This window comes from Ruegeria sp. L11, from assembly GCF_056531755.1.
The window spans coordinates 1-47,363 of record NZ_JBQFMI010000020.1 but is presented as its reverse complement, the minus strand read 5'-3'; the positions used below and the strand labels follow the sequence as shown (position 1 = coordinate 47,363).

Below are 47,363 nucleotides of genomic sequence, written 5' to 3'. Positions count from 1 at the left end.
CATCAGAACGCGGCGTAGATTGAAACTGCGGCGAGCCTGATCCTCCTAAGCCAATCAAACGCTCGTGTTCCAAATCATTCGATGACGGACATCTTCGCCCGGTTTCAACTTCAGAAACCGAGCACCAGCATTTGCTATGAGTTCAAGATGTGTTCCCTCTTTATTGAGCATCGCCAAAGCCGACATATCCACATCGCACAAACGCAATACGCTGTTGAGGATTGTATCGAACACAGGTTTTTCATCGTCGCGGGAACGGCTAATCACTTCGAGAACTTCTCGTGTCGCAGACTCGCGTTCAAGCCGGGTCTGAATTTCGTGAAATTGACGCACGTTCTCAATTGCGATCACGGCTTGCTCAGCAAACGTCTGAGCGAGCGACACCTCTGACGGATTGAAAGGACTGATCTCTCGCCGAAACAGAGTTAAACATCCTATTCCGGCGCCGTCCTTGATTAATGGAGCAAAAAGTACACTTCGGATGTTTGAAGTATCGACCATGGAACGGACAATAGGACTGCCATTTTTGTAAAGTTCGCTTGTTCCCATATCGTCGAATGCAACAAGACGACCATCAATGATTGATCGCGCCGCGTAGGACAAGTCTCTGTCCATGCGCATCTGCCCACTCTCAAACAAATCGACTGCTGCTTGGAACATACCATTGTGAGCGGCCAGCGTCTGCGCGTTGTCATCTGCAGTACCCAAAACCAGCCCCGCAAACGGCGCATTGCAGAGCTTGCAAGCGTGGTCGAGGATCGCATCAAAGACAGGTTTTTCGTCTTCACGGCTCTGGCTGATGACTTCAAGAATGCTCCGTGTAGCCGCCTCTCTTTGTTGTCCGCGCGCGAGATCACTCAGCAGACTTTCTCGATCTAATCCCCCTCGCGAGCCCCGCGCGCCCATCTCAACCACCTCTTTACGCTTGTCGAATTTAACCATGTAGGACTTCGCATGCCAAACAAATGCACCAACGCTGCCAATCAACGACGGGTCCAAATGCGAATGAGCATTTGTCCAGGATCTGCCAGTTCGACCCTACCAACTAAAATGAGAGTCTCCATTCAACATCGCGCGCCAGGATGAGCGCTTCCAGCGTGGGCTTGATCCACACCGAAATTATGCAAATGGCGGGCGACGATCTGTGCCGTGCGCGTTTCGGTAAAGCCAATTTCCGGATGAGCATGCAGGTCCTGTAAAATCGCGGTCAAATCTTCGGCAGTGTCTGCAATGGTGAGAAGAACATTCAAGCCAAAATCTCTTTTATATGCGCTTCTGTTGCCGAATGAGCCTGGGCAAGGATGGCGGATTACCATTTTTGGCTGGGAGGCCAGTTCTTAGGTGGTTCTTTGCCAATCGAGTTTAAGTATTGAGTGCTCCCCATCCAGACCCTTTAGCGGAATTGTCATCGGGTCGCGAAAAAGAAACTCATTCGACCCGCCAACCATAATCCGCGTGGCGTCTGACACACAGATATCACTTGGCGCAGCAAGCGACGCGATGCGAGCGGCTTTGTTTACCACTGTTCCGAAGTGATCGGCGTCAGAGGTAATCACTTCGCCGGTATGCAAACCAATTCGAACTTGCAGTTTCGGTTCGGCAGTTTCAGCTGCGTTGGCGCGCTGAATATTCTGAGCCGCTAACAGGGCGGCCCTCGCAGACCCGAAAGTAGACATTACACCATCACCAAGCGATTTCACCAATTGCCCACCGCTATCGACGATATGGGTCTCGACCAGCTTTAGGTGCCTGCGCACAGAATCGGTCCAGAGTGTGTCCCCTATCGTTTCAGCGATCGTCGTGCTGTCGGCGATATCTGTGAACATGACAGTCGCAATACCGCTTTGACCAAGTTCGTATGGGGTGGACAGGGCGGCATCGAGAAGTTCCTCAAAACCTTTTGCCTCGTACCCGAAGCCTTCAACGTTGTTGACGGGAATTGAGTTGTGAACATGCACGATTTTCCAGGAACCCTTGTCAAGTTTCAAAATGACGGTGGAGCGCAATTGCGCGGATTGTCCCGTTTCAATTGCGTCGATGGTTGCCTTCCATTCCACCCAGCCAAGAGATCCGCATTCAAAACCACGCAGTTCATCCGGGCGCCACTGAAACCGTGGAACCTCCTGAATATACTGCGCCATGCCACGACGTAGCGCATCATCCCGCCACGCCTCATCCTCGTCAGAGCCAAAATAGGACAACGCTGGATCGTCAGAGAAAAGATGTGCGACCGTTTCGCCGTCGCCGCGACCGTACGCTTTGATCCAACGTTCCACTATGGCGGCAAGTTCTGGCGAAGGGCATATCCGGTCTGTCATCAAGTGAATGATAGCAACTACAGCGTCTTGCGCATAGCACTCTAAAAATAGAGAACCGGTGAAAACCAAATGCAGCAGCAGCGCGGAAAGCCGCGGCTAGCGCAACAGATAACCCATGGTATCAAAGCACTCAGAATTTTCGACGTCACGCAAAGATCACTTTCGAGATAACTGCATCTGGCGGCTTTTTCCGTGTTTTGTCTATTCATGCTGCGGTCTGCACGAAGTTCCCAATTCTCAACCCTTAGGCCGAATGAGATGTCCTCCATCTTCCCATGCAGACAAGCCCGCGCGAGCAACTTGTTCTCCGTTGGTCTCCTGAACGAAGTGACCTGCGTCTGGCAACATCAGAGGTGGGCGGACTACGCCCAATATTTCGTGCATGCGTTTCATCAGCCTCGGCGGGATCAGAACATCTGCTTCTCCTATCGCCATGAAGCTGTCGCCCGACCAGTCAGTTTTCCACCATGCCGCTGCACGTCGCGACACATCAACGCCCTCCATGTCGGGTTCGGTCATTACCAGCGACGGGAACTTCCGCACGCCGCCCCGATAACGCGCGTCCGGGAAAGGGGCGGCGTAAGCGGCCGCAACTTCATCACTCATGCCGGGCACGTATTTTTGAAACAATGCGGCCACGTCATAGTCCGGTTGAGTTCGGTGGAATTCCCTCCAGGCATCGAATCCTTCGCTGCTACCGCCACCCAAGCCAAGAACTGTGTTCATAACCAATAGCCGATTGAAGCGATCAGGCATGTCTGGTGGAATGGTAAGACCAAGAAGCCCACCCCAATCCTGTACAACGAGTGTAATTCCTTTGAGATCGAGCGTTTCAATCAACTCGATCAAGCTCTGTCGGTGAAATGTGAAAGTGTAGCAATTGTCTTGGATAGGTTTGTCAGACCGGCCGAAACCGAACAGGTCAGGAACGACAACTCGGGCGCCAGTCTCGAGAAAGACCGGGATCATATGCCGATACAAAAAACTCCATGAAGGCTGCCCATGAAGGCACAAGAACACCCGCTCTGCATCTTGCGGACCTTCGTCTATTCTTGCCATCCGCAGGCCTTCATACCCGGCCAACTGATCTTCGTACTGAGGATGCCAGGCGAAATCAGGCAGGTTTAGAAAACGATCGTCTGGCGTACGTACTGCGTCAATAGGTGACAATCCTGTTCCCTGCATTTCTGTTTCTGTTGGCTAAAATTGCATCTTTCAGCGTAATCTCACAAGCTGACATGGCAATTCACGAATGAATGGCAACTTCGTCCACGACCTGCTCGTTGCCTTCGAAATCTTCGCCGCGCGCAGCACAGATGGCCGGTTTGACCACTGCCATGCATCGAAGAAGTTTATGCACATGCCGAATCTTTCTCGCTGCGTGCGTGCGCAGCGAGAAAATCGAATTCACAGAATGGGCTCGTTCCAGACCTCGAATGCGGCGCAGCATCCTGTGATATGTTGCCTCGGTCAACGTCGGGTTGTCGTTGTGGGAGGGCATGGCGGATCGGAGGATCAGTCATGGAAACACCAAACTTACCTGCCATTCGTGCGCTTCGTCCCGCCTGGAACAAAGGACGTATTGTTGGTCAAAAGCGCCCCCTGAAGCCAAAACACGTCTGGGCGATCCGGGTTAGGCTCGAACTCGCTGAGAACCATCGCGATCTGGCACTGTTCAATATGGCGATCGACAGCAAGCTCCGCGGTTGCGACCTGGTGAAGATGAAAGTCGTTGATGTTATGGCGACAGGTCAGATCAAGGAACGGGCGTCGGTCTTACAGAGCAAAACACAGAAACCTGTGCGATTTGAGATATCCGAAGGGACTCGCGCCTCGGTCGAGAAGTGGATGGAAGACGAGGTGATGATCGGCTCCGAGTACCTTTGGCCGGGCCGCTTCCATGAGCGGCTGCACATCTCGACCCGTCAGTATGCTCGAATCGTCCGCGACTGGGTCACGTCGATTGGTCTGGAGGCAAGCGCCTATGGCACGCATTCGATGCGTAGAACCAAGGTCACTCAGATCTACAAGAAGACCGGAAACCTTCGCGCGGTTCAGCTCCTTCTGGGCCACACGAAGATGGACAGTACGGTCCGATACCTCGGTGTCGAACTCGAGGATGCCTTGGCCATCGCTGAAGCCATTGAAATCTAGTGCAGTTGGGTCGCCTACGCGGGCGGCCCAAACTGGTCATTCATCGCCTCTGGCCACGCTGCGGTGCAGCTTCAACGAACCGGCCATTCGCTTAATCTGCGAGATCGACGAGTTGTCCGACGTCTGCCTTGCGGGCAAAGTGAGCAGCGAAGTGACGCACATGATCCGCAAAGGTCAGCTTACGCCCGGAATCTGTCCGTTTCGCCAAGTTGCGGCATTGGCGGCACAAGCAGAGGGTTCGGTACCAACTCTTCGTTCAGTAAGAAACTTTGCAATAGATCCTAGGACACTGGGTAACGAAGATCGAAGAACACTGCGTGTAGTATCACGTCCCTTGGGAAATGAGCGCCTTTGAATGAAATTGTTACTGTCTGCCTCGATCAAAGTCCGAAACGCCATTAACACCAAGACTTCCTGGCCAAAAGTTCGCGACAAAGCCCTCATCATTTCCGCATTGACAAACCATTGTGAAACAGATGCACTTTGCTCGGGTCCGCATTCAATTTGACAGCTTTCCCACGTCGGTTTCGTTCAACGCCAGGAAACTTGGCGACGATATTCTCAGCCCCCGGCCTGCTGGCAAAATACAGCAAGGTCACTTCACCCAGGGCTTCGACAAAATCGACAGTGCCGTCCAGAAACCCAGCGGCGGCGTCGGCAACGAAATCCTCAGGTCGTACGCCGATATTGACCTGCAAACCCATTTGTTCGGGCGTGGTCGAAATGGATGAAACGGCTTTTCCGCCCGCATCAAGTGTGACCTCTGTCAAATCCCCGGTTTTGGAAATATTGCCAGACAGCAGATTCATAGAGGGCGATCCGATGAACTGCGCCACAAACTCGTTATCCGGCGTTTCGTACAGTTCCAGTGGCGTACCAACCTGCGCGATGCCTTTGTTGGCAAGAACGACGATCCGGCTGGCCAGCGTCATCGCCTCAACCTGATCGTGGGTCACGTAGATCATTGTGCTTTCGGGCATCGCCTCTTTCAGGCGCGCAATCTCGATCCGGGTTGCAACGCGCAGCGCAGCATCGAGGTTCGAAAGCGGTTCGTCGAACAAATAGACCTTGGGGTCTCGCACGATGGCGCGCCCGATAGCGACGCGCTGGCGTTGCCCTCCGGACAGAGCCTTGGGCAGACGATCCAAGAGCGGATCCAGTTGAAGGGTCTGGGCCGCGCGTTCAACGGCGGCATCGATCTCGGCAGCAGGCATCTTGGCGATCTTCAGTGCAAATGCCATGTTCTCGCGCACGGTCAAATGTGGGTAGAGCGCATAGGACTGAAACACCATGGCAATGCCCCTTTGGGCGGGCGGCACATCATTCATGACCTGCCCTTCGATCTCCAAGGTGCCGCCGGTGATCTTTTCCAGCCCGGCAATCATTCGCAACAAGGTTGATTTTCCGCAACCCGATGGACCGACAAAGACGATCAACTCGCCCTTTGCGATATCCAGATCGATATGTTTCAGAACATCGACCGGACCATAGGATTTCGCGACATCCGTAAGTTTGAGTTCTGACATGGTTTACCCCTTAACCTTGGCCATCAGACAAAACTGTGCGGGGTGCAGCGTAACGCTTCCTGCACCGTCGCTACCGCCGAGTTCCCGCCCGATGACCCGCCAATCACCCAAGGGCAAGTCGACCCGCTGAGCTTCCGTTCCAAGGTTGAAAGCACAAAACACCGCTTCAGACGCATCCTCACGCTGGAAAGTCAGCACAGGTCCAACCTGTTTCATGTTGGACTGTGCACCCGTAGTTAGTGCTGGGTGGACGCGGCGCAAGGCGATTGCGCGGCGATAATGGTGCAGCATCGATTGGTCGTTCGCCTCGAGCCGGTCAACGGCTCTTTCCGTTTGGGCCATACTAACAGGCAACCACGGCTCACCGGTGCTAAAGCCTGAATGTTCGTCCTGCGTCGCCCAAACCATTGGCGTGCGACATCCGTCGCGACCCTTGAACTCGGGCCAGAACTCGATGCCATAGGGGTCTTGCAGTTTCTCGAACGGAACATCTGCCTCGAGCAAGCCCAGTTCCTCTCCCTGATACAAACAGGCAGAGCCGCGCAGACACATCATCAGAACCGCGTGCTGGCGAATGGCCGCATCGTTTAGGTCCCAGCGCGAGGCATGACGTTCAACATCATGGTTCGAGAACGCCCAGCATGGCCATGCGTCGCCTGCCTTTTCCTCGAGCTGATCAAAGACCTGCTTTGCATAAGGCGCGGTCAACGCACGCTTTTCCAGAAACTCGAAGGCATAGCACATATGCATTCGTTGATCGCCCGAGGTGTACTGACCAATGATTTCCAGCCCGCGCTGTGCATCACCGACTTCACCCAAACAGGCACGGCCTTCATATTCGTCGGTCAGCGCGCGCAACCTTTCGAGGAAGGCGATATTCTCGGGCTGACTTTTGGAATAAAGGTGATCCTGGTGGTTATAGGGGTTCACCGCAGGCGCAATTGATGCATTACGTTCTTCGACCGGAAGGGCCGGATTGTCCCGCAAATGTTTGTCGTGGAAATAAAAGTTGATCGTGTCCAGGCGAAAACCATCCACGCCCATGTCCAGCCAGAACCGAGCCACATCCAGCAGTGCGTTTTGCACTTCGTTACAGTGAAAGTTCAGGTCTGGCTGCGAACTCAGAAAGTTATGCAGAAAATATTGCAGGCGACGAGGCTCCCACTGCCACGCTGAACCGCCAAAGATAGACAACCAGTTATTGGGCGGTGTGCCGTCCGGTTTAGGGTCGGCCCAAACATACCAGTCGGATTTCGGGTTGTCCCAATCGGCGCGGCTCTCACCGAACCAAGGGTGCTGATCAGATGTGTGTGACAGCACCAAATCGATCATCACTTTCAGACCCTTGTCATGGGCCTGATCGAGTAACTCGCGGAAATCTTCCAACGAGCCGAACATAGGATCCACATCGCGATAATCGCTGACGTCGTAGCCGAAATCCTTCATCGGAGATTTGAAGAAGGGCGAGATCCAGATCGCATCGACCCCCAGATCCGCAATGTAATCCAGACGTTGGGTGATCCCTTTCAAGTCACCGATCCCATCACCATTGCTGTCCTGAAAGCTGCGCGGATAGATCTGATAGATCACGCCACCGCGCCACCACTCTGACTTTGCTTTGGTTGATTTGGAAAGTTCTACAGTGTTCTGCACGTTCATCAGACGCCTCTATTTGACGGATCCGGCCAGCAGGCCACGGACCAGGTATTTTTGCATTGCGAAGAAAACAATCAGTGGAACAATGATCGAAACAAACGCAGCGGTGGCGAGGATTTCCCAGTTGCCCCCTCTTGTACCCAGCAGTTCGACAATTCGATTGGTCATGACGGTGGTTTGACCTGATGCATCAATCAGGAAGACTTTGGCCACAAGAAGGTCGTTCCAGGTCCACAGGAACTGCAGGATTGCGAAAGACGCCAGCGCCGGGAAGCTGAGTGGAAGGATCAGATTCGTAAAGATCTGGAACTCAGACGCCCCGTCGACCCGCGCGTTCTCGATCAAATCACGTGGCAGACCGGCCATGTAGCTGCGAAGAAGGTAAATCGCCAGCGGCATTCCAAAGCCAGTGTGGGCCATCCAGACACCCAGATACCCTTTGCCGATCCCAATATTAAGATGGAATTTCAGCAAAGGGATCAGTGCGAGCTGAAGCGGAACAACCAAAAGCCCGACAATAGCCGCGATCAGCAACGCGCGGCCCGGGAACTCCATCCACGCTAACGCATAAGCGGCGAACGCCGCAACAAGGATAGGGATGATCGTGGCAGGAATGGTCACTGTGAGAGTATTAAAGAACGCCCGACCCATACTGTCGGTGCTGTCCTCGGCCAAGAGAACCTTGTGGTAATTGTCCAACGTGAACTCGGGTGGAAGTTCTGCACTAACGAAAACACGCGGGCCGCGGCTGCCAGTAAACTCCTCTTCACTTTCCGCTTTGTAGTTCCCGTTTGCATCGACCGTGATAGTCCCGCCACGACGCAATTCCGCTGTCTGACCGGGTTCAAACGCATCCACCGCGCGGGAGCTGATACCCCACCTTGAGATCCTAGCCTTCTGCCCTTTGTCGAACAGGTTCCCTTCAATCACATACATCCCGTTTTCCAGAATTTGCGTATCGGGCACGGCCGTGCGTAGCGTCAGGTTTTGTTCGGACGGATACAGGGATTTCCACCAGCCACTGGTCGCGATCTGGTCAGCCGTGCGAAAGGATGAGACCAACAATCCCAGTGTCGGTATTACCCAAAGCACCACGAGAAAGAGGACCGAGGCCTGGACGATCCATCTAAGGGCGGGTTTGGTTCCTGCAATATCGCTCATCCCCTACTCCATTTCCCGGCGTGCGTTGCGGATGTTCCAGACCAAGATCGGCGTCACCAGCAACATGATCACCATGGCCGATGCCGAACCCACGCCCCAATCATTGGCGCGGAACATCTTGTCGTACATGTAGTTGGCCAGAACCTGTGTCTCCCACTGGCCATTGGTCATCGCGAAAACGATGTCGAAGACCTTCAGGACGAGAATGGTGATGGTTGTCCAAACAACCAGAATTGTGTTCCAGATTTGAGGCACCTTGATTTTGAAGAATATCTGGAAGGGATTGGCCCCATCCAAAACCGCCGCCTCGACGGTTTCTTCGGGGATGCCGCGTAAAGCGGCAGACAGTATCACCATGGCAAAGCCTGTCTGAATCCAGATCAGGATCCCCATGAGGAAGAAATTGTTCCAGAACGGAATGGTTAGCCAGGTTTGCGGCTCGGCCCCGCCAAAGAACAGATAAAGCGCATTCAGAATCCCGATCTGGTCTTGCTCGGCCGGACGCGCATCGTAGATCAGTTTCCAGATGACCGAAGCCCCGACGAAAGAGATTGCCATCGGCATGAAAATCAGGGCTTTTGCGATGTTACCCCAGCGGATCCGATCAGTTAGCTGAGCTGCCAACAGACCAAATGCAGTCGACATTGCAGGGACCACGATCAGCCAGAACATATTGTTGCGCATGGCTTCCCAGAATTTCGGTTCTGCCACCATCTGGATGTAGTTATCGAGACCAACCCACTTATACCCACCGCCGGCCACGCGATCCGTGAGCGACAGGCGCAACGTTTCAACTACCGGATAGGCCAGATACAAGCCAATCGCTACAAGCGCCGGAAGCAAAAACAGCCAAGGCCGGATCATATTCGCGCGGTTGATGTTGCGGCCGGCATTCGGCCCGCGCGCAGGGAACAGAACCTTGTCCAGAAACTGGTTGGACAGAAAGAAATAGCCCACACAGCCCGATACGCCTATGGCGATGGTCAGCAGGCCCTGAATTGCCGGATGCATCATGCTCTCCGTTGCGAAGGGGAAAAGGGGTGGCCTGACGCGCAGACCGCCCGGGTTTTAACGCGCTTAGTCCAGCGAATCCCAGGAAGATTGGATCTCGTCAGCAACTTCCTGAGCGGGCTTTCCACCAGCATAGTCAACCATACCGGTCCAAAATGTGCCGGCCCCTACGCCGCCCGGCATCAGGTCCGAACCATCAAACCGGAAGGTGGTCGCGCCCAGAAGAATGTCGTTCATCTTCTTGAGCGTCGGATCCGAGAACACGGAGGTATCAACGCCTTTGTGCGGCGTCAGGAAGCCGGTCAGGGCCATCCATGTCTCATGTGCTTCGGGGGTCTGCAGATAGGCGATCAGATCATGTGCAGCCGGGCTGTCATTGGTGATTGCCCATAGCGTGCCGGCGCCAAGAACCGGGCTACCCAGATCCTTGCTTTCATATGCGGGGAAGTAGAAGAAATCAGCATCTTCACCGACAACCGTGCCTTCAGGAAAGAATGCCGGGATGAACGACGCCTGACGGTGCATGTAACATTGTGGTGGCGAACTGAACATGCCCTTTGGACTGTCACGGAAATCGGTCGTTGCGACCGTACCTGCCCCGCCCGCAACATAGTCATCATTGCGTGCAAACGCGCCGAACTCTTCGATGGCAGCGACCACTTTCGGGTCATTGAACTTCATTTCATTGGACACCCAGGCGTCATAGTCCTCGGGCGATTGAGTGCGCAGCATCATGTCTTCGACCCAATCGGTCGCTGGCCAACCGGTCGCACCACCTGAACCCAAACCGATGCACCACGGCGTCTCTCCGTCTGCGACGATCTGATCGGTCAAAGCCTTCAGTTCCTCCATCGTGGTCGGAACTTCGTAACCGGCATCCTCGAAATTCTCAGGCACGTACCAAACAAGGGATTTCACATCTACCTTGTAAAAAAGCCCATAAAGGTGATCCTGCCCTTCGGGCCCCGGAAAAGTGCCCAGATCTACCCAAGATTGTCCGGCTGCGTAATTGTCACGAACCCAATCAGCGGTGCCATCGCCCAACGGTGTCAGAAAACCCGACTTGGCCATATCCGCCGCCAGACCAGGCTGCGGGAAAACGGCTATACTCGGCGCCGAGCCTGCCTCTGCATCAATCCTGATCTGCTGCTCGAAACTATCTGAACCAACATACGCGTAGTCGTGGCCTGTCGCGGCTGCAAAGCCATCCAGAACCGCTTCGACGTTTTCCTGGTCCGGGCCCAGCCATGGCCCGAACACGGTAACCTTATCAGCCTGAGCCGTTCCCGCCATCAGGGCGAATGTGGCCACACCTGCATAAAGCGCGTGTTTCATGAAATCTCCTCCCAGTAATATCTGCGCATTGCAAGATTTTCAAAGCGCTTTGGATGTTGCACTTTATCTGCTGGCAATCAGATTCTGTCAACATATCGTTTTCTACCCCTCAATTATTGCCGATTTTGACCTCATTGCCAAAACGGGTTGACGGAAGCAAAAAACCACAACAAAACAAGTGAGCATCCATTTGAAGGCGCTTTGAACACAATGAACCTGAAGCAGCTCTCTGAGATTCTCGGTCTTTCGCAGACAACGGTCAGTCGCGCGCTGAACGGCTATCCAGAGGTGAACGAGGCGACTCGTGTGCGCGTGCAGGCCGCTGCAGACAAGCATGGCTATCGGCCAAACAGCCGCGCCAAAGGTCTGGCGACTGGCAAGTCCATGGTGATCGGGCACGTCATCCCCAGTTCGTCCCAGCACGAGATGGTGAACCCGATCTTCGGCGACTTTGTCGCCGGCGCTGCGCGGACATACTCTGCGAACGGCTACGACATGATGTTCACCACCGCGGAAGACACTTCGATCGAAGGGGCCTATCGCAGCTTGTTTCAGCGCGGAGCCGTGGATGGCGTCGTTTTGCAAGGCCCCAAGGTCAACGAGCGTCGCATCGATCTGCTAAACCGGATGGCGGTACCATTTATCGTACACGGTCGTTCGACCGGGATAGATGCAGAGTATGACTGGATCGATGTGAACAACAAAAGCTCCTTTCGGCGCGCAACACAGTTCCTGATCGACTTGGGTCACCGCCGGATTGCCCTGATTAACGGGCTTGAGGATATGGATTTCGCACAGCGCCGTCGCGCCGGATACCTACAAGCGCTGGAACAGGCGGACTTGATCCCAGACCAACAATTAATGCGCAGCGCCGAAATGACCGAGGTCTACGGCCATCATGAAACCCGCGATATGCTGCAACTGGACGATCCACCAACCGCCATTCTGGCATCCTCGATGATTTCAGCGATTGGTGTGAGGCGGGCGCTGGACGAGGCAGGGCTGCGAATTGGCCGGGATGTCTCGGTCATCGCGCATGATGATGACCTTTCTTATCTCAAAAACGGACAGGATGTGCCCATCTTTACAGCAACGCGGTCCTCAGTGCGGCATGCAGGAGAGCTGGCCGCCGAGATGTTGATTGAGAGGATCAAATCGCCTGACGATCCGGTCAAGACCAGATTGCTTGAGGCGGAACTGGTTGTTGGCAAATCAACCGGCCCAGCACCCAACAGGATCTGACAATGAAACATACGCGCAGCGATTTCCCCAATGACTTCCATTTCGGAGTCGCCACCTCTGCTTACCAGATCGAAGGCCATGCCCAAGGCGGCGCCGGTTCGACACATTGGGATACGTTTGCAGCGACACCCGGAAATGTAGTGCGGGGAGAAAACGGCGATCTGGCCTGTGATCACCTGAACCGGTTTGAACAGGATCTTGATCTTGTGCGCGACGCGGGATTCGATTGCTATCGCTTCTCAACCAGCTGGGCGCGTGTGATGCCCGAGGGGCGCGGACCTGTTAATCAGGCGGGATTGGATTTTTATGATCGCCTGACCGACGCGCTTTTGGAGCGTGGCATCCGTCCGTGCGCGACACTGTATCACTGGGAACTGCCGTCGCCCCTGGCCGACTTGGGCGGTTGGCGCAACCGGGATATTGCCGGTTGGTTTTCCGATTTCACTGAGGTCATCATGGGACGGATTGGCGACCGCATGTACAGCGTCGCCCCCATCAATGAACCGTGGTGTGTCAGTTGGTTGAGCCATTTCGAAGGGCACCACGCTCCCGGGATGCGCGATATTCGAGCCACGGCGCGCGCTATGCATCACGTTCTGCTGGCCCATGGTCAGGCCATTCAGACGATGCGTGGGTTGGGCATGTCTAACCTGGGCGGCGTATTCAATCTGGAATGGGCCGAACCCGCCGATGACAGCGCCGAGGCACAACAGGCCGCCGCTCTGTATGACGGAATATACAACCGGTTCTTTCTGGGCGGCGTGTTCAACAAGGCCTATCCCGAGAATGTTCTGGAGGGGCTGGAGCCCCACCTTCCGTTGGGCTGGCAAGATGATTTCGATAGCATCGGAGCACCCGTAGACTGGTGCGGACTGAACTACTACACCCGTAAACTTATCGCGCCCGCAGAAACAGCGTGGCCAAGTCTCGCTGAGGTTCCCGGCCCTCTGCCGAAGACCCAAATGGGTTGGGAAATCGACCCCACCGCGCTGAGCAGGTTCCTGATCCGAGCAGCACGTGAATACACCGGCGACCTGCCGATCTTCGTGACCGAAAACGGTATGGCCAGCCCCGAGCGTCAACAAGACGATGACCGTATCGACTATCTGGATCAACACTTGTCGGCAGTCCAGGTCGCCTTGGGCGAAGGGGTTCCGGTTAAGGGGTACTTTGTCTGGTCCCTATTGGACAATTACGAATGGGCCTTGGGGTATGAAAAACGCTTTGGCCTGGTTGATGTAGATTTCAGTTCAATGAAGCGAACTCCGAAAGCGTCTTACTTCGCATGGAAGGACATGCTTGCTGCACGGATCTGTTGCAGAGTTTCTTACTGAACGAAGAGTTGGTACCGAACCCTCTTCTTATGTCGCCAATTCCGCAAATTGACGAAACGGACAAATTCCCGGCCCATAGCTGCCTTTCACCGGTTGGTCGAGACACTGCGACCGCGCCCGCATTCCGGTCATTCGCTGCAAGTGCAAATTTTGGCGCTGCACAAACTCACAGGTTGCGGACAAAGGGAACTTTCACCGGGCAGGTGCCAAGGTCTGCTTCCGGATTTCTTTAAGATTTTCGAGCGTTTCTTCTTTGGCTGAATAAGGAGGCGATTGCGGCTTCAAAAAAACACTAATGTCGGCGATCTCGCTTATGCCAGCGTCGATACAGGCGTCCTTTGAAATATCTACTTGCCACGCCACAGCAACCAATACGTGACACCAAACGCCAGACCGAGTCCAGAATACCCAACGAAATAAAGCGGCTCCAGGTCCGTCGTATCGAGTGTAATGACCTTTCTGGCAACGGCCATCAGGGCAGTTGCAACTACCAGCTTCACATGTATGACATCGGCCGTCAGGTAGAGCGTGACATTCGTGTAAATCTCGATAGCGATCAGCACAACAAGCGCGGCCGCAAAAACCTCCAACAGAACACTGACGTCAAGAATCAGGGCCGGTGGACTTACAAGCTTGATGTAGAACGAGTAACCGGCGTCGATGACGGCAAATCCGATCACAACGACCATGAACAAAGACATCACCCGAACGGCGTGTCGAATGAGCCGATTGCAGCTTCTGACAATCAGATCCTAATGGTCAGGGTCAAGCTCGACATGCGCTTGCGCATTGCGTTGCATCTGATCGGCCATCAAGACCTCCCTATTTTCGACGTTTCATAAAAAGTTCTTCAGCCAAACGTCAGCGCCCTCTGGGCAAGACGACCTGAGCCTGCAAACGCAAGCGAACGCCTTCGGCACCCACTTCGGGCGCTTCGAGCCAATAGCCCGCCCCCGCTTGCAGATTGACCGGCAGCGCCCCCCATTGGACCAGCTTGGAGACCGAAGCGTTTATAGGCACAGCCCAGGCATCAGTTTCCCAGTCATAGGCGCTTTCGCTTTGCAGCGAATAGGTCCACGCGCCTTCGGTGGAATAAGCAAGAAAGGGCTGGACAAAACTCACATTCGTGGGGGTGTCGGGGTTGCTTTCTAGATCCCACAGATGATTGGCCAGCGCACCATAGGTCCACGGACCGGTCTGTCGCAGTGCAATGCCGGTGATCCCAGCAGCCCATGTATCACTCGATACGTCGCTAAAGGTTGGAAAGCGCACAACGGGACCCACGCCCCACGTTATGTCCCCGGTTCCGATTGGCGAGAACCACGCAGAGAAAAGGATATCTCCGAACCCCTCCTGGCGTGTGCCCGGCACAACGTCTTCCTGCCAGATGTAAGGAATGATAGTTCGGGTGATCAGGTTAAGGTCATCGTTCAGTTGAAAGGGCACGACTGGTTGAAAGTTCAGCGTGGTGCGCGAGCCCTGATCAGAGACGCCCAGATTTTCATCATGGTTCAATTGAAACGGAACCGAGACGATTGCCGCAAGCGGGTTGGCCAGTTCCTGGGCCAGATCGGATGCCTCGTCTGCAACGGTTGTGGTTCCGGCACTGGCTGCAAAAAGCAGCCCCATAAGAGTATGGGATCGACGCATAGCCGTGTACTCCTTTTGAAATGCAGGTTGGGCGAGTGGCCTAGTTGATCGGCTCCAACTTCGGGAAGGTCCAATTGCCGTTCAGGATTGCATCCTCCGGCTCATAAAGGCGGATCGCATAGTTCCAGCCCGAAGTGATCGGCAGACAGTTCACGCGGCCATCGTCGCACCCACCGAAATGCAACGTGACCGAGCCGTCTTCTGCTGCTTCGGCTGTGTAACCGTTGTAGCTGTTTACGCCCAGATCATTGGCTTCCAGAAAGCCGTCACCGTTATAGACAGTCACCGACCAGAACGCCCGAACCGGCACATCCTTGACGGTTACCGCATGCGGTGTTTCGCCGTCATTCTGATCGACCGCGTCCAACAGATAGATCGCGGCCTCAGGCGGAAGACCGCCCCAACCCGAGAACGCACCGACCAGAAACTGAACCGGATCAATCTCGTCCTTTGTTCTGCCAAAGGCGCGGGCTGAATCGGTGCCCAGCAAGGATAAATCGTTTATCGCCTGACGCGCAGTGGCAAGTTGTTCGGTGTTCCAGTTGGGCGCGTCAAACGGGCCCGTTCCACCGCCGCTGACGACAATTCCATCCTGTGCCGCTTGCGCGGCGGCAATATCATCCGGGTCAGTCACATCGACGAATGTGCGAAACGCGATGAAACCAAAGCGCGTACCAAGGTCTTCCTGTGTGATTTGATACGTGCCGGGCTCTGCCTCGGCATACATGAAGTGGTCCTGATTGATGACATGCATCGAGATATAGCGGCCATCCGCTTTAGGCAGTGTCACTTCGACGGGTTCGCTCAAATCCAGCAGAACGCCGGAGTAGAGCGTGTCCTGGTTCATGCGGATGACGGGCTGGTTATCCGGTGTGGTGGCTTCGCGCATATGCCCCAATTCGCCAACAGCGAGGCCGAGATTGGCCATGTTGGTCCGAAACATGTGATCTGTCTCGGCGCGCACAAGGGTGTCGACGGTCACATCGACAATGTCTTCGGCCCAAACGCCTGTCGGGAGTGTAAGCGCGACTGTCAGAAGAAGCTTTTTCATCGTAAGCATCCTGTTGTTCAGTTTGCGGGTTCTACGGAGGGGAAGACCCAGCTTCCGTCGATGACCTCTGGGCCCGGCTGATAAAGGCGCACGGCATAGTTCCAGCCATCCATGATCGGGAGACAGTTCACACGTCCGTCGTTGCAACCGCCGAAGTGCACGGTCACACTGCCATCGTCATTCTTGGTGCCTGAGACCGAGTTGACCACATACGTGTCGAGGGAATTGAGTTCAAAAAACCCGTCTGCATTATAAAGGCTCACGGACCAGAATGCGTTCACTGGCACATCCGCCGGGACCTGGATTTTGTATTCCCCAAGCGGCAGGCCGGGCTCGATATTAAGATAAAAGGCCTCGTCTTCTGGCAGCCCACCAAAGCCGACTGCTGTGCCAAGGAAATGGCGTAATGGGTCTACATGATCTGCCTTACCAAAAGTCCGGACGCTGTCTGTGGCGAACCTGCCCAGCTCAATTGCGGCTTGGCGCAGCGCCTCAAAGCTCTCCGCGTCGTAATTGGGCATTTCGAAGGGCGTTGCGGAGGCAGCATCAATGGTGAACCCGTCCTGAATTGCATTGACCGCCGCAACATCCTTGGGGCTCTCGGCATCCACCAGTATTCTCATGAAAACAAGTACGTAGGGGGTATGGAATGTACCCATGTCAAGCTGGAACACACCGCCACCGTCGAACACTTCATTGATGAAATGATCCTGATTGACCACCATCGTCGTCATGTATCGGTCGCCCACATCGGGCAGAGTCAAGGTTGCGCCTTGGCTGATATCAATAACCGCAACGCTGTAGAGTGTGTCGCGATTCATCCGAATGGTGGGCTGATTGTCGATGGGGGTGGGTTCTTTGAAGTGAAAGAACTGATTTACGCCTCCGGCCAGGCCATTGTACGTCTTCAGTTCATTGTCTGTAGCAGCCCGAACAAAGTTGTTTATGGTAATGGGCACTTCGTATGTCTCAGCAAGTGCATCGACCGTGGTATCAAAGCTCTGAGCGGTCGCTGTGCTTCCAATCAAGACAGCTAAAGCAGCAAGTTTCCAGCGTTTGTGCGTGAGATTCATAGTTTGCCCGCTCCACTAGCCAATTACAGAAATGCATTGCTTGATGGTCCCGGCACCTGATCAAAAGCGCATTCTCACGCCTCTCATTTTGTTGTTTTTTAAAATGCTACAATTGGAGCCTTGGCCATCTCTCTCCAACAAACCACAAAGTTCGAATGTATGCCCTGACAGATTGGAGCGACCGCTTCCGAAAACTGGTTAAAAATGACAGGTAGCGATAGCGTTTCGGCCAACAACTAGAAACTCTCTTTGCATATTGACCCGACGGCGGTCCTATTATTCGTGTGGTGATGTCAACCTCTTAGAGCGCACTCTCTGCGGGTAGCGTGGTTCAATTCGATTGAGCCCCTACCAGCGGGCACCTGACTTTTTTACCTCAAAAAGTGACTTCCGCTTTGACGCAGGTCAGGGACACAGAGCCGCGCTGGTCTATGCTTGACGTGCCCGACCTTTCAATTGCGGGGTCTTAAGGAGCTATGATGACAGGGCATGACGCACATGCTCAACACAGAACACCGCCGCTTACACGCGGGCGGGTTATCGTGCCGCTTTTGCTTGCGTTTCAAGAATCCGGTCAATCTGTAGAAAGTCTCCTAGCGGAATTCGATCTATCCTTCTCGGAATTGAACGCTCCGAGTTGTTTCATTCCGCACGACACTGTCTATGCCGTGTTTGAAGCCGTCGCACAAAAGACATCCCCAGACTTTCCAGCACTTGTTGGTCAAACTTCAGATCCGACCGTTGCATCCCCATTCGGACAGGCCTTTCGCGTAGCAAAGTCGCTGGCCGATTTCATTGCCAGGTTTTGCGTTCATGCGGGAAACAACACAAACGCGGTCACCATGACACTCGATGTCTCTGGAGAGTTCGCCGTGCTGTCCGCCAAACGCAGGTTCACGCCATGCTGTTCGCCCGCCTATATGGATGCGTTTCAGATCAGCCGATGGGCTACGTTGCTGCATGAAACCGCAGGTCAGCGTTGGGAAGCAAATAAGGTTCTTGTGCGTGTGAACCGTCCTGATCTGCTCCCGTCTTACTTCTACGGTATCCGGGCGGTAGGTGCGGGCTCAGACGGGTATTCCATCCGCTTCCCAAGTGCCTGGCTTTTGTTTGAACTGGTTAACCGAACCGCGACCGAGTACGTGTTGACCACTCAGGACGAAAAAAACCCTGTACCTACAGACTTGTTGAGTTCGATCCAAAGCGTTGCCAACTCAAGGGTCAGGCGCACGGACTTGTCGGCTACGGCGCTCGCCAAGGCATGCGGTTTTCGAGGCGCGGTTCTCAACCGACGGCTTGCTGTCTATGGGACATCACTGTCGCGCATCGTCATCGAAGCCAAATGTGACCAGGCGAAACATCTGCTTTCCAAGTCTGAATTGTCGGTGGGCGATATCGCTGATCATTTGGGATACTCTGACGCGACGGCCATGACACGGGCCTTCAAGAAATGGACGGGTCAAACACCGTCAGAGTTTCGCGCCCGTGAAATGAATAGCGTTAAGGCATCTGTTCCGATACTCGACCCGGTCGAATGCGATTGTGAAACGTAACAGGACAACGGCGCGGCCCATCTTTTGCCGCGCCTCGAACTCGGGATAGGCAAAGGGGGGAGCGGGCCATGGCGTGCTTAAAAATACGGTGTATCGCAAGCAGTTTTCTGGTTGCGGCGACGATGCTGCCCGGCGGATCAACAGCAGTGGCACAGGACTCCGACTGGAGTTTTTCCGGCAGCTTCTACATCTACGCGGCGGACACCAAGACAACCATTGGATCGCTGGAGTCGGAACTCAGCTTCAGTGAAGCGGTTGAAAACCTTGATCTGGCATTCATGGGTACACTTGAAGCGCGAAGTGGCCGGTGGTCGCTGATCGCGGACTACATGCGCACAGACCTGTCCTTTGACAATGACACTCCCGGCCCGGTGTTCAGTGGCGCTGAAACCAGTCTGAAGACGCAGTTTTTAAGTGGATATGCCGCTTACACGGCCTATCAAGACCAAAACCTGGCCGTCGATCTCGGTGGCGGGTTTCGCTGGTTTGAGACGAGCAGCACGATCACTCTGGTCGGCGGCCCCACCCCGGCACCAAGTTCCAGTGCCAGCGACGATTGGATAGACCCTCTGATTGCGGCCCGTATCCGGTATCAGATCAATGACCGATGGTCGGCCGTTGCCTTGGCCGACTATGGTGGATTTCGCTCAGATCGCGAAACCGCACAGTTTTTGGCAACGGTAGGTTATGCGATCGCTCCAAAGTGGAATTTGCGCGCAGGTTATCGCTACATCATGGTCGACAAAGGTGAAGTTGACAGCAGGTTCAAGCTCTCACAATTCGGACCCGTGTTGGGTGTGACCTACAGCTTCTGAGTAAGGGCATTATGCGAAAGGCGGCCATGCCGAACACAAACAGGTCTGTAGTATCGAAGTTGCGCCAAGGCGCGAGCAGCGGTGCCGACATGCTTGGGACCGACAATTGCAGCCGGATGCGAACAGTCGGACAAAGGCAATTCAGAAAAGGAACGACGAGGCGACTGATTGCCAGAGCTTTGCCTGCGGCAACCGTGTGTTCGTTCTGTGTCCTCGCTGCCTGCGGGCCAAACATCTATGACGAAATTGAACTGATGCCCTCCCCAACGGTCTATGCCGAGGCTGCTTTTGACCCTTACAAGGACATCACGGAAGACAATTTCGTGCAGCGTTCGCAGCTATTCTACGCTACAGATCGGCTGCCCGCGGTTCCCGGCGACCCACAAGCCTATTACAACAATGAGCGCGGTCACATTCTGCGTACCGGCATTGCCGAAGTGCAAAGCAACCCCCCATTGGCGACGTTGAAAAAGCTTCGCCACGTTACCATGACGCGCGACCGCGCTAAGGACTACACGCTCAGCTTGTCTGACGTACAAGAGATTGGTGTCATGCCGTTCAGTGTCACGCGCTACATGAACGATCCACCTTCGCAAAAGGAGATGAAGGCAGCCGGACTTCGGTTTGCCCAATGGATTGACGATCACCTTGCAGCCTCTCGCAACAAAGACATTTTCATCTATGTCCATGGCTACAATGTCGATTTTGATTACTCGACCCTTGTCTCCAAAGAGTTGCAACACTTTCTGGGCTATCAGGGCGCCTTCATCAGCTACAACTGGCCCGCTACACCCAATCGCTTGGCGTATTTTCGGGATCAGGAATCTGCATTGGCGACGCGCCGCAATTTGCGTTCTCTTGTCGAATACTTGTCGGCAAACACCAACGCCCGGCGCATTCACCTTATAGGATACAGCGCAGGCTCAAGGCTCGCATTTGAAGCCGCCTATCAGATTGCTTTGCGGCCTGGGCCAAAGCCGCGGCTGGGGCAGTTGATCCTGATCAGCAGCGATCTTGATCGAAGCTATTTCTTGCAATCAATTGAAGACGGCCTTCTGGATGCCGTTATAGGTGTGACACTCTATCAATCGCAGACCGATTCAGCGCTGGCGATGTCACGGTTGGTCTTCGGCCGCGACCGTCTGGGTCAGGTTTCCGATGAAGCAATAAATGGGTCTCTGTTCCAGCGCCGACTGTCTGAGATGAAAACCCTACATATCATCGATGTGACCGAGGCCGAAGCAGCCGATACAGGAAACGGGCATTGGTACTTTCGGTCTTCGCCCTGGGCCAGCAGTGACCTGTTCATTTCTCTGCTTACAGACCGAGATCCTCAAGCGCGCGGGCTTGTGCGTGCTCCGGGCGAAGCTGTCTGGAGTTTTCCATCGAATTATCCGCAGACACTGCAACGCTTTCGAAATGGCAGCTAGTACTGGGACTCCAGTGGGTCAGAACCATTAGAACCAGTTTCTGGATTTAATCTATGAGCCTGACAACGCACCTAGAATGCTCAACGCAAAGCTGACGTTCGAGCAACGCGCAGCATCGGTAGAAGTGGGCTCACAAAGGACCTCGGGGCCGATGCAGAAAGGGTCCCTGCCCTGCCAATAACGGTTCACGCAGGCGGCCCAGAGCCGACATCCAACCCGCCATATTGATGCTGCGGTTGCAGCCCGCATTGCAGACTTTCGCGGCGTCTATGCGGCGGTACCGAACGCAATCGATTAAACCGTAAGACATTGGTGCTGGAGTAAGACTAACCATAAACACCCATCTAGGACGCGCAGAATCTCGTGTCGATCTTACCGGAGTTGATCCGTTTGACAGGCCCAACATTCCATTGATTATAAGCGCATGACCAAAGCTCAACGACCACCAAAGCCAAAACCCATTCCTTACACCCCGGAGCCGAACCGCTATGAGCGAATGGTTTATCGGCGATGTGGGCGGTCGGGTGTGGAGCTTCCTGTTGTCAGCTTGGGCCTGTGGCATAATTTCGGTGCGGACTCGACGCACGAAAACAAGCGAGCAATGTGTCGGACCGCATTCGACCATGGGATCACTCATTTTGATCTGGCGAACAACTACGGTCCACCACCCGGATCGGCAGAAGAGGCATTTGGCGAAATCCTAAGAACTGATTTCGCGGGCTACAGGGATGAATTGATCATTTCCTCCAAAGCAGGCTACGACATGTGGCCGGGACCCTACGGAGAATGGGGGTCGCGCAAGTACATGATCGCGTCCTGTGACCAATCACTCGCGCGCATGGGGCTTGATTACGTCGACATCTTTTATTCCCACCGCTTTGACCCCGACACGCCGCTCGAAGAGACGATGGGCGCGTTGGATCATATCGTACGGTCGGGTCGCGCGCTCTACGCAGGTATCTCGAGCTACAACTCCCAACGCACACGCGAGGCGGTGAAGATTCTCAACGACCTTGGCACACCTTGCCTGATTCACCAGCCTTCTTACAATCTGCTCAACCGTTGGGTGGAGCGGGACGGTTTGCTCGATACCCTGAACGATCTTGGGGTAGGATCGATTGCGTTCACGCCGCTGGCACAAGGCATTCTAACGTCAAAGTACCTGCGCGATATTCCGGATGGCAGCCGTGCTACACAAGGGAAGTCGCTACTTGATGGCATGATCAACGAGCGATCTCTGGCAAGTGTGCGTGCTCTGAACGACATGGCTGAGGCACGCGGGCAAACTCTGGCGCAAATGGCCCTGGCATGGGTGTTAAGAGGCGGACGCGTAACGACCGCGCTTATTGGTGCGTCCCGGCCGGGTCAGATCGTAGATTGCGCAGGCGTAGTCGATAACCTCGCCTTCAGTGATGAAGAGTTGGCAAGGATCGAAGCAATCAGTTCGGAAGAAGATATCAATTTGTGGGCTCGGTCGTCAGAAACAGAATGACCAATCTTATAATTGCTAAAACCCGAGAACATTTGGAACTTGAGGCCATTGGCGGCTGCAGCTTCTGCAGCTCGGATAAATAACTATCAAGACTAACCGGCCCAATCCAGCCGTTCAAGAATATCCGACTCTGCACTACAGCATTCCCCGAAGAAGACATTGCCGGACTGCCCCGCACTTTGGGTGTTCTTGGTCGGTCCAGGTTTAATGTTAGAGTATCATCGGCCCTTGTCCCTAAAGCGGACCTGCATCCAAATCCCAATAGGGTGCGTCGTGCCCGATGCGTTCCACGACGAAATCCAAAAACGCGCGAACTTTCGCTGGCATGTGCTTTCGTTCAGGGAAGACTGCGTACAGCGCCTGTTCAGGCAGGCGATATTCGGGCAGCACCCTGACCAGACGGCCACTGGTCAAGTGGGCTCCGGCAATAAAGGTCGGCAGGCGACCAATACCAAGACCGTCAAGCAGCACGGTGCACAGGGCTTCGCTGTTGTTCACGCGCAGATCACCAGATGTCTGAACGCGCATGTCACCCGCGGGCCCGGCTAAGCGCCATTCCGAAGGGTCGCGCGAATAGGCGTAGTGAAGGCAGGAATGCGCCAGAAGATCCTCAGGTGATTCTGGCGTTCCGGACTGCGCAAGATAGTCCGGCGCAGCGACAATCACGCTGTGGATCGGGGCGAGTTTGCGTGCGATCAGGGCCGAGTTCGGCAACGTTCCGGCGCGTAAGGCCACGTCGATGCCACCTTCGACGAGATCGACAAATTTGTCATCCATCGTCAGGTCAATTCTGATCCCCGGATATTGCCTGAGGAATGCAGCAATCATAGGCGCAACATGCAGCTGTCCAAAGGACATGGGTGTACTGAGCCTTAGTAATCCAACCGGTTGCCCCTGCAACGCCGCAACTGCGTCTTCGGCGTCCTGCGCTGCGCCAAGCGCCTGCGCCGCGTGGGCCAGATAGATTTCGCCCGCCTCGGTAAGGGAAATGGACCGCGTCGACCGATGAAAGAGCTGCGTTCCCAGATGGGCCTCCAGCACGCCGATCCGCTTGCTGACCGCTGATTTTGTAAGGCCCAGATGCCGGGCGGCGGCTGCGAACCCGCCTTGGTTCGCCACAGCAACAAAAACGGGGATAGCGCCAATTTCAGTCATGTTTAAGTTCCTTTGGGCGAGTTTTTCTCGCCTATAAGTTTCCGTATCACACGATTATCATCGAAATAAAAGGTAAATAGGTTGTGGGCATGTCCTGTTAACGCCGGAGGCTGACATGCCCAAGATGCTCATCAAAGGAACACTGCGTGATAAACCGCCGGCCTCGGACGGCCGTTTTCACCGCCTGCAAAGCCCATTCAGGAGCCACATCAGCGCGCAGCCGGGCACCCCTTTCCCGAATACGGCGGGCCGGTATCACCTCTACTTGTCCAAAGCCTGCCCCTGGTGTAACGGCGTCGATCTGGTTCTGACTTTGAAGGCCCTGCGCGATGCGTTCAGCATCACCTGGATGGACCCGGTCATGTCGGAAAACGGCTGGGTCATCGACCAGACGCTGTTCAACGATCAAAGCGGTGTAGAACGCACCCGCTTCCTTTACGAAGTCTATCAGCACGCCAAGCCGGATTACACGGGTCCGATCAGCGTGCCTGTGCTACTGGACAAGGTTACGGGCCGGATCGTCAGCACCGAATCGGCCGAGATCATGCGCATGCTTCAGACGGAATTTCTCGATGCTGCGGGACCCGATCTTCGCCCGTCCCATCTTTGCGACGAAATCGACCGGATCGCCGAACAAATTCAGTCACCGATCCGCGAAGGCGTCTATCGCGCCGGGTTTGCAACCAGCCAGATCGCGTATGGCGAGGCCGTAACGGCGCTCTTTGCCTGCCTCGACGCGATTGAAGAAACGCTTGGCCAACGCCGGTTCCTAGCCGGAGACGTGCTGACAGAGGTTGACCTGAAGCTGTTTCCGACACTTCTGCGGTTTGACCCGGTCTATGTGACCCACTTCAAGACCGACTACAAACGCATCAGCGACTATGTTGCCCTGTCCCGCTATCTGGCCGACATCATGCGGTTGCCGGGCGTGGCTGACACTGTGGACATGGCCCATATCCGTCAGCACTACTTCCTCAGCCATCGGCACATCAACCCCAGCGGAATTATCCCGATCGGCCCGGCTTCTCTGCGCTTAACCGATGTGCCGGAAATGGGGGCCGCGTGATGCCTGATATTGTCAGAAGATCCCCTGTATCCGCGCTGATCTTGGCCATCGGTGTCCTGGTGGGGGTCAGTTTCACTTTGTCCAAATTCGTCTCGATGGCAGGAATATCAGCTCTGACCGCTTTGTTCTGGCAGGTTTTGCTGGCCAGCATCGCGCTGTTGGCGTTGTGTTTGCTGTCGCAGAAGCGCGTGGCGCTCAACGCGCGGCACATTCCCTATTATGTCGGCGCCGGAGTTTTCGGTGTCAGCGGCCCCGCTGTGATCGGGTTTCTGGTGCTGGAGCATGTGAGCCTTGGGTTCTATTCCGCCCTCGTCACGCTGTCACCGCTGTTTACCTTTGCGATAACGGCACTGATCGCGCGCAGGATGCTGCCGTTGCACCGCCTGGTTGGTATTCTGATCGGCCTTGCCGGGGTCAGCCTTGCCACCATGGGTGGGTTTGACCTGTCGGGAGTCGAGCCGGCGTGGATTGCCCTGTCGCTTTTGGGGCCCTTGTTTCTGGCCTGCGGCAACGTCTTTCGCAGCTATGCCTACCCGCCCGGCGGCGATCCGTTGGGGCTGGCGACCGGAACGCTTCTGTCACAGCTGTTGCTGATTTCCGCCCTAATACTGGGACGCGGCACCACAATCAGCGACGTCTCGGTGCCCCCTGCCCTGCTTGGCGCAATCTTCGGCATCGGATCCATCACTGCGCTCAGCTATGCGCTGACCTTCGAAGTACAGCGGCGCACGGATGGCGTTGGGTTCGCCCAGGTCGGCTATTTTGCCACGCTTTCCGGCATCGCAATCGGGGCAATTGTCTTTCGGGAACCTCTTGGCCTTGGGCTGCTGGGGTCCCTCGCAATCCTGTTCCTTGGGCTAGCCGTCACCAACGGTCACCTGAAACTCCCAACGGTCCTGCATCGAGGGTCACAGGCCAACCAGACTTAGACCCACCGATAACTTTCAAACAGAAAAGGAAACCAAAACATGCAAATCACTGCCCCCACCACAGCGGCCCACGCGCCCCGGATCGCGTCCCTTTATACCGCGGTTGACGCGCTCGACGAAGCGGGCGTTGTTGAGCATGTCACCGAAGACGTGCAATTCCAGCTTGGCAATTTTGAACAGATTGACGGGTGCATAGCCGTGCAAGCCGCGAACGCGGATTTCTTTGCCACGATCCAGGGTATGCAACATACCATCACCGGCATCTGGTCCAGCGGCGATACCGCGTTCTGCGACGGCACCGTACACTATACGCGCAAGGATCAAAGCACACACGACGTGCGCTTTGCTGCAAGGTTCAACTTTCGCGAGGATAGGATCGCGGAATACCGAGTGTATGTGGATATCTCGGGTCTTTGACGCCCCTGGTTAGGGCGGCGCGCATTGCCTGCCGCTCTGGCCGACACAGACAGAAACGGCCATAATTGCGATCCAGCTTCGGAAGAGGGTTCGATGACCGATCGCAGCATTCTGGAACAGCTCATGACGATGTCCGACGACGTCTGGGACCGGCACACAAACCCGTGGAGCGGCTGGAGCCGCCTGAGCATCCCTCCCCTGTTCGTTCTTGCCTTTTGGAGCCGGGTTTGGCTGGGCTGGTGGTGCCTTGTTCCAATCGGGATTGTTGTCTTCTGGACATGGTGGAACCCGCGCGCCTTCAGCAAAACGGGCAACGCGGATAACTGGATGTCAAAGGGAGTGCTTGGGGAACGGATTTGGCTTGCGCGGGCGAAATCGCCAATCCCTGCAAGGCATCGCTGGGTGCCTCTTATTCTGGCCGCTGGTAGTGCGGTTGGTATCGGCCCCTTGGTCTGGGGTCTTTGGCAACTGCAAATCTGGCCAACGCTCTTGGGGCTGCTGCTGACTATGGGTAGCAAACTGTGGTTTCTGGACCGCATGGTCTGGCTGTTTGAAGACACCCGAGCGGCGAGCACCGGGCAAGGAAAATAGCGGCGCTGTGAAATCAGAATGCAGGAGCATCAGATGCCCCTGCCATTCCGGGTCCGCCGGGACACTCTTAAGTTTCTGAGCGCCCATGCGCCAAGGACCGCTGCGACAGGCCCAAAGACATCAGGGACACACCGGCGAATATCAGGTTCAAGCCAGCAAGAACCCCCAGCAGAACAAGGGACGAGCCATTGACGAAACCGGTCAGGATCAGGCCGCCAAGCAGAATGGCCATCGCGCCAGACGCAATCATAAGCGCCATAGATCGCTCCTGACGAGACCGAATGGCAATTACGATCCGCAACACGCCTTCGGCCAGAAAGACCGCGCCAAGCGCAATGGTCAGTGCCAGAACGCCGCCGAACGGATCAAGCAACAGAATAAGCCCCGCAAGCGCGTTCAGTACACCGATGGCCAACAGCCAGAAGAACCCTTTCCAGGCCTTTTCCGCAAATGCCTGAATCGCTGTGACGATGCCTCCGCCCAGCAGGACCACGCCGACAAAGGCTTCGACGGCCAGCGTGGACATCAGCGGGAAGGCTACGGCGCACAGCCCTACACAGAGCATGGCGACGCCGAGCACAATCAGCCAGACCGGTCGAGGCTGCCAACCGGCGGCCTCTTCCATGAGCGCGGGTTTCGGCACGGTTTCATTAACTGAATCAGTCATGTCGACCTCCAGGATTAGGGTCAGGCGACCGACTTGTCGAGATGATCGCGATAGGCGGCAACGGCGGCGTGCAAGGCTTCCCAATGGTTCTTCGCCTGATCATGCGCGTCCGTCACAGCGTCTTCGCCTTCTTTCTGGATGCGATCGGCAAGGTCAGTGACCTTGTCTTTTGCTTCCTGCAGATCGGATTGCAGCTTTGTCACCTGCTCCTGGGTCCACTTGTCGGTCGCGTCGCCCGCGTCCTTGACCTTCTGTTCGAACGATTTCAGCTCGTCCTCGACACGGGTATAGTCGTCTTTGGCTTTCTGTACGAATTCGGAAAATGTTGTCATGGTTCAGTCCTTTCATGGGTCATATGTTTGCTGGGCTCTTTTGAGCGCCATGGCCCAGACCCTCGCAGATCCACGGCCCGCATCCGAGTGAGTCACGGTTAAACCGTCGCGCTGTCTTGTGGCGCTGCTCGTCATCGGACAAAGTTGAGCGACGGAGGGAAACATGCTTGCCGAAGTAAGCTCTGCCATCGATCCAAGCGCTATTCAGGAACAGTTGAAGCGCGTCCTCGTCAGTCCGCATTTCGCGGATACCACGCGCCTGAACCGCTTTCTGTCGCATATTGTCGGCGAAGCGCTAGCGGGTCGGTCCGAGACGCTGAAAGGCTATGCAATCGGCATTGACGTTTTCGACAAGCCCGAGGATTTCGACCCCACCATCGACACGATCGTTCGGGTTCAGGCCAATAAAATGCGCAGCCGGCTGGATCTCTATTACGCTCAGGAAGGGCGCGAGGACCCGGTTCGAATACATATTCCCAAGGGGTCCTACGCCCCGGTTTTTGAGATCGCGTTTGACCCCGAACGCCGGACCGATGCCGAAACGCCCCCGGCGGCAACCGGACGGGTCGCGGTGGCCGTGATGCCCTTTGACAACTTGAGCGGAGACCCGTCGCAGGAATATCTGGCCGATGGGTTTACCGAGGAAATCATCTCGGCCATCGCCCGGTTTCGCGAGGTGAGCGTGCTGTCCCGGCACGTCACCTTTCGCTTTCGCGGCCGCGGCCGCGATCCGCGCGCGGTCGGAAGCGAACTCGACGTCCAATATCTGGTCGAAGGCAGCGTGCGACATTGGGACAACAAGCTGCGCGTCACCGCCCAGCTTATTGACGCGGAAACCGGCCAACAGGTTTCCGCGGACACTTATGACCGCGACCTGAGCGCGGACAGCCTATTTGAAATTCAGGACGATATCGCCGCCCGGATCGCCACGGAAATCGCGGAACCCCACGGAGTGATCCATCGAACAGGTGCAGTGCAGCGCAGGGCACAGACGCACACGCTGGATGCCTATCAGTGCAGGTTGCTGGCCACCGAATACTGGCGTGAACCCACGGTTAAAAAACACAAGAAGGTCCGCGACCTGCTGGAGCGCGCCGTTGAGATTGATCCCGAATATGCCGGCGCCTGGGGGATGCTCGCGATTGTCTACGGCGACGAACTGCGCGGCGGGTTCAATTTTCGCAAGTCCCCCCCGCCCTTTGATCGCGCGCTGGAGGCCGCACAGCGGTCGGTCGCTCTGGATCCGCTGAACGCAACCGGCCAGCACGCGTTGTTTTTGACCCATTTTCATCGTGGAGAGTTCGAAAGCTTTGAAGAAGCGGCCGCTAAAGCATTGCGGGCCAATCCGAATTATCCAGACATGTTGGCCGATCTGGCGGCCTGCTTTGCGTTGCGCGGCGATCTTGAACAGGCCGCGAGACTGAGCGCCCGCGCGATCGAGCTGAGCCCCAACCCGCCCGGCTGGTACCACGCAAGCACGTTCCTGATCTGTTTCATGAAAGATGATTACAGCGGCGCGCGTTCAGCGGCGCGCAAAGTCGGTGGTGGCATGTGGAATGGTTCTGAAGTGCTTGAGCTTATGTGCATCCCTTACACGGAACCGGACGCCGACCTGGATTCAACCCTGTTGGCCCTGAAGACCAACATTCCCGATGTTGACCGTTTTATCCAGACGCTCTACGCGATCTGGCATGTGCCATCTGACATCTCACAGAAAATGACTGAGGCGCTGCGCGCAACCGGGGCGCTGGACTGAGGTCCGGCCGTCAGGAATTTAACGGTGACTCACTCTGCCCGTTCGACCACTGTGCGTAGGCTGGTCCTGACATCGCAAACAGACCCGGAACCAACCAATGCTAACTCTGCCTCAGCGCCTTGATCTGATGAAACTTGCGACGGATATCGCAAAAACCAAGGCCAGCTGGTCCGAAGAAAAGCCGACCAAACTGGAAGAGGAAATCCTATCCATTTATGAGAGGCTCAGGCCAAGTGTCGAAAGCGGCAGCGCCTTTGAGAACACCAGCATGTCTGATGTGAAAACCGCCGTTGACGTCGCCTCGACCATCGACGGATTTCTGGAATAGCCGGTCCTTGTTTTCAAGGCCAAACAATGCCGTTTCGCATCAGGATGTTGCGTGCTCACAATTCTAACAACTATCAAGTGCAATCGCCCCGACCCGAACCTCAAGTATGGTTCTCGCACACTTCGCTAGCAGCGCGCTTTCCTGCCTTCGCTGCGATTGTGAAAACTGGCGCTAAATGTATTATCTCTAACGGGGCAAAGTGGAATTGGGTTACACTTGTACTAAAGTCAGATTTGAGATTTTTGACCCACTTGAGGATGCCGTTATAGACAATAGACTGCGAACCTTGCGACCGAGCATCAATTCTGGACGACACAGCACAATGCCCCAGTTGCATCGCATACCAGACCCTTCTCAAAGGTATTTTTATTTTTCTGATGACGAGCAAGCACGGAACCTGAGCCTGAGTTGATCTTGCTGAGCGCGTTTTCGAGAAAGTCGACGCGAACACCCGGCGCCCACGCCACGTTGTTGTTGGGAACTGCAGGTTCCGCTGCACATATCGCCAAAACTTCGTCTTTTAGACTAATTGGTCTCTGTGACGAAGGTACGTTTCTAGCAGGTGAGAGATTCCATCCGAACATTTGGTGGTAGAAGTTGTCCGGGAATGCGCCGCCGCGAGATAGGTAGTGTTCGTGCGTAAACTGACGAGCGGGGACAGGATAGTCGTGACGCAAAACTGATATACCGAAGAATGCGCCAAGCGGATCACGTAAGAGGCAGTTTCGGCCAACCCCCGGAACTTCAAAGGGAGGTTTCACTACTGATCCTTCAAGCTTGACGGCGAGTTTGGCGGCCTGATCTACATCTTCGACTTCAACATAAGGAATCCACCCTTCAAAGAGCACCTGATTTTGAGAAACGACCCCGGCCCCTGCCTCTCCATCGAGAGTTGCGAGGACAAAATCTCGATGGCCGCCGCCCCATGCGAAATCTGTGGCGTGTTCGACAATATAGCTCCAACCTGCCACGCTTTCGTAAAATGACCTGGAAGCTTCCACATCAGGCGTGAAAAGATCGTGCCAGACAACTCGGCCAACTTTTTCTTTTGTCACCGCGACTTCATCCAAACTGTTTCCGTTCGCCATAACTCTCGTTTGCGGTCCAAATATTGATGCAGATCAATTTGCGCGGTTCTGGTCCGTGAAGTCACTCAATTCAGTGGCTCCGTTGGCGGTCAGCCATTCTGCAAATTTACCCATAGCATCCGTTGCGGGGCGATCCGAAGGCTAGGCGAAGCAGTATTTACCAGCGTTAACGGCTTCACTGAAGGGTTGTATCAGGCGGCCGTGTTCGGTGTAGCGTTCGAACAAGGGCACAGATAACAAGGCCGCCCCAGTATCAAAGGTGGCCAACTCGGCAAGGGTCACTGATCTGTCCAGAATTGGTCGCTTTACACGCGGGCAAATCGTTCCAACTGCTTCGAACCAACCTGGCCATCCGGCACCACGAATTACGACGGTACCGCGTCGGCTGCATATTGAGACAGGAATTCCTCTGAGGGTGGGATCTGAGTGATAACATCAATCAGTACCCCGTTTGGATCGCGATATATCGCATGGCGTTGGCCAAACGGCTCGCTCACAAGTGACTTTGCCACCGGAACTCCTTCCGACCGAAGTCGTTCATCCACTTTGTCGACATCCTCGACTTCAAAATTAAGGATCATGCCCGTAGACGCACCGCGGGAAATCTCCGGGATCGTCTCGTGGTCCGACTGGACGATCGCGAGGTTGACCGACGAATCCACTTCACTTTGTAGATGCACATACCAATCCGCCTCGAATGCCGAGCGGAAGCCAAAGTGACGTTTGTAGAACTCTGCCGTCTCAGAAACCGTTTCAGACTGAATGACCGGATAATATTGAGTGACACGCATTTTTGATCTCCCTAACTTACATGCACTTTGTATGTATCATAGATTTGCAAATACATGCAAGATGTATGTAAGGTGCTTGTAGTGATATTCGGAGCCGCTAGATTTGCCCACAGAAAAACCCGCCCGACGCAGCCAGGCAGACCGACGCGCCGAAACGCGTGCCAAACTCGTAGAAGCTGCCCGAGAACTGTTTGTGAATTCGGGATTTGCCGATACTGCAACCCCAGACATCGTGCGTAGGGCCAGCGTAACCCGCGGCGCGCTGTATCATCATTTCAAGGACAAGGCTGACCTTTTCCGCGCCGTCGCAGAAGAGGAGGCCAAAGCAATCTCACACCATATTGACCAGGAAACGCGCAATGTGGCCGATCCCGAACAGGCCATGGTGACAGGATCGAATGCCTTTTTTGATGCGATGTTGGTTCCAGGTCGGGTGCGCCTCCTGATGGAAGAGGCCCCAGCGGTATTAGGGCACAGCACCGCTGTCGCGTTGACCCGGGCCAATGGAACAGAGGAACTTCGTGAAGGGCTTTCGCGGGCTCTTCCTAAGCATTCACCAAAACAGATCGATGCTTTGACTAATTTGTTGTCGGCCGCGTTTGATCGCGCCGCTCTTGAGATCGCCTATGGGGGCGATCCGGAGGTCTACAAGGAGGTTATGAACCATTTGATTGGTGAAGTACTCAAGGGCAACTAGCAGACCTCGGAAGCCCCGCAGTATGGGTCCCTACCCTTTCTTCCGTGAGTTACTCGGCCCTGAGCTGACATCCAGCGGCCAACCCAGATGCTGCGGTCGCAGCCCGCTTTGCTGCCATTCGCTGCGCGCGCAAAATCCGGAGCTCAGTGAACTCACAGATCGCGGACGAAGCAGTCATTGAACTTCGGCTAGCCTCTCCGCTGCAAACTCGGCAAGGGGTCGGCCAAAACATGGGTGTGGCCATGTGAGCGGCTCTTTCAACCTGTCAAACGCAAACAGGACTGACTTTCAAGTTGCACAGGAATTTGGTGAAAATACGAGAGCGAGAAAATTCCGAGTTTTTCAACACTATCCGGGCCAATCCGCTATTCGCGGGCCAGTCGGTCAATGTCCGCCAAAAGGCGGCAACGTTTTTCTTTATTGGTGGAGAATGCGTTCCAGTGCCTCCTTCGCCTCGATAACGATTTCTCGCACAATATCTCCAGCGGGTTGAACTTTCCTAACCATTGAAACGCCTTGTCCTGCCCACATTGATATGGCTTCAACATCGCCCGTTAAATCCGCACTGGGCGTCTTGGATTGATATCGTAAAACATCGCCTTTCTTTTCAGAGAATGCCACAACGTCACCTTCTCCGGGTCTTTGGCCGCTTTTCGGGCGGCCTGCATTCTCCCACATTTGGGTTGTGCTGTTTTTCAAGACCCTATGAGGTGCATTGGGCCAGTCGATGTTGAACAAGTTGTCAAAATAGGCCGTGTCATTCTCAGACGCCGCTAAGAGGTGTGACAAGTAGTCTGTATGAACATACGCCTCAGAAGCTGCAAGAAATCTCGTTCCCACCCATACTGCCGAAGCACCGAGCGATAGCGCCGCCGCCAATCCACGCCCGTCTGCAATTCCACCGGCTGCCACGACCGGCACATGACCAACCGCATCAACAATCGCTGGAATGAGCGCCATGCTCCCAACGGTTCCACGGACGTGACCTCCGGCTTCCCATCCCTGAGCACAAATCGCATCAGCGCCAAGGTCTGCTACAGCCTTTGCATCAGCTGCATCACCAGCGGTGTAAATGACTTTGGCGCCTCCAGACTTGGCGTGGGCGAGCATATCCCCAGGCGCTTTCCAAAAAATAGAAATGACCTCGACGCCTTCCTCCAGGCATATGTCGAGATGCTCAATGCTCGGGAAATCCATGTTCAGGTTCACACCGAATGGCTTGTCAGTGAGTTGCTTTATGTTGCGCACCGATTTTCGAAGCTCGTCTGCGTCAACGTGCCAAAGAGGTGCCAAACCGAGCCCACCTGCATTGCTGACAGCCGCAACCAAGGCGTCGGAGACTACCCCGGCCATGGGAGCCAAAACCACTGGGTAGTCAATGCCAAATGTTCGGCAAAATTCCGTTCGCATAAGTTGTTCTCTCTGAATATAGGTGTTTGATTGCAGTATTGTTGTCGCTTCAGCGCTTTCTGAGGGTTTTGATAACGGCTGCAGTCTCCTGGCTTCCAAAACCAGCATCCTGCGCTCGCCTAACCCACTCACGCATCAGCGTCGGGAGTTCGCTGTTAATACCCATAGAAATAGCGTGATCGTACAATCCAGTAACTGCCTCTCCCGCGACATCGACTGAAGCTCCACCTCCCGAAATCTTGTCGAATGAACCTGCGTGGATCGTTTCGGTCAGCGGAATTGCTCTGTCCCCCGGCGGCAGTATTGAGGTGAACTCTGACACAGGGACTCCTTCAGCCTCGCATACCAATGCGCCGTGAATGCTCCCAAAGATAATACCAAGAAGGCGCGAGAGAAACGCAAGTTCCAAGGTCGCAGCAGAACGCACATTTGAACCCAGATAGCGCATGTCCCCAGCGAGTACATTGAGGTCGCCATCGCATTCAGAAAATGTGGTACTGTCCCCAGCGACCGCGATCCGCCCCGATGGCTTCCCAATATTATCAGGCCAACACATAATGGTACCATCAAGGTAACCTGCGCCCCACTCATTGAATTGCGCTTTGCTGTCCTCGGATTCTTGCGGGGATGACGTGCCGAGCTGAACAATATTACGTCCGGCAACTGCTTTCGAGACTTTTGGAGTTTCAAAGAGAGCATTTGTCGTTGAGTAGTTGAGAAGGCAGATCACCGTCTTTGGACTTGCGGAAATGGCTTCACTCAGATCAGAGACACCCTGAGCGCCTCTTTCCTGCAACGGCATCATTTTGTCTGGCGAACGGTTCCAGACGGTCACGCTACGCCCCGCATCCATGAGCGCGGTTGCCAACGCCGACCCCATCGCTCCCAATCCCACCACCTTAATATCACTTTTCATAAATGACCCCCCAACATGGCATTCGGGTTTTAGAACCCAAGCAAGCGAACGATAACACGTATCATGAATGGTGGTTCTTATTCTGAAGCTCCGTTACAGGATCATCCTGGGCCTTGGGTTCCCGTAGGTTGGTAAAAAAGTGTCCCCCGCCATCCGCGCGATGCTGCGCAGTTCCTCTTCGCTGGCATGAGCACGGGACGCGATCTGAATGCCGTCGTTCAAAGTGGCATCAAAACGAGCGAGTTCGCGCGGTGTGCGCGTTCAGTTGAGTTCCCCCTCGTCTGAGAATCTATTCAGGCAACCCCACTGCACGAAGCCCATCCAGAATTGCGTCCCACCGCGTGGGGTCCTGAAAATGGAACCGGCGCACGCCACTAATCCGGAAGTCCGGATCGGACGCCAATAAGGCATCCCGCGCCCTTTCTCCTTGATCAGATAGACCAGCCTGACCAGCCGCGCTGGCAAGATACAATTGAGCGACTGGTAATCCCGGCGAGTTTTGCAGCGCTCGATTGGCGTTGGCGATGGCATTCTCGAAATCACCCATAATCAGATAGGTCTGGGCTAACGCTTGTGGGACACGGTGATATATCCGGTTCTTGGCCAGAGAAAACGAGCCCTTTTTGATAGACTTCAGCGCAAGCTCTGGTTGGCCCATCAAGTTCTGGATCCAGCCAAGTACCATATGCCCCTGGGCAAACTGCGGACTTATTTCGAACCCACGTTCAACACACCGCACCGCTGCATCCAAATCGCCGGTAATACCGTAATGAAAAATCCCCCGGATCAGGTGCACGTAGTCGCTTTGGTCATTCAACGACACCGCCTTGCTCAACCCGGCGTCGGCCGCTTCGATATCCTCCGTGCGTATCGGACGGTAACCCCATACCAATTCGCCGATCAACGTGTTCGCCTTCATCCCAACGGCCATAAAATTGCGTGGCTGGACCGTCAGGATCCTGTCCAGCAGACGTCCCGCCGCCTCCCATTCTTCAGGCTGCGATCCCATCATGTAATGCCCTGCAAGGTTCAGCATTGCCTCAGGATCGTTTGTCTCTGTCTCAGCCGCGCGCTCAGCAATTCGTTGCAGAATCCCGTATCGGATGGTTGTCGCGATTTCCCCTGACAACAGATCTTCTGCCAAGAAGGGGTCGGAAAGATCACCGTTCATCCGCTGGGTCAGATAGGTTGCCGATGTACCCGTCTCGCGCAGCTTAAGGGTGGCGCGGACCTGATTGCCGGAGGCATGAAACACCGCCGTGGCGATATGGTCCGGGCCCGCCTCGAGTGCGATCAGATCCAACCCTGTAAGATTGGCAAGCGCCGCCTCTACCGTGTGATTGCAAGCTTCGGCCAGCATCTTGGCATCGTCATTGTTGCCAAGGGTTTCGAATGCGGCGAGGGCTATCGTTGGTTTTTTGGATGTAACCCCGATGGACGGCGTGGTGACACTGTTCAATGCACCGCCATGGTCGGGAGGCCAGACAAAGGCGCGGATCGGGCGCGAGATGTTCTTCAGCGTCAACTCGCCCACATCCGTGAACAGCCCGTCCATTACGCCAACGATCTGGTCACGGACGGCAGCGGAGATGCAGATCCCGCCGGTCGGGGCTGCGCCTTCTAAGCGAGCCGCGAGATTCACACCGTCGCCATAAATGTCGCCGTCATCGACAACCACGTCGCCCAGATGAACGCCCATGCGGTAACTGATCTGCCGATCTTGAGGCACGGATTCTTCCTCTGCGCGCATCGCTTCTTGTGCCGAAATCGCGAACCGCACCGCTTCCACCACGCTTGAAAACTCGGCCAGAAATCCATCGCCGGTCGACTTAATGATCTTACCCCCAGCCTGCTCGATGCCGGGGTCGAGCACGGATAGGCGCAGTTCTTTCTGACGCGCGAGCGTGGCTTCCTCGGCGGATTCCACAAGCAGCGAAAAGCCTACAATGTCGGCTGCCAAGATCGAAGTGAGTTTGCGTTTCACCCTTGGGCTCGCGGGTTCAATGGAATCCAACCGGTTTTGTCCGGTTCGGGCACAACGACCCCATCCCCACCAAACGATGTCGGAACCGTCTTCCACTTCGGCAGGCCATCGGCCATGTCGAAAACACGTTCGCCATAGAAGATGTGAAAGGTCGGCTCAAAGCTCAAATCGGATTCGGCCAGCGACATCGCGTAAACCGCGACGATGTCCTTACCAGGTTTGATATTCACCAATGCACCACCGCATTTACCACAGGAAACACGATGGCTCTCATCATTCTTGTCCGATTGAACCGTCGGCCCTGACAATGAGACCTTGTCTGCCGACCAGAGACACCAAGCATTGACCGGCGCTGAATGCCACTTTCTACAAGAGTGGCAATGACAATAAGCCATGATCATCGGCTTACCGGTGGTAGAAACACTACATGCGCCGCAGTAGCAGATTCCTTGGTAGGTTTCAGAAACGCCGCTCATCATCTTTTCCCAAATCGATCAAGGGCGCTCTTTGTAACACACTAGGGACACCCGACTTCCTCAATACATTTCTACACATACATCCCTATTGTGCTGCCCCAAAGTGGCTTCTTCATCTCCGCTGCTGAACTTCGAACGATATCCTGAAAGAGCCTTTGTCCGGTGTCCATCGCAATCACTCGATTTCGGGGTTTCAGCCAGTTTAATATGTCACCATGCCAAAGGTAGCGACAACAACCGAAGATCTTGCAACCCGGATCATTGCTGCATTTGACGGCCTTGATCCACCTGCTGATGGTGAACTTCTTCACCCCGAATGTATGGATGACGTGGATATTCTTGAATTCTACGGCGGGGTCAAATGGCACGAGATGACCGATCAAATGATCATATACAATTACGCTGCCCCCACGGCTTTCAGCGCCAAAGCCTTTCAGTACTACTTGCCCGCATATCTGATTTGGACGCTGCTAAATTCAGACAGCCGGGAATATGCCAGTGAAAGCATCCTACTTGCACTCGACCCCGGCACATCGAAAGAAATGCTGCATGAGTTCAGGAAGTCCAAGTTCAACCAATTGACGCCTGCACAGAAAGAGGCCGTGTTGAGGTTTCTGTACTTTTTCAGCGACCATCCTGATCTCGGTGAATTTGCGGAATCCGCTTTGGTCAATTACTGGATTGACCAGGGCGTGCGGTCGCCGGGTCGATGATTTTTACGTATTTGATGTGGCTCTTCGCAACTCTGTTCGTCGTAACCGGTTTACCGTTGGCATGGACTGAGGATGAGCAATGGCAACGACTATGGGGGGATCCAGTGCGCTGTCACTTACCCTTTTTTGCTATATCGATTGCAGCGGATGGTTTGCTTAGAGGCCAGATAAGAATTCATTTTTCGATTATCCACTGCTCCAGCCAACCGCGTTTGTGCTTCAGCGCAATCGCATTGGTGTTCGCTGCCGGTACCGGTGCCATCATTGCTGCTATCTGGGCAGTTTTCTTTAAGGATTGGTAAGATTTGCCCAGCACGGAGTGACTTCAGAACCAATGGGCCGATTTAGACTGAATGAATACGACCATTGCGATTTCGTTGTTTCGTCAGTTTTCCAGGCTTTCGAACCAGTCGAGCGCCATCGTGCCCCATTCTTTTGGGTAGCCGTGCCCACCGTCGTGCAAAAAGAGTTCAAGACTACCGTGTTCGCATTCCCACCGTTTGCGCCAAAGATTGGCCGTCACTTCGTTTTCTGTCGCGTTGTGTTGGCATTCGTTTCTTCGGCGCCACAACGCAAGACCCTCCCAGACATCGGCCTGGGTAATGGTGATATCGAACTCTTCATTGTGTATTGATCTGCCCTCAAGCGGCACAACCTTGTCAGCAAAACCGTGAGTATGAAGCATATGAACGGGGCCAAGACACTCCTCGGTCATGGGAAGCCAGAAGCCACCGGACGCAGGGGCATAGCCACGCGCCAGGTCAGGCGCGAGGCACGCAACTTCCCACACCATGGAACCACCTCGTGAGAACCCTGTCAGCAGCACCTGGTCCGGGTTTACGTTTGCACGGGTCACGAGATCCGCCAGCACGTCACGGAGAAACCTGACATCAGAGCGGGGATAGGTAATCCACCCATCCCTAACCGACCAGTCAGCAGGTTTTCCTTCCAGCCATGGCAATGCGGTCGGTGCCACAAACGCATAACCCCGCGCGGTGAATGCTTCGACGAACTGCTTGTTTTTAAGTACCTTTGCTCCGGACCCGCCATAACCATGCAAGTGCATCACGATCGGCCCGCCCCGCCATTCATCTGGTAGGGCGATGTGGTATTCACCGGTGTCTATTTTGCAGGGATTGGATACTTCGCCGCAATCAAGCGCAAAGGCCTGCCCCGAAATCAGAAACATGGACAATGCGATTGTTACCTTTTCGAGCATATCTGGGTCCCTCCCGATGTCTGACCGTACCATATTACGGAAAGGGCTTTTTTGAGACGGCGGTGGTGCAGAATTCAACTTTGCTGAGCAGCCTCACCTGACTGATCCAAAAAGATTGTTAGTGCATCAGCGGCTTTTACTCCATTGAGATGATGGTTTGAGTTGCTGGCGGACGATACACGAACTCACATTTCGCGGGACTAAGCGGACGTACGCCGCACTAAGGCAAGTGATCCCGGAAGGATTGAGACCTAGTTGCAAAAGCCACTTAAGACCAATTTAGTTCGAGACCAATCGAAACTGGACAGATACTAGATCCGCTGCCGTCTTAGTCCGGGATTTCCACGGTTCCGACAATATGAGTTCGCCTCAGGGGCAGCGCTTGGTATGCTGAGGCGATATCTGTTGTCGCTATGCCGCTGCCAGTCATTCCTTCGTAGCGCCCCGTCCCGGTGACGATTTCCCAAGTGTTTGCCTCGCCTTTTTCCCCGGCCTTCCATCGCATGATAAAAGTGTCATCACCTTCACCGAAAACGCATATTCCATTGATTGAGTTGGTGCCGTCTTCAAATCCAAATCCAGAACCCAAACATCTGGCAGGCCCATCATCCATTGGACCCTCAATTACTTCGAAACCACCCCGATTGTCTGTTAGGTGAAAAATGTGATCCCCAAGGTCAAAGTTCTCTTGATTTAGAGGGTAGACATTGTTGATTTCGATGCGTTGCTCGTCAGCACTGGCGGGAACACCGAGTGTCGCCAAAAGCAGGCTAATCCGTAGGACTCTCATCTGGTTCTCCAAAGAATGCCACTCATCTTAAGGGCCTTCAAAGCATTTACAATCAGCAATAACTCTGCGGACCCACCACTAATGTTGTACGGGGTTACGCGGTTCCAGCCAATTGATGGCGGACCAAATCGGGCATCGGCAAGGGCTTGATGACGCTGCGGTGCAGCCCGCAGAAAAGAATTTCGCTGCGGTTGCCAGTTGCCCGGCCAGATGAGGTCATGCTCAGGGAAGACACCCTGTCGTCGCCCTAAGGTTCACAGGAGACCCAAGACAATATAGATTTCTATGAAGATTTGACAGCAATAGGCGTGGATCAGAATGGCGCGACAGTTCCCACTCGAAGGTGACAAGACCTTTCTAGTTTATGCTGGCACTGGCACAGACCTGATATTTAATCATGGGGTTGAGCTACCCGGTTTCGCGTCGTTTCCATTGCTGGAAGAACCTGACACCAGGGCAATACTGGCTGGTCAAATGCAGGCACTTGTCGATCTCGCCGGTGAAATGAGTGTCGGATGCATCCTTGATGCGCCCACATGGATGGCGAACGCCGACCGAGCAGGGCCCTTGGGGTACGATGCAGAACGGCTCGTTGAGGTGAACAAGGATGCGGTCAGTCTAGTCGAGGGCGTGCGCCAAGCTGCCACTCGCGATGATGTACTGGTGTCAGCATGTATTGGCCCGCGTTATGATCCTTACGCCAACATTCCGCCGGTACCCGTCGAAGATGCACGTCAATACCACGCCGCTCAAATGCACAGCCTGAAAGACACAAGTGTCGACCTGGTCACCGCTTATACATTCAACCGCCCAAGCGAGGCAGCGGGATGCATCCTCGCCGCACGAGACGCTGATCTGCCGATCATCATGTCTCTGGTTGTTGAGACAGACGGGTGCCTGGCAGATGGAACCAAACTTGTGGACGGAATTGACCATATCGACGGGGCAACCGACGCAGCGGCGCTGTTTTTTATGGTCAACTGCGCTCATCCTACCCATTTCGCCGGAGCGCTTGGCAACCACCCACGACTTAGAGGCATGGTGGCGAACGCTTCGAGCTGCTCGCATGCGGAACTTGACGAAGCAGATGAACTGGACGAAGGCGATCCAATTGAGCTTGGTAAACAGATTGCCGCGATTGCGCAGCAGAATCCATCGATTCAAGTATTTGGAGGATGCTGCGGTACCGACATGCGCCACCTGAAATCGATGGCCGGCGAATTGGCGTAATCAACTTGGTACAATCTGAGCGATAACGCTGATATCTAAGGTGATACCGTGATTTTTTTCCGCAACTTGTTGGGAGGCGGCCCATTCCTGCCCATCACTGATTGGTCAATATGCTGCGCTTGAGCCCGCACAGCCGCCGTTCGCTGCGAACGCAGAGTTCGCGAAATGACAAATGCCGCCGCCGTCGCCACTGGTTGCAAATAGAACAATACGTAGGTTTATTCCCAACGCTTGTGAGCTGGCTATCCGGCGGAATTCGACCAATACATGTATGGGTTGTTGAATTGAAATCACTCGTCTGGTAGCACACGGAGTTGGAAACCCTGATACAGGAGAGATCAGATATGATGAATTGTCAGACTTCAATGCTTCGCGCGGTAGTCGCAGTAGCCCGTTAAAGCGGTCTGACAGGTTTCCGATCTGAAGGCCGCCTCGTGAGCGGCCTTTTTTGTGTTTTCCTCATGTGGCGGCTTTCCATCATTTCATGGAGAGAACAATGCCAAGCTTATCACTTTACATTCCAATCAGCCGGTCGCGTGGCCTCTTACTGCGGCTAGCGGCAATCTTCGCCCATCGACCCAGCGTGGAACGGCCTGTTCTGCGCGGAAGAGCCGAGTTGCCGGCTCACCTGAGAAAGGACGTCGGCCTTCCGCCGGAGGTTGAACACCCACCTCCCTCGCATTACCGGTTCCCCTTTTAACGAACCGACCAAGCAAGGGCATTAAGCTGCCCTTGCTCTTGACTATTACGCCGTGTGCGGAGTGATGCGTATCCTCATTCCGCGCGATAAATGAACCCTGTTGCATACAGTTCCTTTTGACGTGTGTTCAAGGCCGCCAGAGAGATCATTTCACACTCGTCCTGCAACTTGCGAAGACCAAGCCGGCTGGTCCGAAGAAAAGCTGGCCAAACTGGAAGAGGAAGTCCTGTCCATTCATGAACGGCTCAGGCCAAGTGTCGAAAGCGGCAGCGCCGTCGAGAACACCAGCATGTCCGATGTAAAAAACTGCCGTTGAAGTCGCATCGACCTACGAAGGTTTTCTGGAAAAGCCAGTCCTTCTTTTCAAACCCAATAAATTCCACTTCACGTCATGATGTTGCGTGTTTGCTTGCCGTGCCGGGTCGGCAAGACAACAGGATCAGGACCAGAAAGGACAGGTTTAGTACGACGTTGAAGGGCGCCCCTACCAAAATGGAGCCTGAACTGTCGACGCAAAACCAGGACCATGCCGTAATCTGAGCGGTCTTGGTCGCGGCCACCGCCGATACCGGGGCAACGTATGTTCCCAGCGCCCATTGCATTCCTCCCAAGCCAACCGTCAGGCCTCCAGTGATCACCAGCAGTAAAGGCGACGGAACCATCAGTTCCGCGGGAACATCGTGAATTGGCCAATACGCGATTTGCAGAAAGATATACGCAACGGGATGAAGAAACTGAAACGCGGCCAGCGCAAAAAGCGCCCCGGTTGCAGCAAGAACACCGCCTGAAATTCGCATTGCTGATTGTTGTTGGGTCATGAGCTTCTCCTTTCGATATGCGCCCTTCATGCAGCTTGCGGCGGACGCAAATCAATTACCTCGGAGGTAGGTGAATTCTGTTAGGACCCTTGCTAAACTCAGGTCATGACACCCTATCCCGGCATGCTGAAAGAGTGGCGAAAGCGACGCAGGATGAGCCAGCTGGACCTTGCAGTCGAAGCCGAGGTCAGTGCGCGACATATCTCATTTCTTGAAACCGGGCGGTCCCGGCCGAGCCCGGACATGATCCTTCATCTGTCCGAGGTCATGAACCTTCCGGTCTACACTCGAAATCAGATGATGCGCGCCGAAGGATTCGCGCCGCGTTTTGCGGCAACTCCGATTGATGACGCGGCGATGTCGCCCATTCGGGACGCGGTCGAATGGACTCTGCAGCAACATGCGCCTTACCCTGGAATGGTGTTGGACCGGCTCTGGACGGTTGTAATGCTCAACAGCGGTGCCCAAAAGCTATTCAAGCCACTGGGGATCGGCGAGGGGCAAAGCCTGCTGGATCTGCTGACCAGCCCGTTGATGCCTGAGCTTGTCGAAAACTGGCCCGAGGTCGCGCATCACACGATGTTGCGGCTGCGCGCTGAAAGCGCCAACGCAGGCGGCATACCCGCACTGGACGCCGCAGCGCGCACGTTGTCGCAACAGGGGCACGCCCGAAGTGACGCGGTGATCGGGCCGACAATTTCTACGATCTACCGCTTTGGTGGTCAGCGGCTTTCCCTGTTTGGAACCATTGCGCAATTCAGCACGGTCACGGATGTCACGCTGGACGATTTGAAGATTGAGCTGTTTTTTCCGGCCGACGACCAAAGTGCCAAATTTCTGCGTGATCTTGCCCACGTGGCTGCCAATTAGATGGTGGTTTGACTAGAGCCCACCACGTCCCGGCGAACCCCGTTCATTCCTGACCTTGGAAGGGTTCCTGCCATTGCGGCCCCAAGCCGCCGTCTAGCTCTGGTACCTACCGCTGCAGATGCAGCCCGCTTAGCAGACATTCGCCGTGCGAACTGCTCTGGACCTAGGCGTAAATTGGCTGTTTGACGTGATCTTAAGGCCAATTGTCTCCCTCATGATCAGTTTTGCGACTGTATTCTCGATTTCCTCACGGATGGGGTCGGCTTCGATTATCTCTTCCTCATGCCAAGCAACATTCAGTTGCGAGGCAAAAAATGGATCAAAGAAAAGGAAAGAGAAATGGCAAATCCACGCCCTACGAACGGCCCATCAACCACAGGAAACAAATCTGGTTCTGGCCGCGGAAACAATCCGCCTAAGGGGAAATAGTAGCCTCTAGCCAGCCGCGCGCAGCACGCACAAAGGCTTCTAAAAAAGGCTCGGCTACGACAGTTACTGAAAGAAATGATTGGGATGGTGGTTGCGCCGCCATCCCCTTATCGAGGTGCAAAGTGTATTATTCAAAAGACAAGGAGTTGAACAAGGTGATTGCAAAAGAAGTGAAGTCTGGGGCGCGTTATGTCTCTGGAAAAAAACACTCAAAGCTATTCCTGGCTGGTGGTGGATTACTGGTTTTCTCACGAACACCGAGTGATCGGCGGGCGTTTCGGAACGTGAAGGCAGAGCTGTCCAGGCTGCACCGCCAACAGGCTGAGGTGTGACCATGCTCGACACTCTGCCGAAAGCTCAACTTCCAACTTCACATTCCGCACTCCTTTATGCTGTGTCGCTATTCGGCTCACCGAAATGGCAGCACTCCGAACGCCGCCGTTATGCAAATTTTGAGATGCGATTGGAGGGAGGGGCTGACCGAACGCTCGAGTTGCTTGATTTGCTAAGGCAGGCGTTGGGTCTGGAGCAATCATCAACCCTATGGGGCGATGTTGTTGAGCAAGCTTTGAGACTTGGGCTGTCTCTGGATGCGTTAGAGTTCCACACGCGGACATATTCGGTAAATCCGCAGCAGGCACTTTGGGTGCTTCTTGCGTTCGACGTTATGCCTGCCCTTGGCAGAACGTGGGGCTTCTGGTGTCAGGATGAAGCGCTTTTACCTCGCATGCCTGAAGAAGGCCTTTGGTTTTTGCCCCATCAAGACACTGCGAACTCAAATCGTTTGATCCTGCCGGTCGAAGCAATTCTGAGTTGGTGGCTGAAGCAAGTGGAAGGACCTCTCGATCAGCTTTGGGGAGAGTACGATGAAGAAAGGAGACGGACCCTTGACAACTGGAAGTCAGGCCGAACGACGCCAGCGATTTCCAGGATCAAGGAGTGGTTTAATGACGATCATAAGTTTTCATATAAGAGTTCAGACGAAGCTCATCTGTCGACACCGCAGCTTCGCTCGTTGTTGCTTTGGGCGCGTGCACTCGAGCAAAGCTACAAGGATCTCGTTGGATTTTTGACGCCAGGTGTTCAGCCGAACGACGCGGATCCTATGCGCAACAAGGCGCTGCAATTGATCGAGCTTTTTAGGTGGAGCCACGAGGCTACTGTCGCGACAGACCCAGCCAACCCGCCATCGGCCGATCAGGCTTTTGCTAAGGCTCTACCTTTCTGGATAAAGGAAGGCCCGTTTCGTGTGATTACACCAGACGGGTCCGGAAGGCTACTGGCCACAGAGCAGGTAGCCGATTTCCTGAGTGGAATAATAAGTTCTGTACCGTGCGACGATACGCTCCCCGATGTTTTTCGAGATCTAAAGCTAAGGTCGCCGGCGATAATGACATTCAACGGAAGCTTGGTAGAACAGCGACAAAGGATTCAGGAAGCCATCGATCACTGCATTGAAATCCAGAAAAGCAATGAACCCGATCGCCAATACCGTGTCGCAGCACACTTGGCAAAGCTTCGAAAATTGCCCGGCATTGCCGAGTTTGAACCGGACCTCGCCTATCTTAGCGCCCTTAACGAAATTTCGTCAGGAAATTTTGACGGCGCGTGCGAACACGCTGAAAAGGCTCTCGAACTCTGTCTGGCACGGTCCATCGGCCCACTGAAACTGGATATCGCTAAGCTCAACTTCTCACTTGCGGTTGCTCAGGAAGCGTTCAGCCGTCGCAGTGCGGAACGCAGTTTTCGATTACTTTGCAAGTCAGTTGAACCTGAAGTAGCTGCTCGCTGGAAGCTCGGTGAAGGCCCGATCGATTACTCTATGCGCTTAGCGGCGGCCGATCACGCGGCTTGGTTCTGGGAGAACATTGTTCGCCCTTATGAAGGGGTGGAAATCGAAGCGCCGCTTCAACAGGAATCTGACATCATTAGGTCATACGCTGGTTTGCTTCTCTCCAGTGCGTCAGAGTTGGAGTTACGCGGTTTCATCAAGCACTTTCGCGGCAAGCTTAAGCGCAAGCTAAGAGATGTGCGTGGTGACACGTTCTTCACTGTGACATCAAAGATGGTGCCGGATCTTGTGCGTGCAATGAGGCAAATGCCGACCTATTCCGGAATCCACAAAGATCCGGTCGAACTTGCTAACTCGATGGCCGAAACGCATTTGAAGCTAGTAAGCTTGCTGCCCACGGATGTTCTGAATGCGCGGGACTATTTGAAACAGACTGCGCTGATGCTGGCGGCCGAGCGAAAAGATGTAGACATGGTAAACGCCCTCATTGATCGCCATGTGGATATTGATGCGCGTGACGCACTTGGTCGGACAGCATTGCATTCAGCCGCCAAGGTTGGAGCCGATCGATGTTTTGAAGCTCTTCTTGTTGCTGGCGCGAACCCAACTCTCCAAACTTACACCGGCAAGACGCCAGCCATTTTTGCCGCCGAATTCGGTCGTGCCACGATCTTCCAGATGAGATTGGCATACACGGCATATCAAATGGGCAAAAGCGAGCTAGAGGAAGCGCACAAACTGGCGCAGGACTCTGCGAAGCATTTCAAGGCAAAGCGCAAGGCATATGCCATTCAGGGATATGAAATTGCGGGACGGAAGGGCTTTCAGAGGATTGTTGAGCTTACGTTGAAGGTTCTGGACGGGTGACCTCTTGGAATTTGGGTTGCGAGTCGGCCCAGAGCGGATGAGGTGGGTGGCTCCTGCTCCACCGGCATCGAATGTGCCAAAGTGCAGTTGTGATTGACTGCAAGGAAAGGAGCCACCCAATGACAATAAAGACCGTCGGCCTGGATCTGGCCAAGGATGTTTTTCAAGTTCACGGCATTTCAGAGAACGGCCGAGTGATTTTCAACAAAGCCATCAAGCGAGCAAAACTGCTTTGCTTCTTTGAGACGCTTCCACCGTGCAGGGTTGGCATGGAAGCCTGCGGCTCGTCCCATCACTGGGGTCGCCAGCTGCGCAAATTGGGGCACGACGTGAAGCTCATGCCGGCCGGATACGTCAAACCCTACGTGAAGCGCGGCAAGAACGACGCCGTTGATGCTGAGGCAATCTGTGAAGCGGTCCGTCGCCCGACCATGCGATTTGTCGAGATCAAGACGGAAGAGCAGCAAGCCATTCTCTCAATCCACCGGACTCGAGATCTGGCCGTCCGGCAGCGCACCCAACTGGCCAACA

General features: G+C 54.7%; 46 protein-coding genes. 19 read left to right on the top strand and 27 right to left on the bottom strand.

Annotated elements, in window-relative coordinates; translation table 11 throughout:
- Positions 1 to 54: 54 nt before the first annotated feature.
- The 5 genes from ACR0CE_RS18780 to ACR0CE_RS18760 form a co-directional block, all read right to left on the bottom strand.
- Positions 55 to 942 (bottom strand): GAF domain-containing protein, encoded by an 888-nt coding sequence (locus ACR0CE_RS18780; RefSeq protein WP_480540067.1) that lies wholly within the window; start codon positions 940 to 942, stop codon positions 55 to 57.
- Between the two features lie 122 nt (positions 943 to 1,064).
- Positions 1,065 to 1,250, bottom strand: coding sequence for a hypothetical protein (locus ACR0CE_RS18775; RefSeq protein WP_480484411.1), 186 nt, complete (start codon positions 1,248 to 1,250; stop codon positions 1,065 to 1,067).
- A gap of 87 nt (positions 1,251 to 1,337) precedes the next feature.
- The gene (locus ACR0CE_RS18770) at positions 1,338 to 2,387 is read right to left on the bottom strand and encodes a nuclear transport factor 2 family protein (protein WP_480484410.1); all 1,050 of its coding nucleotides are present in this window, start codon (positions 2,385 to 2,387) and stop codon (positions 1,338 to 1,340) included.
- 168 nt (positions 2,388 to 2,555) lie between these two features.
- The gene (locus ACR0CE_RS18765; protein WP_480484409.1) at positions 2,556 to 3,503 is read right to left on the bottom strand and encodes a haloalkane dehalogenase; all 948 of its coding nucleotides are present in this window, start codon (positions 3,501 to 3,503) and stop codon (positions 2,556 to 2,558) included.
- A 61-nt stretch (positions 3,504 to 3,564) separates the two neighbouring features.
- Positions 3,565 to 3,819, bottom strand: coding sequence for a hypothetical protein (locus ACR0CE_RS18760; RefSeq protein WP_480833437.1), 255 nt, complete (start codon positions 3,817 to 3,819; stop codon positions 3,565 to 3,567).
- A gap of 20 nt (positions 3,820 to 3,839) precedes the next feature.
- Here ACR0CE_RS18760 and ACR0CE_RS18755 point away from each other — a divergent pair, with 20 nt between their 5' ends.
- A complete protein-coding gene (locus tag ACR0CE_RS18755; RefSeq protein ID WP_480495824.1) occupies positions 3,840 to 4,472 on the top strand; it encodes a tyrosine-type recombinase/integrase in 633 nt (210 codons plus the stop codon).
- Positions 4,473 to 4,915: 443 nt separating this feature from the next.
- On the opposite strand, the gene ACR0CE_RS18750 is transcribed toward ACR0CE_RS18755, so the two are convergent.
- The 5 genes from ACR0CE_RS18750 to ACR0CE_RS18730 form a co-directional block, all read right to left on the bottom strand.
- Complete coding sequence (locus tag ACR0CE_RS18750; protein WP_480509102.1) at positions 4,916 to 5,998, bottom strand: ABC transporter ATP-binding protein; 1,083 nt, start codon at positions 5,996 to 5,998, stop codon at positions 4,916 to 4,918.
- A gap of 3 nt (positions 5,999 to 6,001) precedes the next feature.
- Positions 6,002 to 7,657, bottom strand: coding sequence for an alpha-amylase family glycosyl hydrolase (locus tag ACR0CE_RS18745; RefSeq protein ID WP_480495820.1), 1,656 nt, complete (start codon positions 7,655 to 7,657; stop codon positions 6,002 to 6,004).
- Between the two features lie 9 nt (positions 7,658 to 7,666).
- Complete coding sequence (locus ACR0CE_RS18740) at positions 7,667 to 8,815, bottom strand: carbohydrate ABC transporter permease (protein WP_480833436.1); 1,149 nt, start codon at positions 8,813 to 8,815, stop codon at positions 7,667 to 7,669.
- Positions 8,816 to 8,818: 3 nt separating this feature from the next.
- Positions 8,819 to 9,826, bottom strand: a complete 1,008-nt coding sequence (locus tag ACR0CE_RS18735) for a carbohydrate ABC transporter permease (protein ID WP_480509106.1) — start codon at positions 9,824 to 9,826, stop codon at positions 8,819 to 8,821.
- Positions 9,827 to 9,892: 66 nt separating this feature from the next.
- Positions 9,893 to 11,161 carry an ABC transporter substrate-binding protein gene (locus ACR0CE_RS18730; RefSeq protein ID WP_480833435.1) on the bottom strand — a complete coding sequence of 423 codons (1,269 nt, stop codon included), beginning with the start codon at positions 11,159 to 11,161 and terminating at the stop codon, positions 9,893 to 9,895.
- Positions 11,162 to 11,371: 210 nt separating this feature from the next.
- Here ACR0CE_RS18730 and ACR0CE_RS18725 point away from each other — a divergent pair, with 210 nt between their 5' ends.
- Both ACR0CE_RS18725 and ACR0CE_RS18720 read left to right on the top strand, forming a co-directional pair.
- Positions 11,372 to 12,403: a LacI family DNA-binding transcriptional regulator gene (locus ACR0CE_RS18725; protein ID WP_480833434.1), complete on the top strand. Its 1,032-nt coding sequence runs from the start codon at positions 11,372 to 11,374 to the stop codon at positions 12,401 to 12,403.
- 2 nt (positions 12,404 to 12,405) lie between these two features.
- Positions 12,406 to 13,737: a GH1 family beta-glucosidase gene (locus ACR0CE_RS18720; RefSeq protein ID WP_480833432.1), complete on the top strand. Its 1,332-nt coding sequence runs from the start codon at positions 12,406 to 12,408 to the stop codon at positions 13,735 to 13,737.
- A 347-nt stretch (positions 13,738 to 14,084) separates the two neighbouring features.
- On the opposite strand, the gene ACR0CE_RS18715 is transcribed toward ACR0CE_RS18720, so the two are convergent.
- From ACR0CE_RS18715 to ACR0CE_RS18700, 4 genes are all read right to left on the bottom strand, one after another.
- Positions 14,085 to 14,438 (bottom strand): phosphate-starvation-inducible PsiE family protein, encoded by a 354-nt coding sequence (locus tag ACR0CE_RS18715; RefSeq protein WP_170738391.1) that lies wholly within the window; start codon positions 14,436 to 14,438, stop codon positions 14,085 to 14,087.
- Between the two features lie 160 nt (positions 14,439 to 14,598).
- Positions 14,599 to 15,387, bottom strand: coding sequence for a transporter (locus ACR0CE_RS18710; protein WP_170400928.1), 789 nt, complete (start codon positions 15,385 to 15,387; stop codon positions 14,599 to 14,601).
- 40 nt (positions 15,388 to 15,427) lie between these two features.
- Positions 15,428 to 16,438 carry a DUF1254 domain-containing protein gene (locus ACR0CE_RS18705; RefSeq protein ID WP_480833431.1) on the bottom strand — a complete coding sequence of 337 codons (1,011 nt, stop codon included), beginning with the start codon at positions 16,436 to 16,438 and terminating at the stop codon, positions 15,428 to 15,430.
- A 17-nt stretch (positions 16,439 to 16,455) separates the two neighbouring features.
- A complete protein-coding gene (locus ACR0CE_RS18700; protein ID WP_170431627.1) occupies positions 16,456 to 17,511 on the bottom strand; it encodes a DUF1214 domain-containing protein in 1,056 nt (351 codons plus the stop codon).
- A gap of 476 nt (positions 17,512 to 17,987) precedes the next feature.
- Here ACR0CE_RS18700 and ACR0CE_RS18695 point away from each other — a divergent pair, with 476 nt between their 5' ends.
- The 4 genes from ACR0CE_RS18695 (at position 17,988) to mgrA (ending at position 22,801) form a co-directional block, all read left to right on the top strand.
- Positions 17,988 to 19,064 (top strand): AraC family transcriptional regulator, encoded by a 1,077-nt coding sequence (locus ACR0CE_RS18695; protein ID WP_480833430.1) that lies wholly within the window; start codon positions 17,988 to 17,990, stop codon positions 19,062 to 19,064.
- A gap of 68 nt (positions 19,065 to 19,132) precedes the next feature.
- Positions 19,133 to 19,879, top strand: coding sequence for an outer membrane protein (locus ACR0CE_RS18690; RefSeq protein WP_253282656.1), 747 nt, complete (start codon positions 19,133 to 19,135; stop codon positions 19,877 to 19,879).
- A 254-nt stretch (positions 19,880 to 20,133) separates the two neighbouring features.
- On the top strand, positions 20,134 to 21,309 hold the full coding sequence (locus ACR0CE_RS18685; protein ID WP_170400931.1) for an alpha/beta hydrolase: 1,176 nt from the start codon (positions 20,134 to 20,136) through the stop codon (positions 21,307 to 21,309).
- 460 nt (positions 21,310 to 21,769) lie between these two features.
- Complete coding sequence (mgrA, locus tag ACR0CE_RS18680; RefSeq protein ID WP_480833438.1) at positions 21,770 to 22,801, top strand: L-glyceraldehyde 3-phosphate reductase; 1,032 nt, start codon at positions 21,770 to 21,772, stop codon at positions 22,799 to 22,801.
- Positions 22,802 to 23,035: 234 nt separating this feature from the next.
- Here the strand turns inward: mgrA and ACR0CE_RS18675 are convergent, their stop codons facing one another.
- A complete protein-coding gene (locus ACR0CE_RS18675; protein ID WP_480596542.1) occupies positions 23,036 to 23,956 on the bottom strand; it encodes a LysR family transcriptional regulator in 921 nt (306 codons plus the stop codon).
- 115 nt (positions 23,957 to 24,071) lie between these two features.
- On the opposite strand from ACR0CE_RS18675, the gene ACR0CE_RS18670 reads away from it, so the two are divergent.
- The 4 genes from ACR0CE_RS18670 to ACR0CE_RS18655 all read left to right on the top strand — a co-directional run bounded on the left by ACR0CE_RS18670 (position 24,072) and on the right by ACR0CE_RS18655 (position 26,959).
- The gene (locus ACR0CE_RS18670) at positions 24,072 to 25,022 is read left to right on the top strand and encodes a glutathione S-transferase family protein (RefSeq protein ID WP_480833429.1); all 951 of its coding nucleotides are present in this window, start codon (positions 24,072 to 24,074) and stop codon (positions 25,020 to 25,022) included.
- Complete coding sequence (locus ACR0CE_RS18665) at positions 25,022 to 25,951, top strand: DMT family transporter (protein WP_480506372.1); 930 nt, start codon at positions 25,022 to 25,024, stop codon at positions 25,949 to 25,951. Before ACR0CE_RS18670 ends, ACR0CE_RS18665 begins: the two co-directional genes overlap by 1 nt.
- A gap of 39 nt (positions 25,952 to 25,990) precedes the next feature.
- Positions 25,991 to 26,368, top strand: coding sequence for a nuclear transport factor 2 family protein (locus tag ACR0CE_RS18660; protein ID WP_480506371.1), 378 nt, complete (start codon positions 25,991 to 25,993; stop codon positions 26,366 to 26,368).
- A 93-nt stretch (positions 26,369 to 26,461) separates the two neighbouring features.
- On the top strand, positions 26,462 to 26,959 hold the full coding sequence (locus ACR0CE_RS18655) for a DUF6653 family protein (protein WP_480537485.1): 498 nt from the start codon (positions 26,462 to 26,464) through the stop codon (positions 26,957 to 26,959).
- Between the two features lie 67 nt (positions 26,960 to 27,026).
- Here ACR0CE_RS18655 and ACR0CE_RS18650 read toward each other — a convergent pair whose 3' ends face one another.
- Both ACR0CE_RS18650 and ACR0CE_RS18645 read right to left on the bottom strand, forming a co-directional pair.
- Positions 27,027 to 27,626 (bottom strand): HdeD family acid-resistance protein, encoded by a 600-nt coding sequence (locus ACR0CE_RS18650; RefSeq protein WP_480506369.1) that lies wholly within the window; start codon positions 27,624 to 27,626, stop codon positions 27,027 to 27,029.
- Positions 27,627 to 27,646: 20 nt separating this feature from the next.
- Complete coding sequence (locus tag ACR0CE_RS18645; RefSeq protein ID WP_170451072.1) at positions 27,647 to 27,958, bottom strand: hypothetical protein; 312 nt, start codon at positions 27,956 to 27,958, stop codon at positions 27,647 to 27,649.
- A gap of 163 nt (positions 27,959 to 28,121) precedes the next feature.
- On the opposite strand from ACR0CE_RS18645, the gene ACR0CE_RS18640 reads away from it, so the two are divergent.
- Positions 28,122 to 29,714: a tetratricopeptide repeat protein gene (locus tag ACR0CE_RS18640; protein WP_170683955.1), complete on the top strand. Its 1,593-nt coding sequence runs from the start codon at positions 28,122 to 28,124 to the stop codon at positions 29,712 to 29,714.
- A gap of 97 nt (positions 29,715 to 29,811) precedes the next feature.
- Positions 29,812 to 30,042 carry a hypothetical protein gene (locus ACR0CE_RS18635; RefSeq protein WP_170565561.1) on the top strand — a complete coding sequence of 77 codons (231 nt, stop codon included), beginning with the start codon at positions 29,812 to 29,814 and terminating at the stop codon, positions 30,040 to 30,042.
- 299 nt (positions 30,043 to 30,341) lie between these two features.
- Here ACR0CE_RS18635 and ACR0CE_RS18630 read toward each other — a convergent pair whose 3' ends face one another.
- Together ACR0CE_RS18630 and ACR0CE_RS18625 are read right to left on the bottom strand one after the other, a co-directional pair.
- Complete coding sequence (locus tag ACR0CE_RS18630) at positions 30,342 to 31,130, bottom strand: VOC family protein (RefSeq protein WP_170565564.1); 789 nt, start codon at positions 31,128 to 31,130, stop codon at positions 30,342 to 30,344.
- Positions 31,131 to 31,495: 365 nt separating this feature from the next.
- Positions 31,496 to 31,921 (bottom strand): VOC family protein, encoded by a 426-nt coding sequence (locus ACR0CE_RS18625; protein ID WP_170565567.1) that lies wholly within the window; start codon positions 31,919 to 31,921, stop codon positions 31,496 to 31,498.
- A gap of 103 nt (positions 31,922 to 32,024) precedes the next feature.
- Between ACR0CE_RS18625 and ACR0CE_RS18620 the strand changes: the two genes are divergently transcribed.
- Positions 32,025 to 32,618: a TetR/AcrR family transcriptional regulator gene (locus ACR0CE_RS18620; protein ID WP_170733120.1), complete on the top strand. Its 594-nt coding sequence runs from the start codon at positions 32,025 to 32,027 to the stop codon at positions 32,616 to 32,618.
- 417 nt (positions 32,619 to 33,035) lie between these two features.
- On the opposite strand, the gene ACR0CE_RS18615 is transcribed toward ACR0CE_RS18620, so the two are convergent.
- The 5 genes from ACR0CE_RS18615 to ACR0CE_RS18595 form a co-directional block, all read right to left on the bottom strand.
- On the bottom strand, positions 33,036 to 34,136 hold the full coding sequence (locus tag ACR0CE_RS18615) for an NAD(P)H-dependent flavin oxidoreductase (RefSeq protein WP_372579933.1): 1,101 nt from the start codon (positions 34,134 to 34,136) through the stop codon (positions 33,036 to 33,038).
- Positions 34,078 to 34,944, bottom strand: a complete 867-nt coding sequence (locus ACR0CE_RS18610) for an NAD(P)-dependent oxidoreductase (RefSeq protein ID WP_480833428.1) — start codon at positions 34,942 to 34,944, stop codon at positions 34,078 to 34,080. Before ACR0CE_RS18610 ends, ACR0CE_RS18615 begins: the two co-directional genes overlap by 59 nt.
- Before the next feature lie 93 nt (positions 34,945 to 35,037).
- Complete coding sequence (locus tag ACR0CE_RS18605) at positions 35,038 to 35,166, bottom strand: hypothetical protein (RefSeq protein WP_480833427.1); 129 nt, start codon at positions 35,164 to 35,166, stop codon at positions 35,038 to 35,040.
- Positions 35,167 to 35,233: 67 nt separating this feature from the next.
- Positions 35,234 to 36,928: an adenylate/guanylate cyclase domain-containing protein gene (locus tag ACR0CE_RS18600; protein ID WP_372579935.1), complete on the bottom strand. Its 1,695-nt coding sequence runs from the start codon at positions 36,926 to 36,928 to the stop codon at positions 35,234 to 35,236.
- Positions 36,925 to 37,404, bottom strand: coding sequence for a GFA family protein (locus ACR0CE_RS18595; RefSeq protein ID WP_372579936.1), 480 nt, complete (start codon positions 37,402 to 37,404; stop codon positions 36,925 to 36,927). The genes ACR0CE_RS18600 and ACR0CE_RS18595 overlap by 4 nt, the downstream gene beginning before the upstream one ends.
- Before the next feature lie 215 nt (positions 37,405 to 37,619).
- On the opposite strand from ACR0CE_RS18595, the gene ACR0CE_RS18590 reads away from it, so the two are divergent.
- Complete coding sequence (locus ACR0CE_RS18590) at positions 37,620 to 38,117, top strand: DUF6714 family protein (RefSeq protein ID WP_282154235.1); 498 nt, start codon at positions 37,620 to 37,622, stop codon at positions 38,115 to 38,117.
- 385 nt (positions 38,118 to 38,502) lie between these two features.
- Here the strand turns inward: ACR0CE_RS18590 and ACR0CE_RS18585 are convergent, their stop codons facing one another.
- Together ACR0CE_RS18585 and ACR0CE_RS18580 are read right to left on the bottom strand one after the other, a co-directional pair.
- Positions 38,503 to 39,414, bottom strand: coding sequence for a CE1 family esterase (locus ACR0CE_RS18585; protein WP_480833426.1), 912 nt, complete (start codon positions 39,412 to 39,414; stop codon positions 38,503 to 38,505).
- Between the two features lie 250 nt (positions 39,415 to 39,664).
- Entirely contained in the window at positions 39,665 to 40,126 is a 462-nt protein-coding gene (locus tag ACR0CE_RS18580; RefSeq protein WP_170660739.1) for a hypothetical protein, read from the bottom strand.
- A 318-nt stretch (positions 40,127 to 40,444) separates the two neighbouring features.
- Here ACR0CE_RS18580 and ACR0CE_RS18575 point away from each other — a divergent pair, with 318 nt between their 5' ends.
- Positions 40,445 to 41,356, top strand: coding sequence for a homocysteine S-methyltransferase family protein (locus ACR0CE_RS18575; protein WP_282154232.1), 912 nt, complete (start codon positions 40,445 to 40,447; stop codon positions 41,354 to 41,356).
- Between the two features lie 1,089 nt (positions 41,357 to 42,445).
- On the opposite strand, the gene ACR0CE_RS18570 is transcribed toward ACR0CE_RS18575, so the two are convergent.
- A complete protein-coding gene (locus tag ACR0CE_RS18570) occupies positions 42,446 to 42,874 on the bottom strand; it encodes a hypothetical protein (RefSeq protein WP_282154231.1) in 429 nt (142 codons plus the stop codon).
- A 105-nt stretch (positions 42,875 to 42,979) separates the two neighbouring features.
- Here ACR0CE_RS18570 and ACR0CE_RS18565 point away from each other — a divergent pair, with 105 nt between their 5' ends.
- The 3 genes from ACR0CE_RS18565 to ACR0CE_RS18555 form a co-directional block, all read left to right on the top strand.
- On the top strand, positions 42,980 to 43,744 hold the full coding sequence (locus tag ACR0CE_RS18565) for a helix-turn-helix domain-containing protein (RefSeq protein WP_480833425.1): 765 nt from the start codon (positions 42,980 to 42,982) through the stop codon (positions 43,742 to 43,744).
- Between the two features lie 763 nt (positions 43,745 to 44,507).
- The gene (locus tag ACR0CE_RS18560) at positions 44,508 to 46,832 is read left to right on the top strand and encodes an ankyrin repeat domain-containing protein (protein WP_480833424.1); all 2,325 of its coding nucleotides are present in this window, start codon (positions 44,508 to 44,510) and stop codon (positions 46,830 to 46,832) included.
- A gap of 119 nt (positions 46,833 to 46,951) precedes the next feature.
- A partial coding sequence (locus tag ACR0CE_RS18555) for an IS110 family RNA-guided transposase (protein ID WP_480833422.1) occupies positions 46,952 to 47,363 on the top strand: 412 nt, incomplete at its 3' end.

What these genes read in the sequence shown, in the direction of transcription:
- ACR0CE_RS18640 (WP_170683955.1), top strand. Translation starts at nt 28,122, where the DNA reads ATGCTTGCCGAAGTAAGCTCTGCCATCGATCCAAGCGCTATTCAGGAA.
- ACR0CE_RS18595 (WP_372579936.1), bottom strand. Translation starts at nt 37,404, where the DNA reads ATGAGCGGCGTTTCTGAAACCTACCAAGGAATCTGCTACTGCGGCGCA.
- ACR0CE_RS18690 (WP_253282656.1), top strand. Translation starts at nt 19,133, where the DNA reads ATGGCGTGCTTAAAAATACGGTGTATCGCAAGCAGTTTTCTGGTTGCG.
- ACR0CE_RS18705 (WP_480833431.1), bottom strand. Translation starts at nt 16,438, where the DNA reads ATGAAAAAGCTTCTTCTGACAGTCGCGCTTACACTCCCGACAGGCGTT.
- ACR0CE_RS18630 (WP_170565564.1), bottom strand. Translation starts at nt 31,130, where the DNA reads ATGGCGAACGGAAACAGTTTGGATGAAGTCGCGGTGACAAAAGAAAAA.
- ACR0CE_RS18780 (WP_480540067.1), bottom strand. Translation starts at nt 942, where the DNA reads ATGGTTAAATTCGACAAGCGTAAAGAGGTGGTTGAGATGGGCGCGCGG.
- ACR0CE_RS18565 (WP_480833425.1), top strand. Translation starts at nt 42,980, where the DNA reads ATGACACCCTATCCCGGCATGCTGAAAGAGTGGCGAAAGCGACGCAGG.
- ACR0CE_RS18665 (WP_480506372.1), top strand. Translation starts at nt 25,022, where the DNA reads ATGCCTGATATTGTCAGAAGATCCCCTGTATCCGCGCTGATCTTGGCC.
- ACR0CE_RS18710 (WP_170400928.1), bottom strand. Translation starts at nt 15,387, where the DNA reads ATGCGTCGATCCCATACTCTTATGGGGCTGCTTTTTGCAGCCAGTGCC.
- ACR0CE_RS18675 (WP_480596542.1), bottom strand. Translation starts at nt 23,956, where the DNA reads ATGACTGAAATTGGCGCTATCCCCGTTTTTGTTGCTGTGGCGAACCAA.
- ACR0CE_RS18760 (WP_480833437.1), bottom strand. Translation starts at nt 3,819, where the DNA reads ATGCCCTCCCACAACGACAACCCGACGTTGACCGAGGCAACATATCAC.
- ACR0CE_RS18635 (WP_170565561.1), top strand. Translation starts at nt 29,812, where the DNA reads ATGCTAACTCTGCCTCAGCGCCTTGATCTGATGAAACTTGCGACGGAT.
- ACR0CE_RS18750 (WP_480509102.1), bottom strand. Translation starts at nt 5,998, where the DNA reads ATGTCAGAACTCAAACTTACGGATGTCGCGAAATCCTATGGTCCGGTC.
- ACR0CE_RS18660 (WP_480506371.1), top strand. Translation starts at nt 25,991, where the DNA reads ATGCAAATCACTGCCCCCACCACAGCGGCCCACGCGCCCCGGATCGCG.
- ACR0CE_RS18610 (WP_480833428.1), bottom strand. Translation starts at nt 34,944, where the DNA reads ATGAAAAGTGATATTAAGGTGGTGGGATTGGGAGCGATGGGGTCGGCG.
- ACR0CE_RS18575 (WP_282154232.1), top strand. Translation starts at nt 40,445, where the DNA reads ATGGCGCGACAGTTCCCACTCGAAGGTGACAAGACCTTTCTAGTTTAT.
- ACR0CE_RS18725 (WP_480833434.1), top strand. Translation starts at nt 11,372, where the DNA reads ATGAACCTGAAGCAGCTCTCTGAGATTCTCGGTCTTTCGCAGACAACG.
- ACR0CE_RS18755 (WP_480495824.1), top strand. Translation starts at nt 3,840, where the DNA reads ATGGAAACACCAAACTTACCTGCCATTCGTGCGCTTCGTCCCGCCTGG.
- ACR0CE_RS18685 (WP_170400931.1), top strand. Translation starts at nt 20,134, where the DNA reads ATGCCCTCCCCAACGGTCTATGCCGAGGCTGCTTTTGACCCTTACAAG.
- ACR0CE_RS18625 (WP_170565567.1), bottom strand. Translation starts at nt 31,921, where the DNA reads ATGCGTGTCACTCAATATTATCCGGTCATTCAGTCTGAAACGGTTTCT.
- ACR0CE_RS18590 (WP_282154235.1), top strand. Translation starts at nt 37,620, where the DNA reads ATGCCAAAGGTAGCGACAACAACCGAAGATCTTGCAACCCGGATCATT.
- ACR0CE_RS18700 (WP_170431627.1), bottom strand. Translation starts at nt 17,511, where the DNA reads ATGAATCTCACGCACAAACGCTGGAAACTTGCTGCTTTAGCTGTCTTG.
- ACR0CE_RS18615 (WP_372579933.1), bottom strand. Translation starts at nt 34,136, where the DNA reads ATGCTGGTTTTGGAAGCCAGGAGACTGCAGCCGTTATCAAAACCCTCA.
- ACR0CE_RS18570 (WP_282154231.1), bottom strand. Translation starts at nt 42,874, where the DNA reads ATGACCCAACAACAATCAGCAATGCGAATTTCAGGCGGTGTTCTTGCT.
- ACR0CE_RS18580 (WP_170660739.1), bottom strand. Translation starts at nt 40,126, where the DNA reads ATGAGAGTCCTACGGATTAGCCTGCTTTTGGCGACACTCGGTGTTCCC.
- ACR0CE_RS18650 (WP_480506369.1), bottom strand. Translation starts at nt 27,626, where the DNA reads ATGACTGATTCAGTTAATGAAACCGTGCCGAAACCCGCGCTCATGGAA.
- ACR0CE_RS18735 (WP_480509106.1), bottom strand. Translation starts at nt 9,826, where the DNA reads ATGCATCCGGCAATTCAGGGCCTGCTGACCATCGCCATAGGCGTATCG.
- ACR0CE_RS18715 (WP_170738391.1), bottom strand. Translation starts at nt 14,438, where the DNA reads ATGTCTTTGTTCATGGTCGTTGTGATCGGATTTGCCGTCATCGACGCC.
- ACR0CE_RS18745 (WP_480495820.1), bottom strand. Translation starts at nt 7,657, where the DNA reads ATGAACGTGCAGAACACTGTAGAACTTTCCAAATCAACCAAAGCAAAG.
- ACR0CE_RS18670 (WP_480833429.1), top strand. Translation starts at nt 24,072, where the DNA reads ATGCCCAAGATGCTCATCAAAGGAACACTGCGTGATAAACCGCCGGCC.
- ACR0CE_RS18560 (WP_480833424.1), top strand. Translation starts at nt 44,508, where the DNA reads ATGCTCGACACTCTGCCGAAAGCTCAACTTCCAACTTCACATTCCGCA.
- ACR0CE_RS18655 (WP_480537485.1), top strand. Translation starts at nt 26,462, where the DNA reads ATGACCGATCGCAGCATTCTGGAACAGCTCATGACGATGTCCGACGAC.
- ACR0CE_RS18765 (WP_480484409.1), bottom strand. Translation starts at nt 3,503, where the DNA reads ATGCAGGGAACAGGATTGTCACCTATTGACGCAGTACGTACGCCAGAC.
- ACR0CE_RS18740 (WP_480833436.1), bottom strand. Translation starts at nt 8,815, where the DNA reads ATGAGCGATATTGCAGGAACCAAACCCGCCCTTAGATGGATCGTCCAG.
- ACR0CE_RS18720 (WP_480833432.1), top strand. Translation starts at nt 12,406, where the DNA reads ATGAAACATACGCGCAGCGATTTCCCCAATGACTTCCATTTCGGAGTC.
- ACR0CE_RS18730 (WP_480833435.1), bottom strand. Translation starts at nt 11,161, where the DNA reads ATGAAACACGCGCTTTATGCAGGTGTGGCCACATTCGCCCTGATGGCG.
- ACR0CE_RS18695 (WP_480833430.1), top strand. Translation starts at nt 17,988, where the DNA reads ATGATGACAGGGCATGACGCACATGCTCAACACAGAACACCGCCGCTT.
- ACR0CE_RS18645 (WP_170451072.1), bottom strand. Translation starts at nt 27,958, where the DNA reads ATGACAACATTTTCCGAATTCGTACAGAAAGCCAAAGACGACTATACC.